This is a genomic window from Kocuria sabuli, from assembly GCF_040981185.1.
GTDB lineage: Bacteria > Actinomycetota > Actinomycetes > Actinomycetales > Micrococcaceae > Kocuria > Kocuria sabuli.
In genome coordinates, this window is the sequence record NZ_JAVHZE010000012.1 from 1 (window position 1) to 55119 (window position 55119).

The 55119-nt window shown below is 72.8% G+C and carries 55 protein-coding genes and 2 pseudogenes (1 of these 57 only partly in view); 27 read left to right on the forward strand and 30 right to left on the reverse strand.

The genetic code is table 11. From position 1 onward, the window contains the following. Positions 1–213 (forward strand): annotated as a pseudogene (locus RE027_RS12105) (hypothetical protein); the annotation flags it as partial. A 733-nt stretch (positions 214–946) separates the two neighbouring features. On the opposite strand, the gene RE027_RS12110 reads toward RE027_RS12105, so the two are convergent. Then, a complete protein-coding gene (locus RE027_RS12110; RefSeq protein ID WP_368808523.1) occupies positions 947–1624 on the reverse strand; it encodes a DUF998 domain-containing protein in 678 nt (225 codons plus the stop codon). 48 nt (positions 1625–1672) lie between these two features. On the opposite strand from RE027_RS12110, the gene RE027_RS12115 reads away from it, so the two are divergent. Both RE027_RS12115 and RE027_RS12120 read left to right on the forward strand, forming a co-directional pair. Then, on the forward strand, positions 1673–2242 hold the full coding sequence (locus RE027_RS12115) for a TetR/AcrR family transcriptional regulator (RefSeq protein WP_368808524.1): 570 nt from the start codon (positions 1673–1675) through the stop codon (positions 2240–2242). 244 nt (positions 2243–2486) lie between these two features. After that, positions 2487–3698, forward strand: coding sequence for a MalY/PatB family protein (locus tag RE027_RS12120; RefSeq protein WP_368808630.1), 1212 nt, complete (start codon positions 2487–2489; stop codon positions 3696–3698). A gap of 161 nt (positions 3699–3859) precedes the next feature. Here RE027_RS12120 and RE027_RS12125 read toward each other — a convergent pair whose 3' ends face one another. Continuing rightward, complete coding sequence (locus tag RE027_RS12125) at positions 3860–4762, reverse strand: LysR family transcriptional regulator (RefSeq protein WP_368808525.1); 903 nt, start codon at positions 4760–4762, stop codon at positions 3860–3862. Between the two features lie 74 nt (positions 4763–4836). On the opposite strand from RE027_RS12125, the gene RE027_RS12130 reads away from it, so the two are divergent. After that, positions 4837–6132: an ArgE/DapE family deacylase gene (locus tag RE027_RS12130; RefSeq protein WP_368808526.1), complete on the forward strand. Its 1296-nt coding sequence runs from the start codon at positions 4837–4839 to the stop codon at positions 6130–6132. Between the two features lie 114 nt (positions 6133–6246). Here the strand turns inward: RE027_RS12130 and RE027_RS12135 are convergent, their stop codons facing one another. Both RE027_RS12135 and RE027_RS12140 read right to left on the reverse strand, forming a co-directional pair. Beyond that, positions 6247–6693 carry an anthrone oxygenase family protein gene (locus RE027_RS12135; RefSeq protein WP_368808527.1) on the reverse strand — a complete coding sequence of 149 codons (447 nt, stop codon included), beginning with the start codon at positions 6691–6693 and terminating at the stop codon, positions 6247–6249. Continuing rightward, positions 6690–6953, reverse strand: a complete 264-nt coding sequence (locus RE027_RS12140) for a hypothetical protein (RefSeq protein ID WP_368808528.1) — start codon at positions 6951–6953, stop codon at positions 6690–6692. The genes RE027_RS12135 and RE027_RS12140 overlap by 4 nt, the downstream gene beginning before the upstream one ends. Before the next feature lie 81 nt (positions 6954–7034). Here RE027_RS12140 and RE027_RS12145 point away from each other — a divergent pair, with 81 nt between their 5' ends. Further along, a complete protein-coding gene (locus tag RE027_RS12145; RefSeq protein WP_368808529.1) occupies positions 7035–8018 on the forward strand; it encodes an AraC family transcriptional regulator in 984 nt (327 codons plus the stop codon). A 151-nt stretch (positions 8019–8169) separates the two neighbouring features. Beyond that, positions 8170–9666, forward strand: a complete 1497-nt coding sequence (locus tag RE027_RS12150) for a potassium/proton antiporter (RefSeq protein WP_368808530.1) — start codon at positions 8170–8172, stop codon at positions 9664–9666. 13 nt (positions 9667–9679) lie between these two features. Here the strand turns inward: RE027_RS12150 and RE027_RS12155 are convergent, their stop codons facing one another. The 9 genes from RE027_RS12155 to RE027_RS12195 all read right to left on the reverse strand — a co-directional run bounded on the left by RE027_RS12155 (position 9680) and on the right by RE027_RS12195 (position 16856). Beyond that, positions 9680–9880: a hypothetical protein gene (locus RE027_RS12155; protein WP_368808531.1), complete on the reverse strand. Its 201-nt coding sequence runs from the start codon at positions 9878–9880 to the stop codon at positions 9680–9682. Positions 9881–10002: 122 nt separating this feature from the next. Next, positions 10003–10395 carry a CBS domain-containing protein gene (locus RE027_RS12160; RefSeq protein ID WP_368808532.1) on the reverse strand — a complete coding sequence of 131 codons (393 nt, stop codon included), beginning with the start codon at positions 10393–10395 and terminating at the stop codon, positions 10003–10005. A 55-nt stretch (positions 10396–10450) separates the two neighbouring features. Then, complete coding sequence (locus RE027_RS12165; protein ID WP_368808533.1) at positions 10451–10801, reverse strand: P-II family nitrogen regulator; 351 nt, start codon at positions 10799–10801, stop codon at positions 10451–10453. Next, positions 10798–12279 (reverse strand): DUF1538 domain-containing protein, encoded by a 1482-nt coding sequence (locus RE027_RS12170; RefSeq protein WP_368808534.1) that lies wholly within the window; start codon positions 12277–12279, stop codon positions 10798–10800. The genes RE027_RS12165 and RE027_RS12170 overlap by 4 nt, the downstream gene beginning before the upstream one ends. A 168-nt stretch (positions 12280–12447) precedes the next feature. Continuing rightward, a complete protein-coding gene (locus RE027_RS12175) occupies positions 12448–12795 on the reverse strand; it encodes a YdeI/OmpD-associated family protein (RefSeq protein ID WP_368808535.1) in 348 nt (115 codons plus the stop codon). A gap of 43 nt (positions 12796–12838) precedes the next feature. After that, positions 12839–13075, reverse strand: coding sequence for a DUF1059 domain-containing protein (locus RE027_RS12180; RefSeq protein ID WP_368808536.1), 237 nt, complete (start codon positions 13073–13075; stop codon positions 12839–12841). An 89-nt stretch (positions 13076–13164) separates the two neighbouring features. Beyond that, on the reverse strand, positions 13165–14013 hold the full coding sequence (locus RE027_RS12185; RefSeq protein WP_368808537.1) for a sigma-70 family RNA polymerase sigma factor: 849 nt from the start codon (positions 14011–14013) through the stop codon (positions 13165–13167). A 149-nt stretch (positions 14014–14162) separates the two neighbouring features. Then, positions 14163–15293: an MFS transporter gene (locus RE027_RS12190; RefSeq protein WP_368808538.1), complete on the reverse strand. Its 1131-nt coding sequence runs from the start codon at positions 15291–15293 to the stop codon at positions 14163–14165. Positions 15294–15368: 75 nt separating this feature from the next. Beyond that, positions 15369–16856, reverse strand: a complete 1488-nt coding sequence (locus RE027_RS12195; RefSeq protein WP_368808539.1) for a NupC/NupG family nucleoside CNT transporter — start codon at positions 16854–16856, stop codon at positions 15369–15371. Between the two features lie 186 nt (positions 16857–17042). On the opposite strand from RE027_RS12195, the pseudogene RE027_RS12200 reads away from it, so the two are divergent. Together RE027_RS12200 and RE027_RS12205 are read left to right on the forward strand one after the other, a co-directional pair. Further along, positions 17043–17939, forward strand: a pseudogene (locus RE027_RS12200) (nucleoside hydrolase); the annotation flags it as partial. 51 nt (positions 17940–17990) lie between these two features. Continuing rightward, a complete protein-coding gene (locus RE027_RS12205) occupies positions 17991–18917 on the forward strand; it encodes a ribokinase (protein ID WP_438612435.1) in 927 nt (308 codons plus the stop codon). Positions 18918–19249: 332 nt separating this feature from the next. Here the strand turns inward: RE027_RS12205 and RE027_RS12210 are convergent, their stop codons facing one another. Beyond that, the gene (locus RE027_RS12210) at positions 19250–20017 is read right to left on the reverse strand and encodes a VldE C-terminal domain-containing protein (RefSeq protein ID WP_368808540.1); all 768 of its coding nucleotides are present in this window, start codon (positions 20015–20017) and stop codon (positions 19250–19252) included. A gap of 303 nt (positions 20018–20320) precedes the next feature. Between RE027_RS12210 and RE027_RS12215 the strand changes: the two genes are divergently transcribed. The 3 genes from RE027_RS12215 (at position 20321) to RE027_RS12225 (ending at position 24378) form a co-directional block, all read left to right on the forward strand. Next, a complete protein-coding gene (locus tag RE027_RS12215) occupies positions 20321–21463 on the forward strand; it encodes a calcium/sodium antiporter (protein ID WP_368808541.1) in 1143 nt (380 codons plus the stop codon). A gap of 495 nt (positions 21464–21958) precedes the next feature. Continuing rightward, positions 21959–23386 carry a GntP family permease gene (locus RE027_RS12220; protein ID WP_368808542.1) on the forward strand — a complete coding sequence of 476 codons (1428 nt, stop codon included), beginning with the start codon at positions 21959–21961 and terminating at the stop codon, positions 23384–23386. Positions 23387–23421: 35 nt separating this feature from the next. Next, positions 23422–24378 carry an NAD(P)-dependent oxidoreductase gene (locus tag RE027_RS12225; RefSeq protein ID WP_368808543.1) on the forward strand — a complete coding sequence of 319 codons (957 nt, stop codon included), beginning with the start codon at positions 23422–23424 and terminating at the stop codon, positions 24376–24378. 19 nt (positions 24379–24397) lie between these two features. Here the strand turns inward: RE027_RS12225 and RE027_RS12230 are convergent, their stop codons facing one another. Further along, positions 24398–24838: an ester cyclase gene (locus RE027_RS12230; protein WP_368808544.1), complete on the reverse strand. Its 441-nt coding sequence runs from the start codon at positions 24836–24838 to the stop codon at positions 24398–24400. Positions 24839–25078: 240 nt separating this feature from the next. On the opposite strand from RE027_RS12230, the gene RE027_RS12235 reads away from it, so the two are divergent. From RE027_RS12235 to RE027_RS12250, 4 genes are all read left to right on the forward strand, one after another. Further along, a complete protein-coding gene (locus tag RE027_RS12235) occupies positions 25079–25417 on the forward strand; it encodes an ABC transporter permease family protein (RefSeq protein WP_368808545.1) in 339 nt (112 codons plus the stop codon). Positions 25418–25528: 111 nt separating this feature from the next. Next, positions 25529–26827 carry an AI-2E family transporter gene (locus RE027_RS12240; protein WP_368808546.1) on the forward strand — a complete coding sequence of 433 codons (1299 nt, stop codon included), beginning with the start codon at positions 25529–25531 and terminating at the stop codon, positions 26825–26827. A gap of 164 nt (positions 26828–26991) precedes the next feature. Further along, the gene (locus RE027_RS12245) at positions 26992–28095 is read left to right on the forward strand and encodes a hypothetical protein (RefSeq protein WP_368808547.1); all 1104 of its coding nucleotides are present in this window, start codon (positions 26992–26994) and stop codon (positions 28093–28095) included. Between the two features lie 75 nt (positions 28096–28170). Then, complete coding sequence (locus RE027_RS12250; protein ID WP_368808548.1) at positions 28171–29187, forward strand: DNA topoisomerase IB; 1017 nt, start codon at positions 28171–28173, stop codon at positions 29185–29187. Positions 29188–29275: 88 nt separating this feature from the next. Here RE027_RS12250 and RE027_RS12255 read toward each other — a convergent pair whose 3' ends face one another. Together RE027_RS12255 and RE027_RS12260 are read right to left on the reverse strand one after the other, a co-directional pair. Next, complete coding sequence (locus RE027_RS12255; protein WP_368808549.1) at positions 29276–30499, reverse strand: FG-GAP repeat domain-containing protein; 1224 nt, start codon at positions 30497–30499, stop codon at positions 29276–29278. A 289-nt stretch (positions 30500–30788) separates the two neighbouring features. Continuing rightward, the gene (locus tag RE027_RS12260) at positions 30789–31052 is read right to left on the reverse strand and encodes a hypothetical protein (protein WP_368808550.1); all 264 of its coding nucleotides are present in this window, start codon (positions 31050–31052) and stop codon (positions 30789–30791) included. Positions 31053–31406: 354 nt separating this feature from the next. On the opposite strand from RE027_RS12260, the gene RE027_RS12265 reads away from it, so the two are divergent. Beyond that, a complete protein-coding gene (locus tag RE027_RS12265) occupies positions 31407–32090 on the forward strand; it encodes a DUF6544 family protein (RefSeq protein ID WP_368808551.1) in 684 nt (227 codons plus the stop codon). Between the two features lie 19 nt (positions 32091–32109). Here the strand turns inward: RE027_RS12265 and RE027_RS12270 are convergent, their stop codons facing one another. After that, the gene (locus RE027_RS12270; protein WP_368808552.1) at positions 32110–33015 is read right to left on the reverse strand and encodes a hypothetical protein; all 906 of its coding nucleotides are present in this window, start codon (positions 33013–33015) and stop codon (positions 32110–32112) included. Positions 33016–33244: 229 nt separating this feature from the next. Between RE027_RS12270 and RE027_RS12275 the strand changes: the two genes are divergently transcribed. Further along, a complete protein-coding gene (locus RE027_RS12275; RefSeq protein WP_368808553.1) occupies positions 33245–34066 on the forward strand; it encodes a VOC family protein in 822 nt (273 codons plus the stop codon). 128 nt (positions 34067–34194) lie between these two features. On the opposite strand, the gene RE027_RS12280 is transcribed toward RE027_RS12275, so the two are convergent. The 5 genes from RE027_RS12280 to RE027_RS12300 all read right to left on the reverse strand — a co-directional run bounded on the left by RE027_RS12280 (position 34195) and on the right by RE027_RS12300 (position 38879). Then, complete coding sequence (locus tag RE027_RS12280) at positions 34195–34452, reverse strand: DUF6480 family protein (RefSeq protein WP_368808554.1); 258 nt, start codon at positions 34450–34452, stop codon at positions 34195–34197. A 208-nt stretch (positions 34453–34660) separates the two neighbouring features. Next, positions 34661–35302, reverse strand: a complete 642-nt coding sequence (locus tag RE027_RS12285) for a TetR/AcrR family transcriptional regulator (RefSeq protein ID WP_368808555.1) — start codon at positions 35300–35302, stop codon at positions 34661–34663. A gap of 91 nt (positions 35303–35393) precedes the next feature. After that, positions 35394–37907: a glycoside hydrolase family 3 protein gene (locus RE027_RS12290; protein ID WP_368808556.1), complete on the reverse strand. Its 2514-nt coding sequence runs from the start codon at positions 37905–37907 to the stop codon at positions 35394–35396. A 175-nt stretch (positions 37908–38082) separates the two neighbouring features. Continuing rightward, positions 38083–38466 carry a fluoride efflux transporter FluC gene (locus tag RE027_RS12295; RefSeq protein WP_368808557.1) on the reverse strand — a complete coding sequence of 128 codons (384 nt, stop codon included), beginning with the start codon at positions 38464–38466 and terminating at the stop codon, positions 38083–38085. Then, the gene (locus RE027_RS12300; RefSeq protein ID WP_368808558.1) at positions 38463–38879 is read right to left on the reverse strand and encodes a fluoride efflux transporter FluC; all 417 of its coding nucleotides are present in this window, start codon (positions 38877–38879) and stop codon (positions 38463–38465) included. The genes RE027_RS12295 and RE027_RS12300 overlap by 4 nt, the downstream gene beginning before the upstream one ends. 110 nt (positions 38880–38989) lie before the next feature. Between RE027_RS12300 and RE027_RS12305 the strand changes: the two genes are divergently transcribed. Beyond that, positions 38990–40063 (forward strand): FUSC family protein, encoded by a 1074-nt coding sequence (locus tag RE027_RS12305; RefSeq protein WP_368808559.1) that lies wholly within the window; start codon positions 38990–38992, stop codon positions 40061–40063. A 69-nt stretch (positions 40064–40132) separates the two neighbouring features. On the opposite strand, the gene RE027_RS12310 is transcribed toward RE027_RS12305, so the two are convergent. The 4 genes from RE027_RS12310 to RE027_RS12325 form a co-directional block, all read right to left on the reverse strand. Beyond that, positions 40133–41002, reverse strand: coding sequence for a hypothetical protein (locus RE027_RS12310; RefSeq protein ID WP_368808560.1), 870 nt, complete (start codon positions 41000–41002; stop codon positions 40133–40135). 299 nt (positions 41003–41301) lie between these two features. Then, positions 41302–42510 (reverse strand): glycosyltransferase family 4 protein, encoded by a 1209-nt coding sequence (locus tag RE027_RS12315; RefSeq protein WP_368808561.1) that lies wholly within the window; start codon positions 42508–42510, stop codon positions 41302–41304. Between the two features lie 7 nt (positions 42511–42517). After that, positions 42518–43732, reverse strand: coding sequence for an NAD-dependent epimerase/dehydratase family protein (locus tag RE027_RS12320; RefSeq protein ID WP_368808562.1), 1215 nt, complete (start codon positions 43730–43732; stop codon positions 42518–42520). Between the two features lie 49 nt (positions 43733–43781). Beyond that, positions 43782–44321 (reverse strand): class I SAM-dependent methyltransferase, encoded by a 540-nt coding sequence (locus tag RE027_RS12325; protein ID WP_368808563.1) that lies wholly within the window; start codon positions 44319–44321, stop codon positions 43782–43784. A gap of 127 nt (positions 44322–44448) precedes the next feature. Here RE027_RS12325 and RE027_RS12330 point away from each other — a divergent pair, with 127 nt between their 5' ends. The 4 genes from RE027_RS12330 to RE027_RS12345 all read left to right on the forward strand — a co-directional run bounded on the left by RE027_RS12330 (position 44449) and on the right by RE027_RS12345 (position 47380). Further along, a complete protein-coding gene (locus tag RE027_RS12330) occupies positions 44449–44835 on the forward strand; it encodes a hypothetical protein (protein ID WP_368808564.1) in 387 nt (128 codons plus the stop codon). Between the two features lie 25 nt (positions 44836–44860). Further along, positions 44861–45652 carry a nitroreductase family protein gene (locus RE027_RS12335; RefSeq protein WP_368808565.1) on the forward strand — a complete coding sequence of 264 codons (792 nt, stop codon included), beginning with the start codon at positions 44861–44863 and terminating at the stop codon, positions 45650–45652. Between the two features lie 303 nt (positions 45653–45955). Continuing rightward, positions 45956–46450: an Lrp/AsnC family transcriptional regulator gene (locus tag RE027_RS12340; protein WP_368808566.1), complete on the forward strand. Its 495-nt coding sequence runs from the start codon at positions 45956–45958 to the stop codon at positions 46448–46450. A 99-nt stretch (positions 46451–46549) separates the two neighbouring features. Next, positions 46550–47380: an SRPBCC family protein gene (locus RE027_RS12345; protein ID WP_368808567.1), complete on the forward strand. Its 831-nt coding sequence runs from the start codon at positions 46550–46552 to the stop codon at positions 47378–47380. Between the two features lie 81 nt (positions 47381–47461). On the opposite strand, the gene ilvD is transcribed toward RE027_RS12345, so the two are convergent. Next, on the reverse strand, positions 47462–49153 hold the full coding sequence (ilvD, locus tag RE027_RS12350; RefSeq protein ID WP_368808568.1) for a dihydroxy-acid dehydratase: 1692 nt from the start codon (positions 49151–49153) through the stop codon (positions 47462–47464). A gap of 200 nt (positions 49154–49353) precedes the next feature. Here ilvD and RE027_RS12355 point away from each other — a divergent pair, with 200 nt between their 5' ends. After that, a complete protein-coding gene (locus tag RE027_RS12355) occupies positions 49354–50256 on the forward strand; it encodes an SDR family oxidoreductase (RefSeq protein WP_368808569.1) in 903 nt (300 codons plus the stop codon). Between the two features lie 37 nt (positions 50257–50293). After that, complete coding sequence (locus tag RE027_RS12360; RefSeq protein WP_368808570.1) at positions 50294–50719, forward strand: ChaB family protein; 426 nt, start codon at positions 50294–50296, stop codon at positions 50717–50719. A gap of 28 nt (positions 50720–50747) precedes the next feature. Here the strand turns inward: RE027_RS12360 and RE027_RS12365 are convergent, their stop codons facing one another. After that, positions 50748–51500, reverse strand: a complete 753-nt coding sequence (locus tag RE027_RS12365; RefSeq protein ID WP_368808571.1) for a TSUP family transporter — start codon at positions 51498–51500, stop codon at positions 50748–50750. Positions 51501–51623: 123 nt separating this feature from the next. Here RE027_RS12365 and RE027_RS12370 point away from each other — a divergent pair, with 123 nt between their 5' ends. The 3 genes from RE027_RS12370 (at position 51624) to RE027_RS12380 (ending at position 54996) form a co-directional block, all read left to right on the forward strand. After that, the gene (locus RE027_RS12370; RefSeq protein WP_368808572.1) at positions 51624–53087 is read left to right on the forward strand and encodes an aldehyde dehydrogenase family protein; all 1464 of its coding nucleotides are present in this window, start codon (positions 51624–51626) and stop codon (positions 53085–53087) included. Positions 53088–53152: 65 nt separating this feature from the next. Next, positions 53153–54403, forward strand: a complete 1251-nt coding sequence (locus RE027_RS12375) for an FAD-dependent oxidoreductase (RefSeq protein ID WP_368808573.1) — start codon at positions 53153–53155, stop codon at positions 54401–54403. Next, on the forward strand, positions 54400–54996 hold the full coding sequence (locus RE027_RS12380; protein WP_368808574.1) for a uracil-DNA glycosylase: 597 nt from the start codon (positions 54400–54402) through the stop codon (positions 54994–54996). Before RE027_RS12375 ends, RE027_RS12380 begins: the two co-directional genes overlap by 4 nt. Positions 54997–55006: 10 nt before the next feature. Here the strand turns inward: RE027_RS12380 and RE027_RS12385 are convergent, their stop codons facing one another. Next, on the reverse strand, positions 55007–55119 hold the 3' portion of the coding sequence (locus RE027_RS12385; RefSeq protein WP_368808575.1) for a TetR/AcrR family transcriptional regulator. It continues 433 nt past the right edge of the window; only the last 113 of its 546 coding nucleotides appear in the window; the start codon falls outside the window, past its right edge; it ends in the stop codon at positions 55007–55009.

The following is a 55119-nucleotide window of genomic DNA, read 5'->3' on the forward strand; positions in this document are numbered from 1 at the left end:
CTGGACCCGGCGCTGCCCGCGGCCGCGACCCTGCCGGCCGCCTGCGGCACCCTGACCGCCGCCCAGATGGGTGCGATGCCCGAGGGCGGCGCCGACACCGGCGTGGAGACCGCCACCGGCAACGGTGCTGCCGCCGGCATCGCCGTGGCCGGTGTCGGGGTCCTGGCCGTGGCCGGTTCCGCGCTGGTGGCCCGCCGCCGCGCCCGCGCCTGAGCCCGTCCCGGCTGATCCCAGCCGATCCGAGGCCTCGATTCCGATGACGGAATCCCGATAGGGTCGCCGCGCAGGTTTCACCACCTGCGCGGCGACTGTTTTTCTCCCGCTCACGGACTCGGCCCCGTCGGCCCCGGGATCCTCACGGATACCGGGGCCGACGGGGCCGAGTCGCAGCTGCTGCACCTGGGTCAGCGTGAGAACGGCTCCTTGGACGTGTCACCGGCGGTCTTCGTGGTCGACCGTGGCGAGCAGGACGGCAAGGGCGGCTTCCGCCCCCTTCAGGTCTACGGCAGGACGGCCGGGTCCGGGGCGATGGCGGTGGTGGAGTCGTCCCGGGTCCAGCGCGGCACCGCCTCCCCGGCCTGCCGTGGACGCTGCTGCACTGATGCCGTCCGCACCATGTCGGGTCCCCTCCGTCGATGCCCCGGGCTCCGCCCCGTCGTCGACGGGAGCACCGGCCCTCCGGGCCGCTGCCGTGGTGCCCGGAGCGCTGAGACCTGCGGGTGCCGGTCGTTCACCAAGGGTTCGGAGCGAATCGGTCCGTGGACGGGTGTGCCTGCCGGGAACCTCGCCCTGACCGACCCCTGCCGGGGAGCATCTGGGCGGCTCCGGCCACGGACGCTCCCCGGGGGCAGTTCCGGCGGTCCCTGGCAGGAACAGTCATGAATCTCCGACGGACCATGCTCAGCGTCGCCGTGGTGGCGGCCACGGTCTCAGCCGGGGTGACGGGTCATGCGTGCGTGGCGGGGCGCATCCGGGGTTGGTGGTCGGAGACGAGCCAGGCGAGCCCGAGCGCCGCGCTCCAGAGCGTGAGGGTGTCGAAGGCCAGGCGCTCGGTCAGGCCCAGTCCCAGATCCTGGGAGGCTCCGCCGCCGACCGCGTCGAGGAACAGGGCGAAACCTGCCACCGAGACCAGGAGGCCCACGGCGGTGGCCACGGGCACCACGCGGGACAGCGCCGTGTTCCAGGTCGCCCGGACCAGCAGGGCCATGCCCACCCACTGCAGGGGCGCCTGCACCAGCGCGAGAAGGTTGTGGAGGTCGGGCTGGCGATCCCAGGGGGTCAAGCCCACTCCCACCACGCACATCCCGCCCAGAGCCAGCAGCACGGAGCCGGCCCGGCCGCTGCGCCGGCGAGGCCACACGGACCACAGCAGCACGGCCCCCAGCGTCAGCGTGAGCCCGTTGGCGACCGTTGCGGCGTTGGCGAGGACGTGCCAGGGCGAGCAGACGTAGCGCTCCGTCCGATGACCGGCATCGGCGGTGCCGCACATGGTGGCTCCGAGGTCGCTGATGAGGTGGGAGCGCCAGGAGTACGGTTGCGGCCACTGGGCGGCCACCAGGATCTGCACCGGGACCAGAACAGCGGCCAGGACCCAGCACCATCCGGCCACTTGCTGTTTGCTCATGCCACGACCTTACAATACAAGTGTATTGACAAAGGGGGAGGTCAGGACATGCCCGAGGACACCCGGGAGCGCATTCTCGAGGCGGTGGTGCGGGTGCTCGTCGAGCAGGGCGTGGACCGGGTCAGGGTGCGGGCCGTGGCTCAGGAGGCGGGGGTGTCGGTCGGGGCGGTGCAGCACTCCTATCCCACCCGCAGCCGGCTGGTGCACGCGGCCATGGACCACGTCTCGGCCCGGATCACCGCCGGCCTGCTCGAGCAGATCGACCTGACGAAGCCCGCGCAGGAGAACCTGTTGGCAGCCTGCCGGATGCTCGCCGGGGTGGAGGACGCCGCGCGCCCGGCGGCGGTGGTGTGGCTCGCGTTCACCTCGCTGGCCTGCACCGACCCGGTCATCGCCGCGGCCCACCGCTCGGCGTGGCAGACCCTCGAGGACGCGCTGGCACGTCTGCTGGCACAGGTGAACCCGGCCACCACCGCCGACGATGCCGCGGAACTGCTGGCGCTCCTGGACGGGCTGGCCATCGCTCGGGCCACGGAGCCGGGGCGGATGACGGCCGCACGGGCCGCGGCCATCGTCACCGGCCACGTGCGCCGACTGGCCGGTCGCAGCCCCCACTGACCCGGCGGGACGGTCCGCGACATCACCACCGTCTCGATCGGTCCGCGGCCCCAGGCCGCTCACGCGCTGCCGTGCCGGCTGCTCCCATCGTGGTGGTCGGCGCCCGGGTGTTCCCGGACGAGCACGGGCAGCGGGGACCGGCGCGCACGGCCGGCTGTGGCATCGTAGGCGCTGAGCGCTGGTGGTGTGACCCGGAGGATCGCCAGCCGCTGATGGTCGATCCGGTGGTCAGGAGTGTTCCGTGATGACGGAGGCAGTGCCGAATCCCCTGGAGACGCTGTCGCTGGACCAGCTGCGCCGGCGCACCAGCATCAAGTGGCGGGCCCATCCCGAGGACGTGCTGCCGCTGTGGGTGGCGGAGATGGACGTCTCCCTGGCCCCGGCGGTGGCCCGGGCCGTGCACGAGGCCGTCGACCTCGGTGACACCGGATATCCGGCCGGCACCGACTACGCCGAGGCGCTGAGCGCCTTCGCCGGGCGGCGGTGGCAGTGGGACGGGATCGCGGTGGAGCGCACCGCCGTCGTCCCGGACGTCATGCTGGGGGCGGTCGAGCTGCTGCGCCTGCTGACCGATCCGGGGGACGCGGTCGTGGTGAACGCCCCGGTCTACGCCCCCTTCTACGCCTTCGTCTCCCACGACGCCCGCCGTGTCGTGGAGGCACCGCTGGGCGATGATCTGCGGATCGATCCGGACGTCCTGGAGGCAGTGTTCCGGCGCGCGCGGGCGCGCGGGGGCAGGGTCGCCTACCTGCTGAGCAATCCCCACAATCCCACCGGGACCGTCCACACTGCTGAGGAGCTGGCCGCGGTGGCCGAGCTGGCCCGCCGGTACGGGGTGCGGGTGGTCGCCGACGAGATCCACGCGCCCCTGGTGCTGCCCGGGGCCCGGTTCACCCCGTATCTGAGCGTGCCCGGTGCCGAGGACGCGTTCGCGCTGATGTCGGCCTCCAAGGGGTGGAACCTCGCCGGGCTCAAGGCCGCCCTCGCCGTCGCCGGCCCGGAGGCGGCCGCGGACCTGCGGCGCATGCCCGAGGAGGTCGGTCACGGTCCCAGTCACCTCGGGATCATCGCCCACACCGCTGCCTTCGCGGAAGGGGAGGCGTGGCTGGACGCGCTCCTCGACGGCCTGGACGCCAACCGGGCGCTGCTGTCCCGCCTGCTGGCACAGCACCTGCCGGGCGTGCGGCACACCCCGCCGCAGGGCACCTATCTGGCGTGGCTGGACTGCCGCTCGCTGGGCCTGGAGTCCGGCGACCGCCCCGAGGGGCTCGCCGTCGTCTCGGAGATGGCCGCCACCGCCCAGATGTTCCTCGACCGCTCCCGGGTCGCCCTGAGCTCCGGGCACGTCTTCGGCACCGGCGGCGACGGACACGTGCGCCTGAACTTCGCCACCTCGCAGGACGTCCTCACCGAGGCGCTGACCCGCATGGGACAGGCGGCGCGGGGTCTGTCCTAGCCGCACCGGTCTCCGTGGTGGTCCCGCCCCCGCGGGTCCGGGAGCGCAGACACCACAGGGGGAGGCCCCCAGCCGGCGGAGGTGCGGTCCTGCGGGTCGGGGGCTGTTCCGTCCTGGACGAGCGAACCGCTCGGCCGGTGCCGTCGCAGGGAACCGCCGGATCAGTTCGGGGTGCGCGGCAGCAAGCTGACCAGGATGCGGTGGAGCTCGTCGACTGCCTGGGAAACCGCACTGCTCTTGCGGACGAAGGAGGTTCTTCGGAGCCCCAGCCCCTGAACCGTGGGACGCGTGACGACGGCGAACCGGGTGTCCACGGCGGCCTGCGTCGCGAGAGCGCACCCCAGTCCTTCGGCGACGAGCCCGTGGATCATGTTCAGGTCGTCCGTGCGCATCAGGATGTGGGGGTCGAATCCGGCGTGGCGACAGGCTCGGCGCAGGACCCGATCCGATGTCTCGTCCTCGTCGCGGCTGCCGATCCAGTCGGCATCGGCGAGGTCGGCGAGGTCGAGCTCCGCCTGGCCGGCGTAGTGGCCGTTGTCGGCCACGAGCACACGGTAGGGCTCTTCGAGCAGCACGGTCAGTGTGAGGTCGGGTGTGGCGAAGGCCGGTTCCTCGGCGGAGTCATACATCAGACCGGCGTGGAGTTCTCCGGCCTGCAGCTGCTCGACGACGTCGGTGGGCTCGGCCTCCACGACCTCGACCTGCACGCGCATCAGCGATCTCAGCTGACGGATGCCGCGAGGCAGCAGCTGTGACCCGATGGAGGCGAAGGTGCCGACACGGATGGTGGTCAGGCCGAGGTCGCGCTGCGTGGTCACGAGTCGCTCCGCCTGGTCCAGACGCGCAAGGATCTCCTCGGCCTCGCCGACGAGCACGGCACCCAGTGCGGTGAGCCGCGCACCGCGGCGGTCGCGCTCGACCAGCTGGACCTTGAAGTGGCGTTCCAGGGACGCGAGGTGGTGCGCGATGGTCGGCACGCCGTAGCCCAGTGTCTGCGCGGCCCGGGTCAACGAGCCGTGGTCGCGGACGGCGACGAGGACCCGGAGCTGCTGCGGTTGGAGCATGACATACAGGCCATGACGGACTGTTCGATTTCCCGCTATTCTGTCGGGCTCGCCGAGTGGCTGCGTTCGGTGCTATGGCTGACCCCCGAGTGGCGGCATCCGGCCTGAGGCACGCCGAAGCCCGCGTCCTCGAGGCCGTCGACGAGCAGCGACTCGTCGACGGCCTGGTGACGATGATCAGGATCCCCAGCGTGACGGGCAGCGCTGCCGAGTCCGAGCTCCAGCACTGGCACGCCCATGAACTCTCGACACTCGGATGCGACGTCGACCACTGGCAGCTGGACCTGGACGAGCTTGCCGCCCAGCAGGACTACCCGGGCCGCGAGGCACCTCGCACGGAGGGGTACGGCACCGTCGGCGTGCTCGGGCCCGCCGGAGCTCCCGCGCTCGTCCTCCAGGGCCACGTCGACGTCGTGCCCACCGGGGATCTCGACACCTGGGGCGACCGCGACCCCTGGAGCGGCGCGGTCAGGCACCACGCCGTCCACGGCCGCGGTGCCTGCGACATGAAGGCCGGAGCGGCAGCGAACCTGGCCGTCCTCCGCGCTCTGCGCGCCTCGGGCGTGAGGTTGGAGAGACCGGTCGCGGCCCACGCGGTGGTCAGCGAGGAGGATGGCGGACTCGGTGCGTTCGCGACGATGCTGCGTGGGCACCGCGGCGAGGCGGCCGTGATCACCGAGCCCACCGGCGGACAGGTCGTGACCGCCAGTGCGGGAGCTCTGACCTTCGAGCTGCGGGTGGCTGGTCTTGCCACGCACGGAAGCTCCCGGCTGGCCGGTCACAGCGCGTTCGAGGCCTTCCTCCCGGTCCACGCCGCCGTCGTCGACCTCGAGCGCGAGCGCAACGCGCACCCCCATCCGCTCTTCGACGGCAATCCCCTGCCATGTCCGATCTCCGTCGGCACACTCCGTGCCGGGGACTGGGCCAGCAGCGTCCCGGATCTCCTGGTCGCCCGGGGGCGGCTCGGGGTCCAGCTCGACGAGGTTCCGGGTGCCGCCCGCCGCGCAGTCGAACGAGCAGTGGCCGAAGCCTGTGCTCGCGACTGCTGGCTGCGCGATCACCTGGTCGAGGTGTCGTGGCCCGGCGGCCAGTTCGCCAGTGGCCGCTTCGACTCCACGCACCCGTTGGCGCACGAGATCCTCGCGTCCATCCGGGACGTCGAGGGTCGCGCCGCCTCGGTGGGCGCCGTACCCTACGGAAGCGATCTGCGCCTCTACGCCGGCCTGGGGGGAATTCCCACCCTCCACTACGGACCCGGTGACGTCCGTCTCGCCCACGGCCCCCGCGAACGGGTCGACATCACCGAACTCGTCCGGGTGGCCCGTTCACTCGCCCTGCTCGCCGCGCGGCGCTGCGGCGCACATGTCTGAGTCCCGTTCCGCCCCGGACCCGGAACGGCAGTGTTCCGCCGCGCACTGCACCACGGTGCGAGGACCAGGCGGTCGTGGCAGGTCGCTGCGAGACCGGTGCCGGGGTGGTGGCGGTCAGGGCCGAGTGGGGAGCAGCAGCCCCGCGGCGCCGGCGATCGAGAGCAGGGCACGGACGTGGTTGGCCCGGGCCCAGGACTGCTGGTAGTCCCGCCACTGGACGGCGCCGTCTCTGGCCAGACGGTTGTTGAGGGGCACGTTGACGGCCATGGTCGAGGCCCATCCGGCCAGGTAGGCCGCTGATCCGGCGACCCGGAGCAGCGAATGGATGTGTGGGTCGGTCAATGCGCCGACCGTGGTGGCTCCGCAGGCTGCGGCCGTGCCGAAGAAGAGGACCATGAACGGGGCTCGCACGGCCGCCTCGTTGATGGCGACCATGGTGGCGGTCGCCTCTTCCGCCGGCCGGCGGCGCAGGGCCGGGATCACCACGGCGGAGAAGGCGACGTAGAACCCGCCGACCAGTCCCGATCCCACCCCGGCGGCCACCGGGACCCACCCGGTCACGGTCCGACCTGCTGGGCGGCGGGGGCGGCCCCGATCCCGGTGACGGCGGTCCGGGTGGCGTGGGCGGTGAGGTCGGTGGGCTCCCGGTCCAGGGCCCGGGCCCCGGTGCTGGAGTCGTGCCGATCGACGGGGACCGGGACCCGGCGGAAACCGATGCGCGCTGGCGCTCCCCGGTCGGTGGGGCGGCGGGCCGGGCGGGTACCGGTGCGCCCGGTACCGCTGGTGACGAGGACGGGAGCAGGAACAGGAGTCGTGGTCATGCCCCCAGCGTGGCCTCTCCTCGTTGGACGGTGAATGACTTATCGTCCACTGGGCATCTTCTGCCGTCTAGGATGAGGGGTGTGGATCCTCTGTCGCGGTTCCTCACCGGCCCCCGGGCCCGAGCCGCCTTCGCCCTGCGCGTGGTGATGGACCCGCCCTTCGCCATCGAGGTGCGCGACGAGGCGGCCCTGACCGTGATCGTCCCCGTGCGCGGACAGGCCTGGATCGTCCCCGACCACGCCGCCCCGCAATCCCTGGGCCCCGGGCAGGCCGCCGCCGTCCGCGGGCTCGGGCCCTATCGGGTCGCCGACACCGCGCACCGGGCGCCCACCGTGGTGATCGACCCCGGCCAGTCCTGCCGCACCCCGGACGGGGAGCATCTGGGGACCACCATGGCCCACGGGGTGCGGACCTGGGGCAACAGCGCCGAGGGGGACACGGTGATGCTGATCGGCACCTACCGGTCCGAGGCGGCCGTCGGCGCTCTGGTCACCTCGGCTCTCCCGCCCCTGGCCGTGTTCACCCAGCAGGAGACCGACCCGGCACTGCGGGGGTTGCTGGAGCGCGAGCTCACCACCGCGGGCCCGGGACAGGAGATCGCCCTGGACCGGATCCTGGACCTGCTGCTGCTGGATCTCGTGCGGGCCTGGGCGCGCCGCGCCGGGGCAAGCCTCCCGAGCTGGGTGGCCGGCACCGGTGACCCCGTGGTCTCCCAGGCTCTGGCCCTGCTCCACGAGCAGCCGGCCGGCCCGTGGACCGTGGCGGAGCTGGCCCGGCGGGTCCACGTCTCCCGAGCCACCCTGGCCGCTCGCTTCCGCGCCGCCGTCGGGCAGCCCCCGATGGCCTACCTCACCACCTGGCGTCTGGCCCTGGCCGCCGACCGGCTCGTGGACAGCACCGCCACCACCGCCACCATCGCCGCCGAGGTCGGCTACAGCAGCGCCTTCACCTTCAGCACCGCCTTCACCAGGAGCTACGGCGCCAGCCCCACCGCCTACCGTCGCGCCACCCACGTGCGGCACCCCCGCAACCCTCCCGGGAGCAGGGGATCGACCTCGCCGTGACCCGGCCACGGCAATCCACCCACCTCCGTGCGAAGCGTTCCAGGAGCCGGGCTCGGAGGGGCAGCTCTCGAGCGGAACGACCCATCAGCCCCTGCTGCCGGCCCGGGACCCACACACCGGGTCGTCACGTCGGGGTGGGACGATGGACGGCGTGGATGCCATCAACTTCGTCATGCTCATCGCCCCGCTCGTGACTCTGGTGGCCATCGGTGGTGTGCGTGTGGGTTCCCGGCTGGGTCTGCCGGCGCTGTTGCTGTTCCTGTTCTTCGGCATGGTGCTGGGTGAATCAGGGTTCGGGTTCCAGTTCGACGACGCCACGATCGCCCAGGGACTGGGGTACGCGGCCCTGGTGCTGATCCTGGCCGAGGGCGGACTGACCACGAGGTGGGAGGACATCCGGCCCGCGATCGGGCTGGCCACGGTGCTGGCCACGGTCGGGGTGGTCATCACGATCGGTCTGATGACGGTCATCGGCCACTACGCCCTGGGTTTTCCGCTGGTCCTCGCGCTGCTGTTCGGCGCGGTCAACGCCGGCACGGACGCGGCCGCGGTGTTCTCCGTGCTGCGCGGCGTCCCGCTGCCCGGGCGCCTGCGCGCCGCGCTCGAGGGGGAGTCCGGGCTCAACGACGCCCCGACGGTGCTGATCGTGACCGCAGCCACGGCGGTGGCGGTCGGTGAGCAACCGGCCGGCGGGATAGCCGGGGTGGCCGGGATGGTCGTGGTCCAGTTCGCCGGGGGCATCCTGCTGGGGGTGCTCTTCGGTTTCCTCGGGGTGTTCGTCCTGCGCCGGATCGCACTGCCGGCGGCCGGCCTGTATCCGTTGGCTGCCCTGTCCTGGTCGGTGCTGGCCTACGGTGTCGCCACCCAGATCAGCGTCTCGGGGTTCGCCGCGGTCTACATCTGCGCGATGGTACTGGGCAACGGCCGTCTGCCGCACCGCCATGCCACCCAGGCCTTTGCCGAGGGCACGGGGTGGATCGCCCAGATCGGGTTGTTCGTGATGCTCGGGCTGCTGGCGAGCCCGAGCCGGATCACCTGGGACACCGTGCTGACCGGTGTGGTCGCGGGGCTGTTCCTGACCTTCGTGGTGCGCCCGATCGCGGTGGTGGCGTGCGCGGTGTGGTTCCGGCTGCCCTGGCGCGAGCAGCTCTTCCTGTCCTGGGCCGGGCTGCGCGGGGCGGTCCCGATCATCCTGGCCACCGTGCCCATGGCCGCCCAGGCCGACAGCGCCGATGCCCTGTTCGACGTGGTGCTGGTGTTCGTGATCGTCTATACGGCCCTGCAGGCCCCGTCGCTGCCCTGGGTGGCCCGCCGTCTGGGACTGGTCGACGCCGAAGCCGGCACAGCGGTGCAGATCGAACCGGCCCCGATGGACGAGCAGCGCGCGGACCTGTTCAAGATCACGCTCACCGAGGAGTCCCGGTTCACCGGGGTCCCCCTGCGGACTCTGGACCTGCCCCCGGACACGGTCATCGCCTTGGTGATGCGCGGGCGCACGTGCTTCCCTGCGCAGGAGGCCACCGTGCTGCACCGCGGTGACCAGCTGCTCGTCGTCGCCCCCTGTGAGCAGGAGGGGGCGGTCCAGCGGTACTTCACCGACGTCGCCGCCGGCGAGCCGGTGTCCGAGCCGCGCCACCGGCCGGAGTGATCGGCGTTCTGCGCTAGTCCTCGTCCACGGGGTGGTCCTCGGGGCCGCGACGGTGGTCCCTGATGATGACCCCGGCCGACAGCGCTGCCCAGAGGCCGGCGGCGAGGAAGAACCAGTTGCGTTCGGTGATCAGCAGGTGGACGCCCACCAGGAGGGTGAGGGCAATGATGACTGCGCCGACGGCGCCGATGACTCGCATCAGGTGGTCGGGCATTCAGGCCTTTCCCTCCCCGGGGATGACCCTGGGGCGACCCCGGGGCGCTGTGCTCCCGGGAGGCGGGGCAGGGCCGGTCCGGGACCGGGCCGAGAGGTTCTGCGGTGCCACCGGGTGACGGCTCATCGGATCAGCTCGTCGATCATCCGGGCGAGGATGTCGTTCATCGCCAGCAGGCCGATGAGCTCGTTGCCGCGGACCACGACCAGGCGGTTGAGGTGGAAGCGGGTCATCAGGGCCGCGGCTTGGCGCACGGACAGGTCCTCGCCCACGGTCACGGCCGGTTTCACCGCGGCGTCGTAGACGTTGAGCAGGTCCACGTCGCCCTCTTCGGCCACGACGGCACGCAGCAGCTCGCTGTAGCTGAGCAGCCCGTAGGCGTCGTGGACGTGCTGGCGTTCCACCACCAGGCTCTTGACCTGACGGGTGCGCATGGTCGACAGCGCCTCGCGCAGGGTGGCGTAGGGGGAGATGGTGATGACGTCGGGAACCATGACGTCTCGGACGGTCAGCATGGGGTCCTCCTCGAGGGGCCCAGTGGGGGCGACGGGTGCTGGGAAGAACGCCGGTTCACGTGTCCTCCCGGCGCATGTACTCCTCGAACCGGGCGACCTGACGGATGTCGATCCCGGTGAGGTGCTCGATCGGGACGGAGAAGGCCAGGCCACGGGAGCCGTCCCCGTCGACGAGGATCTCGTGCAGGGCCTTGAGGATCGGTGTGGCCAGGTGCGTGCCCACGACCATCAGCAGGACCGACTGGGAGCCTTCGAAGATCAGCCCGAAGAACGTCTTCTTGGCCTGACCGCCGATGCCCTTGCCCGGGAGGATGGTCACTCCGGTGGCCCCGGCGTGCTGGGCGACCGCGATCGCGGTGTCCTCCAGCTCGTCGGGAACGATGGCGATCACGGTGGTGAACTTCATGACGGTTCCTTCCGCCGGCGGGAAACTGCCTCCAGGACCATGGCATACACCAGTACGGAGACGATCGGGAAGATGGAGGCGAAAGCGATCAGCCCGAAGCCGTCGATCAGGGCGCTGCGACCCTCGATCGCCCCGGCCAGCCCGATGCCCAGGGCGGTCACCAGGGGAACGGTGACCTCCGAGGTGGTCACCCCGCCGAGGTCGAAGGCCAGGGCCACGATGTACTTCGGGGCCAGGGCCACCAGGAGGATCACCAGGGCGTAGGAGGCCATGATGAAGTAGTGCAGGGGCCCGCCGGCCAGGATGCGGTAGACGCCCACGGTGATGCCGATCGCCACCCCGAGGGCAACGACAAGGCGGATGGCGGTGGCGCTGATCCCGGCCGGTGAGACGTCCTGGGCCTGATCGGCGATGGCCACCAGGGCCGGTTCGGCCATGGTGGTGGCGAAGCCGATGAGCAGGGCGAACAGCAGGATCAGCATCGGTGCGCCGCGCTCGATCAGCTGCTCGGCCATCTGTGTGCCCAGCGGGAAGAGGCCCATCTTCAGCCCGACCACGAAGGCGTAGAGACCCACCAGGACCATCACGAACCCGACGCCCACCCGGACCGGGTGGGCGAGCCGGTGCCGCAGCGCGACGTACTGGAAGAACAGGACCACGACCACCATCGGCGCCACGTCACGGATCATCTGCGCCAGGCCCAGCAGGTGCTCCACGACCCACGGGATCGTCTGTTCTGCTGGTCCGGGTTCCGGGACGGCCCCGGGGTCACCGAAGGCGTAGACCCAGATCCCGTAGAACTGGACCCCGACCATCGGCACCATCACGCACAGTGCCACCAGCCCGAAGCCGTCGGTGAGGGCGCTGCGGCCCCGGATCGAGTTGGCCAGCCCGATCCCGATCGCGGCGATCAGGGGCACGGTCACGACGTTGGTGGTCACACCCCCGGAGTCATAGGCCAGACCCACGATCTGTGGTGGTGCCACGAACGTGACGGCCAGGACGAGGGCGTAGCCGCCGATCAGCAACCGGTGGACCGGCCACCCCCGCAGCACGCGCAGGATGCCCAGGACCAGGACCAGCCCCACGGACACGGCCACGACCAGACGCAGGATCAGACTGCTGATCCGGCCCTCGCTGATCAGCTCGGCCTGTCCGGCCACCGCGATCAGCGCCGGTTCGGCGACCGAGGCGGCGAACCCGATGGCGAAGCCGAACGGCAGCAGCAGAGCCAGTGCGCCGCGGCGGGTGAACTGGTTGGCCAGGTTCTTGCCCACCGGGAAGACACTCAGATCCAGGCCCTGGAGGAACAGTGCGATGCCCACGCCCACGATCAGCAGCCCGGCCACCAACTGCAACGGGTCCTCGGGCATCTGACGGAAGACCACCAGCTGGAAGAGCGCGACGACGGCCGCGATGGGCAGCAGATTCCTCAGCGCCTTCAAGAACTCGCGGGCGAAGTGGCTGAGATGCTCCATGGAGGATCAGGTCCTCTTCCGGTGGCGTGGTGTCGCTTGGCCTGGAATCCAGTCTGACGCAACGACATGGGCCCGTCCACCGTGTGGCCACCGGTAGGGGCGACTACCGGACCTCCTCCACGGGAGGGGCGTTCCAGGAGGAGATCCCGTTCACGCACGGTTGCTGTGTCATCCGCCCGTGCGTTCCCGGTGCCGACATCCCGGCCAGCAGCAGGGCCGGCGCCGGCCCTCCTCCAGTTCCTCCCGGGTCCGGCGGATCCGGCGCTGTCGAGTACCCTCCTGCTTGGCAGCCTCCACCCAGCAGATGAACTCGTTGCGTGCCAGGGGCGTGATGTCCTTCCAAGCAGCGAGTACCGAGGCGTCGGCGGTCAAGGCCTCGCGCAGGTCCGCCGGCAGCTCGTGTACCACCCCACCGGGTACTTCCTGGTCGTGCACGGGCTCGGGGCAAGGTGCCGGGGACGAGTCCTCCGTACCTCTTCCCGGTGGCGCGGCCGCCGGTTCTCTCGTCATTGTCATGTGGTTCTCGCTCTCGTGTCGCTGCTCCGGTGGTGAAACGAGGTCAGGCCTCGGGGAGATCGGCGAAGGCCTTCTTCATGTCGCGGTACCAGCCCAGCGATTGCTTCGGGTGCCGCCAGCGGCCCCTCATCGCGTCGCGGGCCTCCTGATGGGCGGCGTCACCGGCCTTCACTGCTTCTTTGAGGTGGCGGTCCTGGGCGTTGATGACGTCGTCGGCGGTCTCGCCGCGGTGCTCGAGGTCGCAGGGTCCTCCCAGCTGGCGGCAGGTCATGGTCTTCATCTGTGGTTCCCTTTCTCGTGTTCCTGTTCAGCGTGCTGGCGTTCGACTGTCTGACGTGCGGCGCACGGGGAGTGTGACCATCGGCTGGATCAGCCGCGTCGTCGCCTCCCATCGCGGCGCACCACCTGCGCCAGCACCTCGGGCTCGGCGCGGAACGTGATGTGGACGACGAGGCCGTCGACGACGGTGAAGTCGAAGAGGACCCTCGCCTCGCCACGGTGGAACCACGCGGCGGCGGGGCGGTCGCCGACGAACACCGGAAGCGCGGCGTGGGCGCTGCCGTTGAAGAACGTCGCCACCTCGCCCCGGCCGTTGATCTGCTCCGGGGTGCCGGCCAGCATCGCGGCGTCGTCGGCCGTCACGGCGACGTCCGGGGCCAACAGGCGCAGCAGCTGCTCGAAGTCGCCCGTTCTCGCGGCCGCCATGAACGCGTCGACGACCTCCCACTCGGCCAGCCGGCCCCCGGGAGCGGACTGGCCGACCTTGGCCCGGGCGCGGGAGGCGAGCTTGCGCGCGGCCACCGGCGTGACGTCGAGGACCGCGGCGACCGTGGAGAACTCGACGCCGAAGCTGTCGTGCAGGACGAACGCGACGCGCTCCCGGGGTGAGAGCCGGTCGAGCACCAGCCGGAGGGCGACGCCGACGGCATCGGCCAGCACGACGTCATCGGCCGGGTCGGGGACGGTCGCGGCCGGTCCGATCTCGGCGCTGGGGGTGGGGATCCGTGCCCGCAACCGGTCCAGGCACAGCCGAGTGGTCACGGTCGTCAGCCAGGCGGGCAGGCTCTCGATGTCGCTCCGGTTCCGGTGCAGCCGGAGCCAGGCCTGCTGCACGACGTCCTCGGCCTCGGCACGGTCGGCCAGCACACGGGCGGCCATGCGCAGCAGGCGTGGCCGCTCGGCCTCGAAGATCTCCGTCTGGTCCACGATGCCCACCATTGCACCCCTCCACCATCTTCAGCCCTGTCCCATGCTCGACGAACGGGACGGCTCAAGTGTGACCACACGCCGGCCGGTGCCTCTGTGACCGGATGCCCCCGGGTGGACTTCTCGGCACCTCGTGCCACCGGTCCGTCCACAGGGCCGTGTCAGCTCACCCCCGCCCCGGGAGCGCGTCGCCGCAGCGCGAGCGGCAGAGTCAGCAGCGAGACCGCTCCGGCGACCAGCAGTGCGGTGCTGAACGAGGTTCCTGCGGCGACCGTTCCGACCAGGACCGCACCGAGCCCGGTCCCGGCGTCGAAGCCGATGTTCCACACCGCGCTGGCAGGGCCGTAGTGCTGCCGGCTGACTGCTTGGAAGGTCACGACCAGGGTGAGGTTCTGCAGGCCGCCGTAGCTGATGCCCACCATCGTCGCACCGACCATCAGCATCGGGGCCTCCGTGGCCCGGGGATCGCGGACCGCCCAGGCGAGCACGGCCATGCCTGCCGTGGTCACCAGCACCAGCGGTGCGATGAACCTGCGCGGTCCGTATCTGTCGGACCATGCGCCGATCCGCCAGCGCGCCAGCGCGGCGGCGACGCTCATCAGCAGCAGCGCCAGGGCGGTCAGCCCGGCGCTGCTGCTCATCTGGGCCATGAAGGTGATCAGCGCACCGCCGGCGAGGGTGACGGCGATCAGCAGCGCCATCGGAGGGAGGAGGCGCCGGTAGGGCGCCCGCTCTCCCTCCTCGTCCCCCTCCGGGACGTGGTCCACCATCCGGGCCAGACCGATCGCGGGCACGACGGCAACGACGGGCAGGGCTGCCACGGCGAACACGACCCAGAAACCGAGCTGTTCGGCGATCCAGGGTCCCGCGGACAGGAACAGGATCTGTGGTCCCGCGATCGCCAGGCCGTAGGCACCGATCGCCTGCCCCCGACGCTGTGGCTTCACCAGCTCGGCCACCAGGGCGCTGCCGGTCACGGTCAGCACACCGAAGCCGAGTCCGCGCACCGCGGAGAGCGCCAGGGTGGGCCCGAGCGCATCACTGATGCCGTGCGCCAGTGCGGGCAGTCCCAGCAGGAGCATGCCCGCGACGAGGACCGGGGCCCAGCCGAAGCGGCGCAGCGCACTGGGGACGAACAGCTGCGTGAGCACGGTGAAGAGCATCAGCACGCCGTTCACCAGCCCGGCGCCGACGGTGTCGGCGCCGCCGTGCACCGCCCACAGCGGCGCGACCGCCAGCAGCGCGGCATACCCCGAGAAGCCCAGGACGGTCATCGTCAGCAGCAACGGCATCCCCGGTGCCCGCCGGACCGGGCCGTGCACCGCCGACCCGGGCCCGTGACGACGACTCCGTTCTCGTGCCACCCGTCAGCCGATGAGCATGCCCGCGATCGCGGCGCTCATGAGGTTGGCGAGCGTCGCGCCGAGCACGGCCCGCAGGCCGAGCTGGGCGATGTCCGTGCGGCGGGTCGGTGCGATGCCACCGAGCCCGCCGAGGAGGATCGCCAGGGAGCCGAAGTTCGCGAACCCGGTCAGTGCGAAGGTGACGACGGCCTGGGTCTTCGCTGAGTAGTTCTCGATCTGCGGGGCGAAGTCGGCGAACGCGACGAACTCGTTGAGCACGAGCTTCTGCCCGAGGAAGCTGCCGGCGTCGAGGGCCTCGGCCCAGGGGACGCCGACGGCGAACATCACCGGCGCGAAGACGTACCCGAAGAGCTGCTCGAGGGTGAGCTCGCCCATCCCGAAGAGGCCGCCGACCGAGCCGAGGACGACGTTGACGAGCGCGATGAGCGAGATGAAGGCGATGAGCATCGCACCGACGTTGAGGGCCAGGCTCAGGCCGTCGGACGCGCCGCGGGCGGCGGCGTCGATGACGTTGGCCGGCTCCTCGTCCTCCTCGACGGGGTCGCCCGCCGCATCCGTCGCGGACACCCCCGCCGGGTCGGCGGACCGGGCGACGTCGTCGGGCCGGACGGCGTCGCTCTGGTCTGCGGCCCGGGCGTCCTGCCGGCGGGCGATCTCGAGGGCCGCATGCGACGTCGCCCCGCGTCGGGCGCCGCCGGCGAGCCACCGCCGTGCGCCGCGGCGCTCCTGCCCCGCCCGCTCGCCCTGCGCCGGGTCACCGCTGTCCTGTTCCGCGCTCGCCGGGCCGCCGGCGACGTCCGGGTTCCGCGCGGACCCGCCCGCGGGTGCGTTCTCCAGCGCCCCGGTGGGGACGAGGAGCTTGGCCATGAGCAGCGCGGCCGGCGCCGCCATGAACGAGGCGGCGATGAGGTACTCGAGCGGCGCGCCGAGCAGGGAGTAGCCCACGAGCACCGAGCCGGCCACGGTCGCCAGCCCGCCGCACATGACGGCGAAGAGCTCGGACCGCGTCATCCTGGCCACGTAGGGCCGGATGACCAGCGGCGCCTCGGTCTGCCCGACGAAGATGTTGGCGGCCGCGTTCATCGACTCCGGTGTCGTCGTGCCGAGGAGCTTCGCCAGCCCGCCGCCGATGATCTTCACGACCCACTGCAGGATGCCGAGGTAGTACAGCACCGACGTCAGGGCCGCGAAGAACACGATGACCGGCAGCACCTGGAAGGCGAAGACCCCGCCCTCCTCGGGCAGGACCGGGCCGAACAGGAAGTCGATGCCGGCGGCGGAGGAGTTGATCACTGCCTGGACCGCCAGGGTCATGGTCTCGAGCGCGGCGCGACCGGCCGGGACGTAGAGCACGAGCACGCCGAAAGTCACCTGGAGGGCCAGCGCCAGGGCGACGGTCCGGATCCGGATCCTGCGGCGGTCGACCGAGAACAGGACCGCGATGGCGAGGAGAGCGATCATTCCGCCGATGCCCCAGAGCACGTCGACCATGTGCGTCTTCCTTCCGTCGAGGATGCCCAGGCCGCCGGCAAGGACGTCGGTGCGGAGTCGGCCCCGTGCGAACGGCGACGCCGGTGTGGTACGGGGTACTCTAGCCTGATCGTTGCGAGGTCCCTTTCATGGACCGACTCGAAGATCGACCGACCCGGAGATCGACCGACCCGGAGGGTGAGAGCGATGGCCGATCCGGATGCCCGTCCCTTCTACCTGGACTGCGACACCGGCATCGACGATGCCGTCGCCCTGACCTATCTGACGGCCACGCCCTCGGTCGACCTGCGGGGCGTCGGCACCGTCAGCGGCAACACCGACGCCGTGACCGCTGCCCGCAGCACCGTGGATCTGCTGGCCCTGCTGAACCGGTCCGACATACCGGTCGCGGTCGGCGCTCAGCACCCCCTCGGCAGCCGGTTCGGCGGAGGCAGCCCGGAGGTGCACGGCGCCGGCGGCATCGGGGACGTGCACCTGCCGAGGGCGGACGCCGAACCGGTGACCGAATCGGCGGATGCGATGCTGATCCGGCTGGCCCATGAGCATCCGGGCGAGCTCCAGGTGCTGGCCATCGGCCCGTTGACCAATCTCGCCCGCGCCCTGCGGCAGGATCCCGCCCTGCCCGGGCTGGTGGGCGGCGTCACCGTCATGGGCGGTGCCGCCCTGGTCCCCGGCAACCGGACGCCGGTCGCCGAGGCCAACATCCTGCACGACCCCGAAGCGGCCGCCGAGGTGCTCGGTGCCGCGTGGGAGGTGACCCTGGTGCCGCTGGACGTCACCATGGTCAACCTCCTGGACGAGGACCAGCGGGAGCGGCTCGCCGCCATCGACCATCCGGTGATGCCTCCGCTGGCCGCGATGCTCGAGCGCTACGTCGACTTCTACGTCGAGGTCTTCGGCCGGCCGTCGTCCGCCGTGCACGACCCCTTGGCCGCAGCGATGGCGGCCGGCACCGTCCGGCTCGGCCTCGCACCGGTGGTCCGGGTCCAGGTCGACACGACCGACGGTCCCGGGCGCGGCCAGACGATCTGCGACATGCGCGGCCGCTACGCCGGCTACCCTCCTCCGGCCGGAGCCCGGTGCCGGGTGGTGCTCGAGCTGGCCGAGGACTTCGCGCCGCACCTCCTGAGGACGTTGCGCCGGCTCGGCCCGTCCTCGTCGGAGGAGTCCGTGCGGCCGGCGCTCACCGTCGTGGGCAGCATCAACATCGACCTGACGGCGGTCTGCGAGCGGCTGCCCGCTCCCGGAGAGACCGTCGGCGGCGCGACCCTGCAACGGCAGCCGGGGGGCAAGGGCGGCAACCAGGCCGTCGCGGCGGCTCGACTCGCCGGTCGCTCCCGGATGGTCGGCGCCGTCGGCGACGACCCGGACGGCGACGTCGTCCTCCGCAGCATGGCGGCCGCCGGAGTCGACGTCTCCGGCGTCGGACGCGTGGTGGCACCGACCGGCACCGCCCTCGTCGCCGTGGACCGCCACGGGGAGAACCAGATCGCCGTCTGCGCCGGTGCCAACGCCGAGGTGTCCCTCGACGACGTGTCCTTCGCGGCGGAGGACGTCGTGCTCTGCCAGCTGGAGATCGAGCTCGGAGCCGTGCAGGAGACCGCCCGGCGGACACCGGGCTTCTTCGCCCTGAACGCCGCCCCGGCCATGTCCCTCCCGGGTGATCTGGTGGACCGGTGCGACCTGATCGTCGTCAACGAGACCGAGTACGCCCTCATCCCCGAGCTGGCCGACGCCGAGCTGGTCGCGGTGACCTACGGCGCCGAGGGCTCGGCCCTCTACAGCCATGGGCGACGGGTCGCCTCTGCCCCCGGCAACGAGGTGGCCGTCGTCAGCACGGTCGGCGCCGGTGACGCGTTCTGCGCCGCGCTGGTGCTGGCCCTCACCTCCGGGCTCGACCACGAGACGGCGCTCCGCGCCGCCAACGCGGTGGGCGCCCATGCCGTCGGCGACCCCTCCGCGCAACCGGCCTTCCTGCCGTTGGCGCACTATCTGCCGCCCCCAGAGGGCATCGACGAGAACCCGTCGACCGAGGAAACAGGATCTGCCGACCTCTCCTGACCTCTCGCAGAGCCATCCTCCCCGTGGGAGAGGTCTGTCGGTGAGCGGCTCGGAGGCGCCGTCCCGTGCCACGCGCTGGTTTCCTCCGTGGTGGTCTTGACGTGGTGTCCTTCGGCGCCTCCGGGGCAGGGCCATCCTGCGCCGGGGGGCGTGGGCGACGTCGGGGAAGTGCCCGGTGAGATCGGGGGCGGATCCGGTGGAGATGCCCAGCCGCCCGCACAGCTCGGCCGGGCCCGGGAGATCGTGGCCGCTCATCACATGGTTCAGGGCGGAGTGGTCCAGCGGCCGCAGTTGCGGTGATGTTTCCACTGATGGAGGTCTCGACCTGCTCCTCAGCCAGGACCTCCGCGCAGCACGTCCACGTGCACGTGGTCGAGGTGACGCAGGATCTCGTTGCCGGGATCGGGCGCGTCGTAGTCCTGCCACTGCCCGCGCGCGCTGCGCGCGCTCCAGAACCGGTCGTCGAAGATGACGTACTGGACGTCCAGGTCCTCGGCGTGCGCGACCAGCCAGTGGGCCAGCAGCCACCCCTCACGCCGGTTCTCCTCGGTCACCGGGCGGAAGAAGACGTCGATGGCGCGGCCGTCGTAGTGCGTCGACTCGGCTCCGTGGCCCTGGTCGATGCCGCCCGGGGCGAACCCGCCCAGGCTCTGCTCACCGAACACCTCGGTCATCGCCTCCCGGAGCCGTTCGGCGCGCGGTGTCAGGCCGGTGGCGGTCAGCTGCTGTTCCTGCAGGTCCTCGGCGACCGAGCCCCGGCAGGTCAGGCTCGGACCGGCGTCCCCGGGCGGCCCGTCGGCCAGCCGCTGCAGCACCGCCTCGTCGATGCCGGAGGTGTCCGGTGCCTCCACCCCGCGAGCCGTGAGCGCCACCGCCGTCGTGGCCCGCTTCGCCTCGTCACGGTCGAGCCCCACCTCCCCGTCCGAGGTCTCGACCGTGCACTCCGGGCCCCCTCGCAGCCAGCCGTCCCCCGCGCGCAGGCCGCTGAGCAGGCCGGGCCCGAGGACCACCAGTGCTCCCGCGAGCACCGCGAGCAGGAGAAGGCCCAGGAGCAGCCGCACGGGGCGGTGCCGGCCCCCCTGCGTCTCATCGACGCTCATCGCCGGCGCGCACGCAGCACGGTGACCTCGTGGCTGCCGGTGGCGGCCGGCTCACGGACCAGGGCTGAGCCGGGGACTGCGGCGCCGAGCACGGCGATCCTGCCTGCGATGACGCACCTGCTTCCTCTCGTGGGGTGACGGTTCCAGCTATAGCAGAGCAGACGGCCCCCGGCGAGGGGCTCCACGGAGCGGCAGGAGTTCCCGTGCGGGCGCTGTCCGACGGCCGGGATGTGGACGGGCGGCGCGCACCCCGCCTCGTGAGGGGCGCACGGGGTCCGCCCCGGGCTACGTACACTCCTGCCCATGGACGCTCTTGATGTGGGTCGGATCGTGGTCGGGCTGGTGCTGCTGGTGCTGGGCGGAGAGTTCCTGGTGCGAGGGGCGTCAGCCCTGGCGCGGCGCGTGGGGATCTCGTCCTTGGTGGTCGGGCTCACCGTGGTCTCGGCCGCCACCTCGGCACCCGAGCTGGCGGTGACCGTCGGGGCCGTCCTGCGCGATGAACCCGGGCTGGCCGTGGGCAACGTGGTGGGCAGCAACATCGTCAACGTCCTGCTGATCCTCGGGATCTCCGCACTCGTCCTCCCCCTGGCCGTGAAGCAACGGTTGGTGCGGTTCGACCTCCCCCTGATGGTCGCCATGTCGGTCGCGCTGCTGCTCGTGTCCCTCGACGGACGGATCAGCGCGGTGGACGGGCTGATCCTCTTCTGTGCTGTGGTCGTGCACACGGTGCTGACCGTCGTCATCAGCAGGCGCGATGCGAAGTCCCCGGCCCGTGCCGCGGTCCCGGCCGGCGGCTCGTCCGTCCCCGAAGCCGCCGGAGAGGGGGCGGAGCCGCAGCCTGCGTCGATCGGCAGGTCGTTGCTGCTCGTGGTGCTGGGGGTCGCCCTGCTGGTCGGCGGGGCGACGCTGCTCGTCGAAGGCGCGGTGAACATCGCCACCACGCTGGGTGTGAGCAGCCTGGTCGTCGGACTGACCGTGGTGGCCGTGGGGACGTCGCTGCCCGAGCTGGCGACCTCGATCATCGCGGTGCGCCGTGGCGAACGCGATCTGGCCGTGGGCAATGTGGTGGGCAGCAACATCTTCAACATCGGGGTGGTGCTCGGGCTGCCTGCTCTGATCTCTCCGGAAGGCATACCCGTGTCCAGCGCCGCGGTGGCCTTCGACATGCCGGTGATGCTGGCCGCCGCCGTCGCACTGCTGCCCATCGCGTTCACCGGGTTCGCGGTGGCCCGCTGGGAGGGCGCCCTCTTCGTGGCCCTGTACCTCGCCTACACCGGATACGTCGTCCTGGCCGCCACCGCACACGACGCGCTGGAAGGATTCACCGCGGTCATGGCCTGGTTCGTGCTGCCGCTGATCGCGGTGACCCTCATCTCCTTCACCGCCTACGAGATCGGGCTGCGCCAGGGACGCCGGGACCCCGGCCGAACCACGAGCTCCCCGTAGTCCCAGCTCCTCGGCGCCGGCCGGATCGACGAGGCCGGGGCAGCGCCGGTGCCGCGGACGGGGGCGCCGCAGACGGCAGTTCCGAACCCGGACCGCTGCACGCCGTCCTCGTGCTCCGAACCGTCGCCCGGATCCCCGCATCCGGCCGGCGAACCACGACGACGAGGAGCACCCTGGTGCGGTCGAACCGGTCCGCTCGACTTCTTGTCCGTGACGCCATTGCCCCCGGGCGTGGTCTGTGTCACACTTCACACTATCAGTGTTGACTGTTAACAGTTGATTCGGACGCCCGGGCTCAGCGTACGAGCGGGTCATGGGTGGGTGTGCGTTCCCATCCACCACCCGGGGTCCGATCGCCCACATGTTCCGATGACTGTCCTCGCGGACGACATCGACGGTGTCCTCGGGCGAGGGAAGCCGGCGACCGATGACCCGCCCGTTCTGCGACCGCCGTGCGTCTGCCGGTGGTCCGGCACTACCCGTATCGGAGAAGACATGGACACGCTCGTCCTGATCCATCTCGCCATCGCGGTCATCGGCATCGTCCTGATGATCGTCTGGGCGAAGATCAACCCCGTCGTCGCGCTGGTCGTCGGCGCGCTCTATCTCGGTGTCGCCGCCGGGCTCGGCTTCGAGGCCTCGGTGGCGGCCGTCAACACCGGTTTCGGGGCGCTGATGGCCGAGGTCGGGCTGATCATCGGCTTCGGCGTCATGATCGGCACCACGCTCTCGGCGACCGGCACGATGCAGCGCGTCGTCGACGGCCTGCTGAAGCTCGTCGGGCCCAAACGCTCGCCCTACGTCCTGGGGCTGACCTCGGGCATCATCTTCCCGTCGATCTACTTCGACGTCGCCCTGGTCATCCTCGCCCCGATCGCCGGTGCCATCGCCAAGCGCACCGGCAAGAGCATTGCGACCCTGGCCGGTTCGCTGGCGATCGGGCTCGAGGTCGGCCTGCTGATCGTGGTCCCCGGTGTCGCAGCGATCGCGGTCGCCGGACCGCTGGGCGTCCCGATCGGCACCATGCTGCTGTGGGGCATCCCGCTGGGCATCTTCTTCATCGTCTCCAGCATCTTCGTGCACGACCTGATGATGCGGAAGATCTTCGACCCGGTGAAGGACCGGCAGCACGACTTCGACGACTCCATCTTCGGAGAGTCGATCGAGGAGGAGCGCGCCCGCCTCGAGACGCTGCGCGAGGCCGGGCCCACCGCCGCCGGCACCACCGAGGTCGCCGGCGCCTCGGCGGGCACCCTGGTGGTGACCCCTCCGACCCGTCAGCTGCCGCTGCCCGTGGCGATGCTGCCGGTCATCGTGCCGATCCTGCTCATCATCCTGGACACGGTCACCGGACTCATCGGCCAGGAGATCGCCGTCCTCGGCTTCCTCGGCAGCCCCGTCGTCGCCCTGCTCATCGGCCTGCTCATCGGCATCGTCCTCGCGATCCCGGCCGTCACCCGCGACGGCATCGACGACCTGCTCACCCGCGGCGCCCAGACCTCCGGATCGATCCTGCTGTTCACCGGTGTGGCCGGATCCCTCGGGCAGGTGATCACCGAGGTCGGCATCGGGGACATGATGGCAGCCCTGTTCCAGGCCAACACCGCGATCCCGGTGCTGCTCACCTGGACCGTCGCCGCGACCCTGCGCATCGCACAGGGCTCGGCATCGGTGGCCGCGATCACCGCGGCCACCCTGCTCGCCCCGATCATGGGCTCCATCGACGCCCCGCCGATCCTGATCCTGCTGGCCGCCGGCACCGGCGCCGCGTTCGGCGCCCACGTCACCGACAACACCTTCTGGATCTTCAAGCAGATGCTCGGGTTCACGACCAAGGGGACGTTCAAGATCTACACCCTCGCGCAGTCCACCTTCGCCGTGATCGGCCTGGCCGTGTGCCTGCTGCTGGACCTCATCATCTGAGCCCACCCCGTCCCGCACACCGTCAGGAGACCCCCATGCCACGCATTCCACCGCGCAGGATCACCTTCATCGGGATCGGGGCCATCGGCCTGCCGATGGCAGAGCAGCTCCTGGCCGCCGGATTCGAGGTCACCGGCGTCGACCCCCACCCCGCTCAGCGGGCGAGGGCGGCCTCGCGAGGAGTGCCGGCCGAGGAGGCACCGGTGTCCGCGGCAGAGGCCGACGTGGTGGTGTGCATGGTGGCCACACCGGAGCAGCTGCGGACCGCCGCGCTGGGCGCCGAGGGCGTGCTCCAGCACATGCGCGAAGGCAGCGCCCTGGTGGTGATGAGCACCGTCGGACCCCGTGCGGTGCGCGAGGTGGCGGACGCGGCCCCGCCCACCGTGCGCGTGCTCGACGTCCCCGTCACCGGCGGCGTCGCCCGAGCGGTCACCGGGGAACTCAGCCTGTTCGCGTCCGGTGACCCCGCGACGGTCGAGGACGTGCGGCCGGTCCTCGACGCGCTGGGAACGCTCATCGACTGCGGCCCGGAGATCGGCCAGGGCCAGTCGTACAAGGCGGTCAACCAGCTGCTGTGCTCCGTCCACATCGTCGCCGCGGCCGAAGCACTCGCCTTCGCCGAGGAGCTCGGCCTGGATCCCCGGAAGGTGCTGCCCGCCGTCGCCGGCGGCGCCGGTGGCTCGTGGATGCTCTCCGACCGCGGCCCCCGCATGCTGCAGGGCCCTGACGCCGAGGTGACGAGCACCATCGGGATCTTCGTCAAGGACTCGACCCTGGTGCAGGACATCGCCGACGAGATCGGGTTCGACGCCCCGATGGTCACCGCCGCCCAGGCGAAGTACCGGGCCGCCCGGGAAGCCGGCTGGGAACGTCAGGACGACTCCCAGGTGATCCGGACCTACCGACGGCGACCCCCTCCGCGCCCCGGCGCACCGGTCGAGCACGGCGGTGCGGATGACCCGCAGCGGAGGAGTTCTCCACGCACCCGCTGAGCCCCGGAGGTGTTCCTGGCTAGTGCTCGGTGTGCCCGAGCTGGCGCAGGATCCCGGCCGTGTCGAAGTACCGGTGCTCCTCCACGACCTGTCCTCCGGGACCGAACCGGCAGAAGAGCACCATCGGGAACCGCAGTCGGCGTCCGGTCGGCGGGAACGTCCTGGTGGCCAGGACGAGTGGTCCCGCGTGCACCCCGGCGATCGTCACCTCTGCTGCCGCGCAGTCCCCGTCGGCGACGACGCGGATGAGCTCACTGCTCGCATCGGGCATCGCGATCATGTAGGCCCGCGTGTCGTCCTGCACGGGTTTGCGTCCCTGCAACGGCTCCCGGTACGAGGGGTGGACGACACGGGCGTCCTCCGCGTACAGGGCGGCGACGCCGACAGCGTCATGGGCGTTGAAGGACTTCGTCCACTGCTCGATGACGTCGCGATGGTCTGTCGTTCCTGATGCGCTCACGGTCGATGTCCCCTGTCCTGAGGCCCTGCCGGCTGCGGGCCTCTCTTCGACGGTAGGAGGCCGACGATCAGGACCCAAGAACCTCACCGGATGTTCTTCGCGCCGTCGACTTCTTGACATCCCGGGAGCCCGTGTGTCGGCTGCCGGGGACTGTCGAACGCGGACCGGGGGTCGGGGGTCAGCGGCGGATTCGGCGAGGCGATCGCCCCGCTGGGGCTGCTGGTGGCGATCGGGGCGGTCATGCCCATCGCCAAGGACGCCGGGGTGGTCTTCGGGCCGCTGATCGGGTTGATGGTCGTGCCCTTCTGCGCCATCATGATCATCCGCGACCCGGGTGCGGTGATCGTGCAGGTCTTCACCTGGTCCCCGCTCACCGCCCCGGTGACCGCCATGCTGCGCAACGCACTCGGGACCCTCGACGCCCTCACCACAGGAATCGTGATCGCCGAACTGTTCGTGCTCGGACTCCTCGTGCTGCGGCTGGCGGTGCAGCTGTTCCGCTACGGCTCCATCGCCTACACCGACAAGCCCGACCTGCAAGCCGTCCTGGGGCGGAAGAGCGTGTCAGCTGGCAACTGACCTCCGGCCCGCCCCACCAGGGGCACCGGACGGGACGGCCCCGGCCCCGGGCGATCGCCCGGCTGTCGGTGCGGGTGAGACGACCGGGGTCCGGCGTGTCAGGATGTGGCCATGGCTCCGCCCCCGAACGACAGCACGGGCTCTGCCGGTCCGTGGCCGGACCGGGAGCTGCCGTCGTCGCGCGATGATGCCGCCGCGGGGGTGCCGGTGCCGGTGCGGGTGGCGGCGGCCTGGTCCTGGCGGCTGCTGGTCGTGGTCGCAGCCGTGGGACTGTTCGGCTACCTGCTCTCCACGGTCGTGGTGGTCGTGATCCCGGTGCTCATCGCGGGTCTGGTGGCCGGTCTGCTCTTCCCGGTGGTGAAGTGGGCGCGCCGCCACCGGGTGCCGAGGGGAGCGGCCGCCGGTCTCACCGTCCTCGGCCTGGTCGGGGTGGTCGTGGGGCTCCTGGTGCTGGCCGGGCAGCAGATCGTCGTGGGCTTCACCCAGCTCTCCGGCAGCGTGGTGGTCGGCACCCGGCAGCTGCTGGACCGGCTGGAGGACAGCCCTCTCGGCATCGACGTGGGCAGTGTCGACGACTGGATCAACGACTTCGGGACCACGGTCGAGAACAACAGCGAGGCGATCCTGGACGGGGCGATGTCCTTCGGCTCCACGGCCGGACATGTGCTGGCCGGAGTGGTCATCATGCTCTTCACCCTGCTCTTCCTGCTGATGGAGGGCGAACGGATCTGGTTGTTCCTGGTCCGGCTCTTCCCGGTGCCGGTGCGCCGCGCGGTCAACGGTGCGGGCCGGCACGGGTGGACGGCGCTGGTGCAGTACGCCCGGGCCCAAGGGCTGGTGGCGGGCATCGACGCGGTGGGCATCGGGGTGGGCGCGGCCCTGCTCGGGGTGCCCCTGGCCCTGCCGATCGGCATCCTCGTGTTCCTGGGCTCCTTCATCCCCATCGTCGGAGCCGTGGCCACGGGGGCGGTCGCGGTGCTGGTGGCCCTGGTGACCAACGGGGTGACCAATGCGCTGCTGATGCTGGGCGTGGTCGTGCTCGTCCAGCAGCTCGAGGGCAATGTGCTGCAACCCCTGATCCTGGGCAAGGCCGTCTCCCTGCACCCGCTGGCCGTGTTCCTGTCCGTGGTGACCGGCTCGATCCTCTACGGCATCGCCGGGGCACTGTTCGCGGTGCCGGTGCTGGCGTTCCTCAACACGGTGGTGCGCTATCTGGTGGGCGGGGCGTGGCGGACGGACGACGAGATCGGCTGGGAACCGTTCTACTACCCCTGGGAGATCCGCAGGCACGCCCGGCGCCAGGAGATGACCCGGGAACAGATCATGGGACAGCTGGAGCGGTTCCGACGGGTCCGGGCGAAGGAACGCCGGCAGGCTCGGACCGACCACGAGAAGAAGGACGCCGGGTGACCCGGCCGGAGCATCACGGGCGCGGAGCGGACCTGGAACGGGACGGCCCACCCCGTCAGGATCCCTTCCCCTGCGTGCCGGGGTCCGTCGGCCGGACGAGGACCCTGCGGACCGCGACGCCGGGCCGAATGGTGTTTCCCCGGGTCCTGCCCCAGGATTGAGCGGTGCCCGACGACCGTTCCGCCACCGCCACCGACCCCAGCCCCGACCACGGCTCCGTCCCGGAGCTGCTGGTCGGACTCGTGCTCTCGCCGCAGATCGCGAGCGTCCTGCCGCGGGACCTCGCGGCCTCCCTGCCCGGCCCGCTGGGTGAGCGCTATCCCGGAGTGCGCTGGCGTGTGGCCGCGGCCGAGGACCGGCTGGTGGTCCCGCCGGCCGACGGGCTCGACCTGCTCGAGGCCGCCCGCGACCGGATGCTCGACGAGGACTGGGACCTCGTCGTCGTGCTCACCGACGTCCCCCTCAAGGACGGCCGCAGTCCCGTGCTCACGCAGCTGAGCCCCGTGCACGGCGTGGGTCTCGTCTCCGTCCCGGCCCTCGGCGCGGTGCACGTGGGACAGCGGGTCCGGCAGTCCGCGGTCCGGGTGGTGGGCCACCTGCTGGGCCACGACACCGAGGACGCGGACGACGCCGAGGCGCAGGAGGAGCTCGTGCGCCGGGCCCGGCAGCGCGCGGAGGACCTCGGGGACCGCCCGGAGGACAACGCCGTGCAGTTCACGGCCCGGGTGCTGGGCGGCAACGTGCGCCTGCTGCTCGGGATGATCCGGGCCAACCGGCCCTGGACCCTGGTGGTGCGGCTGTCCCGGCTGCTCGCCCTGGCCGCTGCCACCGGAGTGCTGACCCTGGTGGCCTCGGACCTGTGGCTGCTCGCCGCCGCCTACGGGCCGTGGCGCCTGACGCTGCTGGGGCTGCTCTCCGTCGGCGCGGTGACCGGTGCGCTCGTCGGGGGCGCCCGGCTGTGGGAGCGCCCGCGCCGGCGCGCCGAGCGCGAGCAGGTCGCACTGTTCAACCTGGCCACGGCCGCCACCGTAGCCATCGGCGTGGTCGTGTTCTACGCGGCGGTCTTCGCGCTGTCCTGGCTCGGCGCGCTGCTGCTCGTGGACGGCGACGTGTTCGCCGCGGTGGTCGGGGCCCCGGTCGGAGCCCTCGAGTACGCCAAGCTCGCGTGGCTCACCGCCACGCTCGCCACCGTGGGCGGCGCCCTCGGGGCCGGGCTGGAGGACGACGACGCCGTGCGCGCCGCCGCCTACACGCGCTCGGAGCCCTGACCCCCGCGCCCGCCCCGACAGTCAGTAGACTTGGTGTCCCCGGCGTGGTCCGGGAGCTCATCCCGAGAGGACACGATGACCGCCACGCAGCAGACCCCGCCCGCGCCCCGCACCCCGCGCCGGCCCCGGCTCCGGCGCAGCAACTGCCACCGGCCCGGGATCACCCGCCGCGGCTACGGCAAGGGCTTCTCGTACCGGCACGCCGACGGCACGAAGGTCGAGGCGTCCGAGGAGCTCGAGCGGATCCGGGGCCTGGCCATCCCCCCGGCCTGGAAGGACGTGTGGATCAGCCCGCAGCCCAACGGGCACATCCAGGCCACCGGGGTGGACGACGCCGGACGGCGCCAGTACATCTACCACCCCCGGTGGCGGGAGCTGAAGGACCGGGAGAAGTTCGACCGCGTCCTGGACTTCGGCGACACCCTGCCCCGCGCCCGGCCGGCGGTGACCCGGCTGCTGCGCGCGGAGGGCGCCACCGAGGACAAGGCCTACGCGGCGGCCTTCCGCCTCATGGACTCCGCCGCCCTGCGGATCGGCAACGAGGAGTACGCCCAGTCCAACGGCTCCTACGGGGTGACCACCCTGCTGGTGCAGCACGTGCGGGTGGACGGGGAGGACGTGCACCTGGACTTCCCCGGCAAGAGCGGGCACCAGTGGTCGGTGACCCTGCGGGACGCCGACCTCGTCGCCGCGATCGCTCCCATGCTGGAGCGCGGCGCGGACGAGCCCGCCCTGGCCTACCAGGACGAGGACGGGCAGTGGACCCCCACCACCAGCGCCCGGCTCAACGAGTTCGTGCGGGTCCGGTGCGGGGCGGACTTCACCGCCAAGGACTTCCGCACCTGGCAGGGCACGGTGAGCGCCGCCCTGGCGCTGGCCGCCCGCGCGGACACGCGGCCCACTCAGAGCGCCCGGAAGAGGGCGGTGTCCGCGGCCGTGCGGGAGGTCGCCGAGCACCTGGGCAACACCCCCACCGTGGCGCGCAGCTCCTACGTGGACCCGCGGGTGATCGACCGCTTCCACCACGGGGAGACGATCCACGCCGACACCTACCGGGCGGCCGAGCGGAACCTGCGGTCGTTCCTCTCCTGAGCCCCGTGGGCGTCCCACCGACCGCTGCCGGTGGGACGCCCTGGACCTGCTCTTCGCCTCCGTTTCGCGCCACGAGGGCGCGGAGCGCTCAGAAGAGCTCGACGAAGGTGGAGGAGTAGCCGAAGCCGACGACGTCGTCGCGGCCGTCACCGTTCACGTCACCGAGCTCCCTCGGGAACCGCTCCTCGGTCCAGCCCTGGGCCACCCCGAAGTTCGCGACCTCCAGGGCGGGGGTGCTGAACGTGTTGTTCGCCCGGCCGTAGGAGACCCAGGTGCCGCCGTAGCCGAAGCCGACGATGTCCTCGATCCCGTCTCCGTTCATGTCAGCGAGCTCCCGCGGGTGCTGGTCCACGGTCCAGCCCTGGGCCACCCCGAAGTTCTGCACCTTCCGGACCGCCGTGCTCAGGTTCCCGTTGGCCTGCCCGTAGGAGACCCAGGTGCCGCCGTAGCCGAAGCCCACGACGTCGTCGCGGCCGTCGCCGTTCACGTCACCGACCTCCCGCGGGTGCTGGTCCACGGACCAGCCCTGAGCCGCCCCGAAGTTCTGCAGCTTCAGCGCGGGAGCCGTGAAGGTGTTGTTGGCCTGCCCGTAGGAGACGTAGGTCCCGGCGTGGCCGAAGCCGACGATGTCGTCGCGGCCGTCCCCGTTGATGTCGGCCAGTTCCCGTGGGTACTGGTCCTCGTCCCAGCCCTGGTTGGAGCCGAAGCTGTTCAGCTTCAGCGCGGGAGCCGTGAAGGTGTTGTTGGCCTGCCCGTAGGAGACGTAGGTGCCGGCGTTGCCGAAGCCGACGATGTCGTCGCGGCCGTCGCCGTTGACGTCCCCGAGCACCCGCAGGTGATCGTCGACGTTCCAGCCCTGGTTGGAGCCGAAGCTGCCCAGCTTCAGCGCCGGGGCGGTGAAACCGCCGTCGGCCTGCCCGTAGGAGACGTAGGTGCCGGCGTTGCCGAAGGCCACGATGTCGTCGCGGCCGTCGCCGTTGACGTCCCCGAGCAGCCGAGGGTGCTCGCCCACTCGCCAGCCCTGGTCGTAGCCGAAGCTGCCCAGCTTCAGCTCTGGTGCGCCGAACGTGCCGTCGGCCTGGCCGAGGGCCACGTAGGTGCCGCGGTAGCCGAAGCCCACGACGTCCTGACGGCCGTCGCCGTTGACGTCGGCGAGCTCCCGCACGTGCAGGTCGACACGCCATCCGTTGGTGTAGGTGAAGTAGGGCTGGGCAGCGGCCTGGGCCGCGGTGCCGGTCAGGGCCACGCCCCCGGCGGCAAGGGCGACGGTCGTGGCGCCGGTCAGCAGACGCGAGGTCGGTGAGTGCTTCATGTCGGGTCCCCCAAGAGGTGAGCAACTGATGCGTTCCGGATGGAATCCGGGCACATGAACGTCCTCGTCGGTCGCACAGGAGGCGGACGGAGACGCCACGACCCGTCCAGCGTTCCCGGGCTCGGTCCTCGTCGGCGGGACCGGTCATCATCGGCCGGGCCGGTTCAGGAGAAGGTGCGGGAGGGCTGGTCCCACCAGCGTAAATGTCCATGCATCTGTTCACCAGAGAAGGGGCAGAGCGCGGAAATCTGTCGTCGCAAACGTTGCCGGCCGTGAATCACGGAGGACGTCAGCGCCGGATCCCGCGTCGGCAGTACAGGACCGGGCCGACGAAGTCGAGGGCGATGACAGCCGCCCACTTCCTCTTGCTGCCGTTGACCTCCTCGGCGGGGCGCAGGGCCAGGTCCGCCCAGGCCGTGGCGGCCAGCGAGACCTGCACGGACGCCAGCGTCAGCAGCGCGGTCTGCTGCCGGGGCGTGAGGTCCTCCCACCTGGTGCTCCTCCAGCCGGCGCCCTTCCGAGTGGTGTTCTCTCTCGTTCCCGTGCGTGTCATGGTCGTCCTCTCGGTGTCGGGGACCCGGCGTCCGGCTCCGTCTGCTGCCCGACGTGGGGCAGCACCTCCTGGGTCGTCACACACCTCGTGGGCCATCCTCCCCTCCGCCGGGCACCGCGTCCGAGTGTGACGGAGGGTCACGGGCGAGTGCCGGCTCCGGCGCCCCGGGCCGGGCCGTCGCCGGGGCCACCGGTCTAGCCTGGGGGCATGACCCGGCGCCGGACCCCGTCGCAGCATCCTCCCGCCCCAGTCCCGTGGCCGGTTGCGGGAGCAGCCCGGTCACGGCCGCTGCCGCGGGCCGCCCGGCGGCACTGGGCCGCGCTGGACCGTCCGGGCTCGCCGGTTCCGCCCGCGGTGGACCCCTCCGCGCTGGCCGCCCTGCCCGAGCCCGCCCGCCGTTGGCTCGCCCGGGCGCTGCCGCCCGGCACTCCCGCGTGGTCCGTGGCGGAGCTGTCCATGCACGGGGAGATCCGGCTCGGCGGCAGATGGCGGGCCTTCACCGCGCGACAGCTCATCGCCCCCGGCAACGGCTTCGTGTGGGCGGCCCGCACCCGGGTGCTCGGCCTGCCGGTGACGGGCTTCGACCGGTACGGCCCCGCCGGGGCCGAGATGCGCTGGCGGCTGCTGGGCGCCGTGCCGGTGATCTCCGCCGCCGGTCCGGACATCGCCCGCAGCGCGGCGGGGCGGCTCGCCGGTGAGGGCCTCCTCGTGCCGCCCGCCTGCGTGCGCGCGGGGTGGTCCGCGGGCCCGGACCCGGACACCGCCGTCATGTCCTGGATCCTCGGGGGGACGCGGGAGGATGCCCTGGTGCGGGTGGACCCGGAGGGACGGCTCCGGGAGCTGAGCATGCAGCGCTGGGGCGACCCCGACGGCACCGGGTTCGGCCGCCACCCGTTCGGTGTGGCACTTTCGGAGGAGGCGATCTTCACCGGCGTGCGGGTGCCCACGGTGCTGCGGGCCGGCTGGGCGTGGGGGACCGGGCGGCAGGCCCAGGGGGAGTTCTTCCGGGCGCGGATCGAGGGCGTCCGCTTCCGCTGAACGGCCTTCCCGATCCAGGTCACCGCTCCGGATCGCGGCCCGCGGAGCGTCCGTCCGCCCGGCCGGTGGCGCGGAGCAGGGACACCAGGACGGCGGCGGACGCGCCCGCCAGCAGCACGAACCCGCCCATCGGCCCGAGGACCTCCGGGACGGTGAACCGTACTCCCGCCAGCAGCTGAGCAGCCGTCTGGGCGATGATCAGGGGCGCCGGCAGGATCTCCAGGACCAGCAGGGACAGGGCGAGGAGGTAGCCCAGGGGCCGCCGGCGCAGGATCAGCGTCCCGGCCAGGAACGCTGCCGGGACGATGACGGCCAGGTCCAGGACCATGGTGAACTCGGTGGTGTACGGGCCCAGCCCGGGCGGTGCCGCACCCGTCAGCGCCGCCGTCAGCAGGGGAACGCCCCACACGGCGAGCAGGCCCACGCCGCTGGCGAGCATGAGGGCGGCGGGGCCGCGACGAGGCGTGACCGCCGGGAAGAGGGTGTGCAGCTCCTCCGCGGGGAAGGAGGCGAACAGCAGCACGAAGGCGTACAGCGCGGCGGAGAACACGGCGGCGTACAGCAGGGAGAGCCGGTTGTGGGCGACCGCGCCGAGCGCGCACCCGGCGTAGACGTAGAGGACGTAGCCCAGGGCGCCCAGGAGGAGCAGTCCGGAGCGCCGGCTTCCCCGCCGGTACCCGACCGCGGAGACCGCCAGCAGAGGCAGTCCCAGCAGCAGGGCGACCAGGTCCGTGGCACGGCTGCCCGCGGCCGCGAAGACGGTGTCGTACCGGTACAGGCCCCGGCCCCAGATCTCGGCGCGGGCACCGCGCAGCGTCTCGAACGGATAGGGTCCGTTCCCACTCGCCGCGAGCAGCCCGACGGCGGAGGCCGTGGCCGCGAGCACCCCCGCCACCGCGACCAGCACCGCGCGCGAGACCCGCATGGCGCACCCCTTCCCTCGTCCGGGAGAGCCCCTGTCCGGAAGAGCCCCAGCGTAGGCGGGCAGACCGCTCTGCGGGAACGCCCGGGCGGTGACCGGCGCACAGATGTCACGGCGGGGTGTTCCCTTCCGCGCCGGGGAGGACGAGCATGGGAACGAGGAACCGCAGGGTACGGCCCGCGTCGTCGCATCCGGGGGACGCTGTCCCGGCGCGCAGGGGAAGGACGCCGTCATGGTCGAGCGCATCGACCGGTGGCCCACGGGGGCGCCGTGCTGGGCGGACCTCATGGTCGCCGATCTGAACCGGTCCGTGGACTTCTACGCCGCCGTGCTCGGCTGGCGGTTCACACCCTCGGACCCCGAGCACGGCGGCTACTGCAACGCCCTGGTGGACGGCGAACCCGTCGCGGGGCTGTCCCCGGCCCTGCCGGAGATGGAGGACGACCCGCACGCGTGGGCGGTCTACCTCGCGTCCGACGACATCAGGGCGACCGGCAGGGCGGCTGTGGCCGCCGGGGCCCGGCAGCTGTTCGAGCCGATGGACGTGGGCAGCTTCGGCACCATGGGCGTGTGGATCGACCCCACGGGTGCCGCCTTCGGGGTGTGGCAGCCGCGGGACCACACCGGGTTCAGCGTCGTCGGCACGCACGGCGCCGTGGCCTGGTGCGATCTCCTGACGTCGGACCAGGCGGGTGCCGAACGGTTCTACGCGGAGGTCTTCGGCTACACCTACCAGGACATCGGGACGCGGCACGAGGCCCACGCGGTGTTCACGGTCCCCGGCATGGATCGTTCGCCCGGCGGGATCGGGGTGCCGGCCGAGGACGTCGACCACCTGCAGGCGGCGCCGCCCCTGTGGTGGGTCTGCTTCGAGGTCGACGACGCCGACACCGCCGCCGAGCGCGTCGTCACCGCCGGGGGCACACTGGTCCAGGAACCGGAGGAGTTCGGCTACGGAGAACTCGTGTTCGCCGCGGGCCCGGACGGGGAGCGCTTCGCGATGACGGGGCCCTCCTCACGACCCCGGACGGAGGCGCGGGACAGCCGGCGGTGAGCGCCGCCCCGGGCCGGATCCGGGCGGCGGGGAGATCCGCCGTCGGTCCGGTCCTCCGGGCCCGGAGGACCGGCGCGCCCGAGCTGCAGACGCCGAGGCTCAGGCGCCGAGGCCCAGGTGCTGGGGCCTCAGAACATGCCGACGATCGCCCCGACGAACCACAGCACGGCGAAGAGCACGACCAGGCCGAGGATGGCCACGATCGCGATCTTGCCCTTCGCGGAGTCCCCGGGGTGGTCGACGTCGAGCTCGTGGTTGGTGGGTCCGACACCCGAGCCGGCATCGGGGGGAGAATCTCCCTCGATGCTCCGGCCGGATTCCTCGTTCAAGGCATCCTGGGCCTTCTCGGGGTCGTTGCGCGCTTGCTCGGGATTGATGTCGGCCACGGGGCCCTGCCTTCTCGGGTCGGTCCTGCTGGGGACGGTTGTTCCAGCTGAATAGCAAGCCTACTGGTGATGTGGGCGGGTGCGGAAGGGGTTTCCCGGGCACGACCGGCACTATCGGCGTCACCCCGTCCACCCGGGGGGGGCGCCCGGCCGGATCGCCGGCCACGAGCCGCGGGTCGCGAGGCCTGGACCCGGGTCCGGGGCGGTTTCAGCGCTCCCAGCGGTGGCGGAGGGAGTCGACCAGCACCGCGAAGTCCTCGGCCATGTCCGGGTGGTCGCGGTCGGAGAGCCATTGGATCTGCAGGCCGTCCATGGCGGCGACGACACAGCGCACGATCGACTCCGTCGGGGCGTCCCCGGCCAGGCGGCCGTCCGCCGCGGCCTCCGCCAGCGCGGTCCGCAACTGCTCGGCGATGGCGCGGTGGTGGAGGCGCAACCAGGTGTTGGCGGGGTGCTCGGGGTCCACCGCCTCCCCGGCCACGGTGGTGAACAGGCGCACGATGCCGGGCTGTTCCTGGTTGTGCCGCACGAGGTCCGCCAGGCTCTCCAGGAAGGCCCAGCCCCGCGGCCGACCGCTGCCCGGCGGCTGGATCCGCGCGGCGTCCATCTCGTCGCGGCGGTCCATGACGGCCTGCAGGAGGACGTCCTTGGTGGGGAAGTAGTGGGTCAGCCCCGTCTGGCTCATGCCGCAGGCCCGGGCCACCTCGCTCATCGAGGTCCCCCGGTAGCCCACCACGGAGAAGACCTCGGTGGCGGTCGCGAGGATGTCCTCCCGCCGGGCGGCGCTGTCGGCGCCCCGGGGGCGGCCCCGGCCGCGGCGGGGCCGGGGAGGCGTGGTCTCGGTGGCCATGGCCTGCTCCTGGGGGCGCGTCCTCGCCGGACCGCCCCGGCGATCGGAGTGCGGGTGGGGTGGGGGCGGCCGACCGCCCCCACCCCGGTGCTCAGGCCAACGATACGCGCGCCCGGACGTCGCCCAGCCCGCGGGCGACGACCAGCTCTCCGCCCGCGGCCAGCGGCGCCCAGGTGCCGGTGGCCTCGTCCCAGCGGCGCCGCAGCCGCTGGTCGCAGGCCACCGTGACGGTGGCCGTGGCTCCGGCGGGCACCTCCGCGCCGCGGTAGCCGACCAGGCGGATCGGCTGGTCGTCCTCGGCGGGGTCCAGGTAGACCTGCACGGTCTCGCGGGAGTCCCGGTCCGAGGTGTTCGTGACCTCGACGTCCACCACCAGCCCGGCCTCGCCCTCGTGGGCCTGCACGGCCCCGTACTCCCAGGCGCCGTAGCCCAGCCCGTGGCCGAACCAGAACAGCGGGGCGGGGGCGTGGCCGGCGTGGAAGCCGCGGTGGCCGATGAAGGTGCCGTCGTCGTAGGACAGGACCAGGTCCTCGTCCGGGACCACGTCCCAGGCCGGGGCCGCGCCGTCCGCGGCCGGGTAGCTCGTGACCAGGCGCCCGGTCGGCTCCAGCTCGCCCGTGAGCACGGCCGCCACCGCGTGCCCGCCCTCCTGCCCCGGGAGACCGGCGACCAGCACCGCGTCCACCTGGTCCAGCCAGGGCATGAGCACGGGGGTGGCGGCGTTGACGACGACCACCGTGCGCCGTGCGGCCGCCGCGACCCGGGCCACGAGCTCGTCCTGCCGGCCGGGCAGGGCCAGGGTCGTCTTGTCCGCCGCCTCGGTCTCGTCCTCCTCGGTGAGCCCGACGACGACGACGGCGGTGCCGGCGGCGGTTGCCGCGGCCTCGGCGTCGACGATCAGCGCGTCGTCGGAGCGCGGGGCCGGGACGGCGACCAGTGCGGTGATGCCCATGGCGGACATGTCCAGCAGGTGGCTCTCCTCGGCCAGGTCCAGGGCGGGATCACCCAGGAGCGTCTCGCGCCAGTCCACCGGGTCGAGCGCCACGGTGGCCGTGACGGTGGCCCCGGCCGGCAGCTCGAGCACCTCCTCGAAGGCCGGTGGGCGCAGCATGGACTCGCCCGGGTCCTTGCCGGCGAAGCCGAGCTCGGCCGAGACCTCCCGGTCGCCGGCGGCCACGGTCCAGCGGCCGGCGCCGATCGCGCCGAGCAGCACCGGCCCGGCCTCGTTGGCCAGGGTGGTGGTGAGCACGGCGGCGGCCGGGTCCTGGTCGAGGTCGTCGTCCCAGCCGATCGAGATCGCGGAGGAGTCCGAGTGGTACCGGGCCAGCTCGGCGCCGTCGGCGGCCAGTAGGGCGACCTCCATGCCCGCGGTACCGGTCGCGGGGTCGGTGAGGAAGACCGGGTCCGCGGGGACAGCGCGGGCCCGCACGGCCACGCCGTCGGCGACGCTCACACGGTTCCCGAGCAGCGCGGTGAGCCCTTCGGCGACGGTGGACTGGTAGGGCGGGACGACCTTCGCGGAGCCTCCGCCCATGTCCACGGTGTCGAGCGCGTGCCGGCCGATCAGGGCCACGTTTCCCGTGTCGGCGAGGGGCAGGGCGCCGTTGTTCGCCACCACCGTCATGCCGCGGGCGGCGATGCGGCGCAGCTGCTCCTGCCGCCGGGGCGAGTCCACCGCGGGCAGGTCCTGAGCCCACTGCCGGGGCTCCTGTCCGCCGGCAGCCAGGCCCCCGACCCGGTCGGCCAGGCGCAGCAGCCGCAGCACGTGGCCGTCCACGGTCTCCTCGGTGACCTCCCCGGCCCGCACGGCGGCCACGAGGCGCTCGCCCCAGGGGCCGTCGGGGCCGGGCATGACCAGGTCCAGGCCGCCGTTGGCGGAGGCCGCGGTGCGCTTGGTGGCGAACCAGTCGCTCATGATCAGCCCGTCCCAGTCCCACTCGTCCTTGACGATCCGGTTCTGGACGTGGTCCTGCTCGGTGGCCGGCACCCCGTTGACGTCGTTGTAGGCGGCCATCATCGACCAGGCGTGCGCGTCCTGGACCGCCATCTCGAACGGCAGCAGGTAGAGCTCCCGCAGGGCGGTCTCCGAGACCCGGGAGTCCATGAAGTTGCGCAGGGTCTCGGACTCGTTGGCCACCAGGTGCTTCAGGCACGCGGCCGTGCCGCGCTCCTGCATGCCGTTCACGTAGGCGGCGGCGGTGCGCCCGGTGAGGTAGGGGTCCTCGGAGTAGGCCTCGAACAGCCGTCCGCCCAGCGGGGTGCGGTGCAGGTTGATGGTGGGTCCGAGCACCACGTGGATGTGCTGGCGCTGGGCCTCCTCGGCCAGCATCTGCCCCACCTCCTCGGCGATCCCGTCGTCGAAGGAACCGGCGATGAGCGTGGCGTTGGGGAACAGGGCCACGGCGTCGCCGCCGATGAACTTCAGCCCGCGCACCCCGGTGGGCCCGTCCGAGAAGGCCAGGGGCGCCAGCCCGATCCGGTCGCTGCCCGGCAGGGTGAAGGCGGTCTCCCCGGTGAGCAGATGCACCTTCTCCTCCAGGGAGAGGCGGCCGACGAGCTCGCTGAGCCGGGTGGTGCGAGCGAGGGCGTGTGTCGTGTCGGTCATGATCACTGCACTTTCTTGACGGGGAGGATGACGAGGGCGGCGGCTGCTTCTGCCCCAGCACGGGGGCGGCCAGGAGCGCCAGGGCCGTCGGCGGAACCATGAATAGTGAATACGCACTATTCCACAGGGTGAGCGGTGTCACCAGGGGTGCCGAAGGATGTCGCAGGGGCGGGGATCAGAGCAGCGACGTGGTCGCGGCCAGCCCGGCGAGGACGGCCAGCACGGTCAGCGCGGCGGTGCCCACGGCGTTGCACGCTGCGCGCAGGGTCTCCCCGTCCCGGGCCAGCCGCACGGTGTCCGCCATCGCGGTGGAGAAGGTGGTGTACCCACCGCAGAAGCCGGCGACGGCAGCGGCGGCGGCGGACCCGCCCAGTGCCCCGGCCGCCGCGGCCCCGGCGAGCACCCCGGCCAGGAAGGACCCGCTCACGTTGACGGCCATCGTGCCGGCCGGGAAGGTCGTAGACCAGCGCTGCCGCACCGCCCCGTCGACCGTGAAGCGTGCCATCGCCCCCAGTCCGCCCAGCAGGCAGACCAGCAGCCCGGTGAGCAGGGCGCTCACGCTCGCCGTCCCCGGGCGGCGAGGAGGGTGCCGGCCAGGCAGGCCGTGAAGCCGCCGGCCAGCGAGAGCCCCACGTAGGCCAGTGCCTGCCCGGCGGCACCGTCCGAGAGCATGTGCTGCGTCTCGAGGGCGAGCGAGGAGAACGTCGTGAACCCGCCCAGCGCCCCGGTCCCGGCACCCAGGCGCAGCAGCAGCCCGCGGGGGGTCTCCGCGCCGCGGCGGAGGAGGGCCTCGAGGAGCACCCCGAGCAGGAACGCCCCGAGCAGGTTCGCCGCGAGGGTGGCCACCGGCCAGCCGGCCGCAGCCGGCAGCAGCACCGAGAGCCCGTGGCGGGCGCCGGTCCCCAGGGCCCCGCCCAGGCCCACGGCCAGGACCAGGACCAGGAGCAGGCGCCGGTGCGGCGGTCGGCTCATCGCGGGTCTCCTCGTGGCGGGTCTCGGCGTGGGGTTTCCCGTCCGGGGCGGACGGCGGCTCGATCCTACCGGCCGGTCCGTGCCTGCCGACCGGTCCGTAGGATGTCCGGGTGCAGACGATACGTGGCGCCCGGCTCCTTCTCGCCCTGAAGACGGCACTCGCCGTGGCCGTGTCCTGGGCGGTGGCCCAGCGGATGCCCGGGGTGCTCGACGAGTACCCCTACTACGCGCCGCTCGGGGCGATCTCCGCGATGTACCCCACCGTGTTCGGTTCGGTCCGGGCCGGGCTGCAGACCGTGCTCGGCATCGCCCTGGGCATCGCCCTGGCGGGCGGGGTGCTGCTGGTCGGCCAGCCCAACCTGCTGACGGTCGCCGTGGCGGTGGGCATCGGTGTGCTGCTGGCCGGGGTCCGCCGGCTCGGGGCCGGGGCGGAGTACGTGCCCGTGGGCGCTCTGTTCGTGCTCATCATCGGCGGCCAGGACGCCGAGGGGTTCTCCGCCGGCTTCCTGGTGCAGATGTCCGTGGGCGTCGTGATCGGACTGCTCGTCAACGCACTGGTGTTCCCGCCGCTGGACTTCCGCACCGCCCGCCTGCAGCTGGACCGGCTGCAGGGCGTCGTCGTGGACTACCTCCAGGACGCGGCCGGGGAGCTGGCCGAGCCGGGGACCACCGCCGGACGGGACTGGCAGGAGCGCAACCACGCGCTCGTGAAGATCACGGGCGAGGTCCGCGAGGCGGTCGACGAGTCGGCGCAGAGCGCCCGGGGCAATCCCCGCGTGGTCCTGCGCCGCCGCCACCGGCGTCAGACGGACCCGGGATACGCGTCGATGCTGCAGCTCGAGAGCGTGGTCTTCCACCTCCGGGGATTCACGGACGCTCTGCGCGAGCTCTACGACCACCGGGGGCACGACTGGGTGATCCCCACTGCTCTGAGCGGCAGGCTGGCCGAGGCGGCGCGGTCCAGCGCGGACGTCGTGCAGGCGTGGTCGGCGGGGGAGGACCCCGAGGAGGCGGCCGAGCGGGTCCGCTCCCTCGTGGGGCGGCTGAGCGCCGAGCTCACGGACCCCTCCGGGACCGAGGGCCGCCTGGTGATCACGGCGGCCCAGGACCTCGCCCGGCTCGTGGCCGTCCTGGATCCGCCGACCGCCCCGACCGAGGGCAGCAGCGCGGTGACCCGGGAGTGACGTCCTGCCCGGGATTGCGCGTGCTCCGCCGTCCCGCAGCCCGTGCGGGCCACGGGACGGCGGGGCGGCTCAGGCCCGGCCGCGCCGGCCCAGCCGCACCGCGACAGCGGCCGACAGCGCGCTCCCGGCGGCGAACAGCCCGACCAGCAGGCCCGTGCCCGGCCCGCCGGACTGCTCCCCGGCGCCGGTCTGCATGTTGAGGCCCGGGTTGACGGCCCCCGGGGCGGCCTGAGCAGGGGCCTCCACCGCGGGAGCCCCCACAGCGGGAGCTTCCACCGCGGGAGCGTCCAGGACGGGGGTCTCCACGGCGGGGGTCCCCGTGACGGGCGCCTCCACGACGGGAGCGGCCTCCGCGGGAACGGGCGCCGGGGCCACCGGGGCGGGGGCGACGACGGGCGGCTGGCCGAGCTGGCCCTCGCAGGCGACGACGGCCTGCTCGAGCAGCACCAGGAGCTGGTTGACGGTGGCCTCGTCGAGGGCCAGCTCCGCCAGGAGCGCCTCGAACGTCGCACCGGTCTCGACCAGTGCGGCCTCCAGGGCGGCGGGGTCCACGGTGCCGAGGGCGGCGGCCAGCGCCGCGTCCAGCTCGGCGATGCGGGCCTCGGCCTGGGCGACGGCCGCCGGGTCGCCGGACTCCTGGGCCGCCACCAGGGCCGCTGCGGCGGCCTGGAGCTCGGCCAGGCTCGGGCCGCCCGCACCCTCCACCAGCGCGGTGTACTGCGCCTCCACGGAGGCCACGGCGTCCGCGGTCTGGTCCAGCGCCATGATCGACTCAGGGGTGAGGCCGGCGCCGGCCAGCGCGGCGTCGAGCTGGTTCGTGGCCTGCAGGCAGGCGGCGTCACCGGGTGCGGCGACGGCGGCCGGGGCCCCCAGGACGAGGCCTCCCACCAGCATCGTGGCCGCGGAACCCGCGGCTGCCCAGGTCTTGGCAACGGTCATGTCGTGTCTCCTGAATCCCCTCGTGGCCCCGGGCCGATCCCGCGGCCTGCAGCGCGCGGCAGGACCTCCCCGGCGTCACCCGTCCGCACACGGTGGCGGAGGCGACAGGAGACGTCGTGCTGCTGGTCGTGCGGCGCGCGGAGGGCTCCGTCGAACTGCGGAGCTCCCGGACGGCGGCCGAAGGACTGCTGTGCCGCCAAACTACGTGCTGGTAGGAATTCTTGGCAATTGTGAACGAGGGGCTCGCCCGGAGCGTGGGGGCCGTCGCCGCCGGACCGGCCCGGGGGTCGGGTCCGGGGTCAGGCGCGCGCGCGGAGCCGGTACGGTGTCCCGGACCCGCGGGACAGTCCCGTCCTGCTGTGGACGGGCCTGTCGGGGCGGCCTCGGCGCACCCGGTGCCGCTCGACCGCCTGCTCGTAGGAGGCCACCAGCGCCTCGGTGGCGCTGCGCCAGCCGTGCGCCTCGGCGTCGGCCCGGCCGGCCCCGCCCATGCGGTCGCGCAGGGGGCCGTCGTCGAGCAGCCGGGCGAGGTGCGCCGTGAGCTCGACGGCGTCGCCGGGCGCGGCGAGCAGGCCCGTGCGACCGTCGTCGACCGCGAACGGGATGCCTCCGGCCCGGGCGCCGACCACCGGCACCCCGCTGGCCAGGGACTCCAGGGCCACCAGACCCAGGGTCTCGGTGGTGGACGGGAACGCGAACACGTCCGCCGAGGCGTACGCCGCGGCGAGATCCTCCCCGGTCAGCGGGCCGACGAAGGTCGTGGGGGTGCCGGCGAAGCGCGTCTCGAGCTCCGCCCGGTGCGGTCCCGTGCCCACCACGGCGAGCCGGGTGCCCGGCAGCTGCCGGATCGGCTGGAGCAGGGCCTCGAGGTTCTTCTCCTTCGACAGCCGCCCCACGGAGAGCACCAGCCGCTCCCCGGGGTGCCCGTCCGTGAGGCGTGCGCGCATGGCGGGGGAGGCCTTCGCGGGGGAGAACAGCCGCGTGTCCACGCCCTTGGGCCACAGGGCCACGTCCCGCAGGCCCATCCGGGCGGCCCGCTCGACCATCGGCCCCGAGGTGCACAGGTTGACCTGGGCCAGGTTGTGCGTCGCGCGGATCCACTGCTCCACGGCCCCGCGCAGGGGGCCGAGACCGAGAGCGCTCATGTACTGCGGGACGTCCGTGTGGAAGGAGGCCAGCAGCGGCAGGTCCCGCCACCGGGCCGAGAGCGTGCCCCAGGACCCGAACCACACCGGGTTCACCGCGTGCACCACGTCCGGGCGGAACGCCGTCACGGCGCGCTCGACCCGGACGGTGGGCAGCCCGCCCCGGATGTCCGGGTACCAGGGGAAGGTGACGGACCGGGCCCGGGCCACCCGGTGCGGACCGTACGTGCCGGGCAGGCGGCCGGGGGTGAGGACCAGGACCTCGTGGCCGAGCTCGCCGAGCTCGTCCAGGGTGCGCAGCACCCGGGTGACCACCCCGTCGACGTTCGGCAGGAAGACGTCCGTGTAGAGCGCGATCCGCATCCGGGGCTCAGGCGCCCACCGGTGCGGGGCGGGACGCCGAGGCGGGGATCCCGGGCCGGCGCCGGCCGTTCCACACGGACGTCGCCGGGATCCGGGACAGGTCCACGCGGTCGGCCCAGCGCTCGGCCGTCAGCTCGACCTCGAGGAGCAGCCCCTCCGAGAGGGTGGTGGGCTGCAGGCCCAGGCTCAGGAAGGCCTCGTTGACCACGTGCAGGTCGTTCTCCGCGGACTCCTGGCGCGGGTTCGGGACGGTCTCGACCTGCGCTCCGGTGAGCTCCGCCACCAGCCGGGCGAGGTCGCGCACCCGGTGGGTCTCCGTCATCTGGTTGAAGATTTTCACCCGGTCGCCGGTCGCCGGGGGATGGAGCAGCGCCAGTTCCACGCACCGGACCATGTCCTGGATGTGGATGAACGCCCGGGTCTGCCCGCCGGTGCCGTGCACGGTCAGCGGGTGGCCGACCGCCGCCTGGACGAGGAACCGGTTGAGGACGGTGCCGTAGTCGCCGTCGTAGTCGAAGCGGTTGACGAGCCGCTCGTCGAGCGCGGTCTCCGGGGTGCTCGTGCCCCAGATGATCCCCTGGTGCAGGTCGGTGATGCGCAGCCCGTCGTTCCTGGCGTAGAACGCGAACATGGTCTGGTCCAGCACCTTGGTCATGTGGTACAGGGAGCCGGGGTTGGAGGGGTAGAGGATCTCCTGGGGCACGTTGCCGTGCGGACCGGGGACCTCCACGTCCAGGTAGCCCTCCGGGATCTGCATGCCGGCGGTGCCGTACCCGTAGACGCCCATGGTGCCCAGGTGCACGAGGTGGACGTCCCGGCCGGACTCCACGATCGCGCACAGGACGTTGTGCGTGGCGTTGACGTTGTTGTCGACCGTGTAGCGCTTGGTGCGCGGGCTCTTCATGGAGAACGGCGCGGCCCGCTGCTCCGCGAAGTGCACCACGGCGTCCGGGCGCTCGGTGCGCAGCAGTTCGAGGAACCCCTCGTAGTCCTCGGCGAGGTCGAGCTCGACGGCGTCGATCCGCCGCCCCGTGACCTGGGTCCACGCGGCGCGCCGCTCGTGGAGGCTCCGGATGGGGGTCAGCGACTCGGTTCCGAGGTCGGCGTCGATCGCGCGGCGCGAGAAGTTGTCGACGACGAGCACGTCGTGGCCCCGGGCCGACAGGTGCAGAGCGGCGGGCCAGCCGCAGAAGCCGTCGCCTCCGAGGATCGCGATCTTCACGTGGTCTCCGTTCCCGGGCCGGTCGGGCCCGTTCGTCTCGGTGCTGCTGTCAGCGTGGGCCATGCGTCTGAACCGGAAGTGAACGGTCCCGGACCAGCTGCTGGTGCGCGAACGTGCCCGGCCGGACCGCCCAGCCGGGCCCGGCCAGCGCGCGCAGCTCGTGGGGGACGTACGCGCGGCGCAGGGACCGCAGCCCGTCGGTGCGCAGGAAGGAGCCCGGGGTCAGGGGGAGGACGCCCACCGAGTACAGCCGGTAGGCCCCCGGGCTGCGCACCAGGTCGTTGTGCACCACGAGCCGGCGGGCCAGCCGCTCCGAGTCGGCCACGAGCTCCTGCACGGGCTCCGGGTCCAGGTGGTGGAGCAGGTCGTTCGAGATCACCACGTCGAACGTCCCGCCCGCCGCGACGAGCTCCCGGCTGGTGGTGCGCCGGAGGACCGGGGGTGTCAGGTGCGGGCGCCGGGCCGACCAGCGGGCCGTGCGCGCCGCCGCCCACTCCAGGGCTCGGGCGTCCGGGTCGTCCATGAGCTCCCGCAGCTCGGCGTCCCGCCGGGAGAGGTCGGGGCGGGCGCGCGTCACGACGTCAGGCATCTGCCCATTCTCGTGCGGGCCGACACGTTTCGCCAAGGGACGGCACCGGCACGGAGCCCGTTCCGGAACCGTCACTAGACTGGGCCTCCCGCCCGGTGCCGGGCGGGAGAACCGGAGGGGGAGTCGCGTGGGAGACACCGTGCGCGCCCCGGGCGCACCGCCCGGACCGTGGATCGGACTCGCGAGCGCGTGCTGGGCCGCCAACGCGGCCCTGGGGGCGTCCGTGGGCGCCGGGCTCGTGCACACGGGCCGGTTCCGCTGGATCCACCACGCCCTCTACATCGCCACCACCTCGACGACGGCGCTGGCCACGGTCGTCTCCGCCTGCTCGCGCTCCGCCCCGCGGCGCGCGGCCGCCCGTGCGTTGGCCCCGGCGCTGCTGCCGCTGGCCGCCCTGCCCCACGTGGGCACGCCCGCCCAGGGCCACCCGCGCCGGCACGCCCTCGCCGCGCTGTCCGCGGCACCGTTCTACGCCACCGCCCTGTTCCGAGCCCGCGCCCGCCGCGCGCGCTGACCGCCCCGACCGAACCGGAGAGCACATGGAGTTCCTCGACGTCGTCTTCAACCGCCGCACCACCAACGGGCCGTTCCTGCCGGACCCGGTGTCCCCGGAGCACCAGCGGCTGCTGCTGCGCACGGCGGCGGCCGCGCCCTCCCAGTTCAACAGCCAGCCGTGGCGCTTCGTGCTCATCGAGGACCGGGGGACCATCGAGCGGATCGCCCGGATCAGCGCCGACTCCATGACCCAGGTGATGGCGGAGGGGACGTTCTTCGACCGGTACAAGCGGTACTTCCGCTTCAGCAAGCAGGAGATGGAGGAGCAGCGCTTCGGGATGCTCTTCGACAAGCTGCCCGCGGTGCTGCGCCCCTTCACCAAGAAGGCGTTCACCCCGGGCGGCCAGGCCATGATGAACCGGCTGCGGGTGCCGCAGACCCTGGGCTCGGAGAACCACAAGCTCGTGTCCGGGGCACCGCTGCTGCTCGGCGTGATGCTCGACCGCCGCGAGTACCGGCCCGGCGAGCTCTCCGGGTTCTACTCGCTCTTCTCGATGGGTGCCGCCATGGAGAACCTGTGGCTGACCACGGTGGAGCTCGGCATGGGCATCCAGTTCATCTCCTTCCCCATGGAGGCCCCCGCCCGGTGGGCCGAGATCGTGGAGCTGCTGCAGGTGCCCGAGGACCTGGAGCTCATGGCCGTCTACCGCCTCGGCTACGTGCCCGAGGCGCACCACCGGCCCGCGATCGACTGGTCCTCCCGGGAGCGGCGGCGGATCTCCCAGTACGTCTTCCGCGAGTCCTGCGCCACTCCCCAGCAGGGCTGGGACGACTGAGCGCCCCCACCGGTCCGGCGGCGGGCCGGTGTGCCGGGAGCCGCTGCGCGGCTCCCGGCACGAGCTCGGCCCGCGGGAGCTCCGGAGAGCTCCCGCGGGCCGGGAGGGACCTGCCGCTGCGGGGTGGTGAGCGGTGCGGGACGCGGGGCGCTTCGTGGGCGGCCCGCGCCGGCCGGGTGCACCGACGTCGATCGGTCGGCGCGCCGTGTGACCACCAGTTCACACTGCTTCCGGCACCCTGCGCAAACGTCTAGTCTGAACCTGATCAGATCGATCAATACGGACCCGGACAGGGGGACGGCGGTGGTCAGCTTGACGAACCCGGGGGCCGGAGGCGCCGCGCTGGACGCGACGGACCGGAGGATCCTGGCGGCCCTGGACGAGGACCCGCGCCTGACCGTGCTGGCCCTGGCACAGCGCACCGGACTGGCCCGCGGCACGATCCACGCCCGGCTCGAGCGGTACCGTGCGAGCGCCGCGCTGCGTCCGCACAGCACCCGGGTGACGCCCGCCGCGCTCGGCTACGGACTGGCCGCCAGCGTGGCCGTGGAGCTCGACCAGCACCAGCTGGACGAGGCGATCTCCGGACTGCAGGCGATCCCCCAGGTCATCGAGGTGTTCGCCCCGGCCGGGCAGACCGACCTGCTGTGCCGGGTCGTGGCGAAGGACCCCGAGGACCTCTACCGGGTCTCCGAGGAGATCCGGCTGTGCCCGGGCATCCTGCGGACCTCCACGAGCATGTTCCTGCGCACCGTCATCCCCTACCGGGTGGCGCCCCTGCTGGGCGAGGACGCCTGACCCTGGCCAGCGGCCGGGCAGGCGGGGTACCGTAAGCAGACTGGCGAACCGGCAACCGTTCGCCACCCCTGGTCACCGAGACAGATCGAAGGAGATGCCATGAGCACCAAGGTCGAGAAGACTGTTGTGGTCGACGTGCCGCTGAGCACCGTGTACAACCAGTGGACCCAGTTCGAGGAGTTCCCCCACTTCATGAACGGCGTCAAGAGCGTGACCCAGCTCGGCGACGACCGCCTCGAGTGGGTCGCCGAGATCGGCGGCGTCCGCCGGCAGTGGGAGGCGCGGATCGTGGAGCAGGTCCCGGACAGCCGGGTCTCCTGGGCCGCCACCGAGGGCGCCACCAACGCCGGCACCGTGATGTTCCACGCCGCGGGCGACGGCCGCACCGAGGTGCACCTGGTCCTCGAGTACGAGCCCGAGGGCCTCGTCGAGAAGGTCGGGGACAAGCTGAACGTGGTCGAGAACCAGGCCGAGGGCGACCTGGAGCGGTTCAAGAAGTTCATCGAGGACGAGGGCTACGCCACCGGCGCGTGGCGGGGCAGGGTCAACGAGGGCGCCCCCGTCGGAACGCCCGGTGTCGAGGACGCCGCCGCCTCCCGCGGTGACGACGGCAAGGCCGGGATCTCCGGGAAGGCGGTCGCCGCGGGCGTCGCCGCCGCCGGTCTCGCCGCCGCCGGTGTGGCCGCCGCCGCCAAGGGCAAGGACTCCGACGACGAGGACACGCAGCCGGCCACCTTCGAGGCGGATGCCCCGGCCGCTCCGGCGACCCCCACCGTCACGCCGGTGGCCCCCGAGGCCACTGTGCCGGGGGAGGTCCCGGCCGACACGCCTGTCGACTCCACCCTCACGGACCCGGCGGTCGACGCCGACGTGGACGTGGACCCCACCTCGGGGCGCATCGACGACCGTCCCGCCGGCGGCTCGATCTAGGACCGTCCGGCAGCACGCACGGGGCCCCCGACCACTGCGGTCGGGGGCCCCGTGCGTTCCCCGGAGGAGCGGTCCGGCCGTTCAGCCGGTGACGGCCCCGAGCGAGGCCGAGCGGACCAGCTTGGCGTACTTGCCCAGCACCCCGCCCTCGTACTGCGGCGGCAGCGGGGCCCATCCGCTGCGGCGCCGCTCCAGCTCCTCCGCGTCCACCAGCAGGTCGAGGGCGCGGCCCGCCAGGTCCACCCGGACCCGGTCGCCGTCGCGCACGAAGGCGATCGGCCCGCCGTCGACGGACTCGGGGGCGATGTGGCCGATGCACAGCCCCGTGGTGCCCCCGGAGAACCGGCCGTCGGTGAGCAGGAGCACGTCCTTGCCCAGGCCCGCTCCCTTGATGGCCCCGGTGATGGCCAGCATCTCCCGCATGCCCGGCCCGCCCTTGGGGCCCTCGTAGCGGATGACCAGCACGTCCCCGGCCGCGATCTCCCCGGCCTCCAGCGCGTCCATCGCGGGCTGCTCCCGCTCGAAGACCCGGGCGGGGCCCTCGAAGACCTCGGCGTCGAAGCCCGCGGACTTCACGACCGCGCCCTCCGGGGCGAGCGAGCCGTGCAGGATCGTGATGCCGCCCGTGCGGTGGATCGGGTCGTCGAGACGGCGGATGACCTTGCCGTCCGCCGGGCCCGGGTCGATCTCGGCCAGGTTCTCGGCGAGGCTCCTCCCGGTGACCGTGAGGACGTCGCCGTGCAGCAGGCCGGCGTCCAGCAGCAGCTTCATCACCACCGGGATGCCGCCGTGCCGGTCGACGTCGTTCATCACGTAGCGGCCGAACGGCTTGACGTCGGCCAGGTGCGGGACGCGGTCGCCGATCCGGTCGAAGTCCTCGAGGCTCAGCTCCACGTCCGCCTCGTGCGCGATGGCGAGCAGGTGCAGGACCGCGTTCGTGGACCCGCCGAGGGCCATCAGCACGGTGATCGCGTTCTCGAACGCCTCCCGCGTGAGGATCTGGCGGGCGGTGATGCCCTGCCGGAGCATCTCGACGACGGCCTCCCCGGAGCGGTGGGCGAACTGGTCGCGGCGCCGGTCCGCCGAGGGCGGGGCCGCGGAGCCGGGCAGGCTCATCCCGATGGCCTCGGCCACGGACGCCATCGTGTTGGCCGTGTACATCCCGCCGCAGGCGCCCTCGCCGGGGCAGATCGCGCGCTCGATCCGGTCCAGGTCCTGGCGGCCCATGAGCCCGGCCTTGCACGCGCCCACGGCCTCGAACGCGTCGATGAGGGTGACGTCCTTCTCGGTGCCGTCGGTCAGCTTCACCCACCCCGGGGCGATCGTCCCGGCGTAGAGGAACACGGAGGCCAGGTCCAGGCGGGCGGCGGCCATCAGCATGCCGGGCAGGGACTTGTCGCAGCCGGCGAGCAGCACGGAGCCGTCGAGGCGCTCGGCCTGCATCACGGTCTCCACGGAATCGGCGATCACCTCGCGGGAGACCAGCGAGAAGTGCATCCCCTGGTGGCCCATGGAGATCCCGTCCGAGACGGAGATCGTGCCGAACTGCAGGGGATAGCCCCCACCGGCGTGCACGCCCTCCCGGCAGCCCTGGGCCAGACGGTCCAGGGAGAGGTTGCACGGGGTGATGTCGTTCCAGGAGCTGGCGATGCCGATCTGGGGCTTGTCCCAGTCGTCGTCTCCCATGCCGACGGCGCGGAGCATGCCGCGGCTGGCGGTCGCGTCGAGGCCGTCGGTGACCTGGCGGCTGCGGGGCTTGATGTCTGGGCTCATGCGGTGTCTCCAGGGTCGGCGGCGCACTCGGGTGCGCGGGGCAGGGCGTGCCGTGAACCTATCAACGGAACTCGAGGGCCGTCGAGGGATGTCCACGCCCGGCGCGGAAGTTTGTGGGCCGCGGGGGCAGACAAGTCCTGCCCGTTGCTCCTACTGTGGGAGCACGTGGAAAGTAAGCAACCTGATCGAAGGAGCCCGACATGCCCGAAGGACCCGCCTCCCAGCACGCCCGCTCGATGGCCGACGACGAGGGGGGCATGCCCGAGCAGCAGCAGACCCCGCCCGGTCTGACCGCGGCCATGGACCCCGTGCCCGACCACGGGGAGGCGTCGTGGGTGGGGCGCGGCCGCCTCGAGGGGCTCAAGGCCCTGATTACCGGCGGGGACTCCGGAATCGGCCGGGCCGTGGCCATCGCGTTCGCCCGGGAGGGCGCCGACGTCGCGATCAACTACCTGCCCGAGGAGCAGGAGGACGCCCAGGACGTCGTGGGGTGGATCGAGAAGGCGGGTCGCACGGCCGTGCTCGTGCCCGGGGACCTGCGCGAGGAGCAGAGCTGCCAGGAGATCGTGGACCGCGCGGTCGAGGGCCTCGGCGGGCTCAACGTCGTGGTGAACAACGCCGGGTTCCACTGGGCCCGCGGCGAGTCCGGGCTGAAGGGGCTGCGCACCGAGGACCTGGAGCGTGCCGTGCGCACCAACCTCTACGGCACCCTGTGGATCAGCCGGGCGGCGCTGCCGCACCTGGGACGCGGTGACAGCATCATCAACACCACGTCGGTGCAGGCCTACGACCCGTCGACGACGATGATCGACTACGCCGCCACGAAGGCCGCGCTCAACAACGTCACCGCCAACCTCGCCGCGGACCTCGGTCCTGCGGGCATCCGGGTCAACGCCGTGGCCCCCGGCCCCGTGTGGACCCCGTTGCAGCCGGCCACCAAGGAGCCCGAGGCGGTCGCGCACATGGGCAAGGACACGCCCCTGGGGCGCATCGGCCAGCCCGCCGAACTGGCCGGCGCCTACGTCTTCCTGGCCTGTCCGGCCGAGGCCGGCTTCGTCAGCGGCAGCGTCCTCGGCGTCACCGGAGGCCTGCCCGTCTTTTGAACCGCGCTTCGACCACCCCCGACGGAAGGAGCACACCGTGCCCAAGACCGGCAAGAACGACCACGCCAGGAAGAGCGAGCTGCCCTCCACCCTGCAGCGCTCGGGGCAGAAGGCCCAGGACACCTTCGCCAAGACCTACGACTCCGCGCTGGAGGAGTACGGCGACGAGGAGCGCGCGGCCCGCACCGCCTACAGCGCGCTCAAGCACACCCACGAGAAGGTCGGGGACCACTGGGAGGCGAAGGAGGAGTACGGTCCCTCCGACGAGCACGCCGAGGGCGGACGGGACTCCGCGGCGGAGACCGCCGGCGGCGTGGACGCCAACGCCTCGAAGCAGCACCTCTACGAGGTGGCGAAGCGGCTCGGCGTGGAGGGGCGTTCCTACATGACCAAGAAGGAGCTCGTCTCGGCGATCCGGAAGGCCAACGACGCCGCGACGCGCCGGGCGCGGGAGGACGGCTGAGCTCCGGACGCCTCGCGTTCTCCAGGGCTCAGAGCACGCCCAGCAGCCCGCGCACCAGCGTGAGCGCTCCGCCCAGGCCGGCGAGCACGAGGGCGGTGGTGCGTGCGGCGCTCAGCGGCACCCGGCCGGCGACGACCGCGCCGATCCGGATGCCCAGCACCACCGTGAGCACCACCCCGGGCGCCACCCACCACGGGGGCATCCCGCCCGTGCCGGCCGCCCCGAGCAGGGTCTTGGTGAGCACGGAGAGGGCGCCCATCGTCATGAACACCGGCTGCAGGGTCGCGGCGAAGGAGCGCTGCTCCCAGCGGGCCAGCCGGGAGTGGATGACCATGACCGGTCCGGCCACCCCCGCCGTGGTGTTGAAGAACCCCCCGATGGTCCCGGCGAGGATTGTCGGCAGCCTCCCCGGCCACTCGGGCAGGCGGGGGAGGCCGAACATGGTGGTCAGGGCCAGCAGGACCACGCCGCCCACCACGACCTGCAGCCAGGCGGCGGGCAGCTCGCGCACCACGAGCGCCGCGGGCACGGCGCCCACGGCGGCGGCCGGTGCGATGAGCGCGAAGCGACGCCAGTCCACGTGGCGCCACACCGAGAGCATGATGAGGAACCCGGAGACCGTCGTCGTGGCGTTGGTGACGAGCACGCCCGTGGCGGGACCCAGCAGCAGGGCGAGGGTGGGCGCGACGACGAGCCCGACCCCGGTCCCTGAGACGCGCTGCAGGATCGAGCCCACGAGGATGGCGAGAGCGGCGACGACGATGAGTTCCACGGGTCCCATTCTGCGCCCCGCCCGCCGGTGCTCCGTCCGTCCGGCCCGTGCCGTGGGGGTTCCCGGATGCGCTCAGTATGCTTGCGGCCATGCGAGGTCCCCTCGGGGACGACGTCCAGCGAAAGGCGCGCCATGAGCATCAGCCGAGATCTCATCATCGACGGCGAGCACGTGCCCGCCCTCAGCGGCCGGACCGCCGAGGACATCAACCCCTACACGGGCGAGGTCTTCGCCACGGTCGCCGCCGGCGGCCCCGAGGACGTGACCCGGGCCGTCGACGCCGCCGCGTCCGCCTCGGAGGAGTGGGCGGGGATGACCCCCAGCGCCCGCCGGCGGATCTTCCTGCGCGCGGCCGACCTGTTCGAGGAGCGCATCGAGGAGGGCGCCGGGATCATGGCCCAGGAGGTCGGCGGCGTCCGCGGCTGGGCGGAGTTCAACACCCACCTGGCCGCCAACATCCTGCGCGAGGCGGCCGGGGCCACCACCCTGCCCCAGGGCGAGGTGCTCGCGACCGACATGCCGGGGGTGCGCTCGATGTCCGTGCGCCGGCCCTACGGCGTCGTCGCGGCGATCTCCCCCTGGAACGCCCCCTTCATCCTCGGGATGCGCTCGATCGCGGTGCCCCTGGCCGTGGGCAACACCGTGGTGCTGAAGCCCAGCGAGGACGCCCCGCTGGCCTGCGGACTCTTCCTGGCCGACGCCCTGGTCGACGCCGGGCTGCCCGCCGGCGCGCTCAACGTGGTCACCAACGACCGCGCCGACGCCGCCGACGTGGTCTCCGCGCTGATCTCCGACCAGCGGGTGCGGATCGTGAACTTCACCGGGTCCACCGCCGTGGGCCGCACCATCGGCACCCTCGCGGCGCAGCACCTCAAGCCCGCCGTCCTCGAGCTCGGCGGGAAGAACAGCCTGGTCGTGCTCGAGGACGCGGACCTCGACTACGCGGTGGACGCCGCGGCCTTCGGCGCCTACATGAACGCCGGGCAGATCTGCATGTCGGTGGACCGGGTCCTCGTGGACCGCAGCATCGCGGAGGAGTTCACCGTGCGCTTCGCGCGCAAGGTGCAGGACCTGCCCACCGGCGACCCCACCGACCCGAGCACCGTCATCGGCCCCGCCGTCAGCGCCCGCTCGGCCGAGCGGCAGTACGGGCTCATCGACGACGCCGTGGCGAAGGGCGCCGTGGTGCGCGCCGGCGGCCACCGGCTCGGGAACTCCCTGGTGCCGGCGACCGTCCTCACGGACGTGACCCCGGAGATGGACATCTTCCACGACGAGATCTTCGGCGCCGTCACCACCGTCTTCGAGGTGGACGGCCCGGACGAGGCCGTGGAGTTCGCGAACAACACCAACTACGGCCTCACGGCGGGCGTCATCACCGAGAACCTGGGCGAGGGCATCGCCGTGGCGAACCGGCTGAGGACCGGCATCGTGCACGTCAACGACCAGTCCGTGGCGGACGAGCCGCAGGTCCCCTTCGGGGGGATCCAGGAGTCCGGCTACGGCAAGTTCGGCGGCCAGGCCGGCGTCGAGTCGTTCAGCGAGCGGCGGTGGATCACCGTCCAGGAGCAGGGCCACGCCCGGTTCCCCTTCTAGGCCCGTCGAGGAGCAGAACGGGCTCCTGGTGCACGAGTCCGCCGGGAGGGCGTAGCCTCTGCGGCATGGACGCTGCCGAGCCGGGGCCCGAGATCGTCACGACCACCTGCTGCGTGGTGGGCGGCGGCCCGGCCGGGCTGATGGCCGGGGTGCTGCTCGCGCGTCAGGGGGTGGACACGGTCGTGCTCGAGAAGCACGCCGATTTCCTGCGCGACTTCCGCGGGGACACGATCCACCCCTCTACCACGGAGCTCATGGCCGAACTCGGCTGGCTCGACGAGTTCCTGCGCCTGCCGCACACGCGGGTCGACCGGGCGACGGTCGGACTCGGCGGCGAGACCGTCGTCGTCGGCCGCTTCGACCGCCTGCCCGTGCGGTGCCCCTTCATCGCCTTCATGCCGCAGTGGGACTTCCTGGACTTCCTCGCCGACCGGGGAGCGGAGCTGCCCGCCTTCCGGCTCCTGCGCTCCACGCCCGCCGACGGCCTGCTCGTCGAGGACGGGCGCTGCGTCGGCGTGACCGCCCGCGACGGCTCCGGGAGGCCCGTGCACGTGCGGGCGGAGCTGGTCCTCGCCACGGACGGGCGCGACTCCGTGCTGCGCGCGGCCGCCGGGCTGCGGCCCGTGGCCTCGCCGTCGCGGATGGACGTCCTGTGGTTCCGGGTGCCCCGGGTCCCGGGCCAGGAGGCGCCGCTGTTCAACGCCGGCGACGGCGCCGTGGTGGCCCTGAACCGGGGCGAGTACTGGCAGGCGGCCCTCATCATCCCGGCCGGCCAGCACGAGACGATGCAGCGGCAGGGAATCGAGGCGCTGCGCGAGCGCGTGCGCGGGATCGCCCCGGCGCTCGCGCAGGGCGTCGCCTCGCTCGAGAGCTGGGAGCAGGTGCGGCTGCTGCGGGTCCGCGTGGACCGGCTGCGCCGCTGGTGGCGGCCCGGGCTGCTGTTCCTCGGCGACGCCGCCCACGCGATGTCCCCGGCCGGCGGGGTGGGTGTCAACCTGGCGATCCAGGACGCGGTCGCCGCGGCGAACCTGCTCGGCCCGCGGCTGCTGGACGGGGGAGTGCGTCCCCGGGACCTGGCACGCGTGCAGGGACGACGGGCGTGGCCGGCGCGGCTGACGCAGCTGTTCCAGCTCGTGCTGGCCCGCCGGCTCGTCCCCGGGCCGGGCGGCGGCCCGCCGAAGCCGCCGCTGCCCGTCGGCGTGGTGCGGGCGCTGCCCTTCCTGCCGCACCTGACCGGCCGCTTCGTCGGCCTGGGCCTGCGGCCCGAGCACGTCCGGCCGGGGCTGCGCGGGCCGGGCGGCCCGGGACACGGATGACCTCCGCCGACGACAAGCGCGCCCGGGTGGACGAGCCCCACGTGGCCCCGCTCAACGACCTGGTGCGCCGCTGGCGGCGGGACGGCCGGTTCGTGCCGTGGGTCGACCCCGACGGCGGCGGCACCGCGGCCCGTGTGCTGGTGCTCATGGAGGCCCCGGGGCCGGCCACCGTGGCGGCCGGGGACCTGGGCTTCAGCTCGGAGGACAACACCGATCCCACGGCCCGGGTCCTCAAGGCGCTGCGGGAGGAGTCCGGTCTGGCCCGCGGTGACTACCTGCGCTGGAATGTGGTGCCCTGGGCCCTGCGGGACGGGGCGGGCCGGCACCGGCCGCCCCGGGTCGACGACCTCGCCGAGGCGGGACCGGCCCTGCGGCAGCTGGTCGGGGCGCTGCCGCGGCTGCGCGTCGTCGTGACGTTCGGCGCCCCGGCGCTGACGGGGGCGATGCGGCTGCTCACCCTCGAGGAGCCCGCGCGGCTGCTGCCCGTGCTGGGCGTGCCGCACCCGTCGCTGCGCAACGGGCACCGCCGGGCGGAGACGCGGCAGCGGATTCTCGTGGCCCTGCGCACGGCCGCCGCCGCCTCCCGCGACTGAGCCGGGATGCTCAGCCGCGCGGGCTGAGGCGGTCCACCACGGCCAGGAGGTTCTCCAGGATGGTGTGCCGCTGCGCGCTGCCGTCGGGCAGCAGCCCGATCGACGCGTTGTGGTAGAGCCCGT

Bases quoted from the DNA above. Each gene is read 5' to 3' on its own strand.
- RE027_RS12110 (WP_368808523.1), bottom strand. From the start codon at position 1,624: ATGAGCAAACAGCAAGTGGCCGGATGGTGCTGGGTCCTGGCCGCTGTT.
- RE027_RS12115 (WP_368808524.1), top strand. From the start codon at position 1,673: ATGCCCGAGGACACCCGGGAGCGCATTCTCGAGGCGGTGGTGCGGGTG.
- RE027_RS12120 (WP_368808630.1), top strand. From the start codon at position 2,487: ATGACGGAGGCAGTGCCGAATCCCCTGGAGACGCTGTCGCTGGACCAG.
- RE027_RS12125 (WP_368808525.1), bottom strand. From the start codon at position 4,762: ATGCTCCAACCGCAGCAGCTCCGGGTCCTCGTCGCCGTCCGCGACCAC.
- RE027_RS12130 (WP_368808526.1), top strand. From the start codon at position 4,837: ATGGCTGACCCCCGAGTGGCGGCATCCGGCCTGAGGCACGCCGAAGCC.
- RE027_RS12140 (WP_368808528.1), bottom strand. From the start codon at position 6,953: ATGACCACGACTCCTGTTCCTGCTCCCGTCCTCGTCACCAGCGGTACC.
- RE027_RS12155 (WP_368808531.1), bottom strand. From the start codon at position 9,880: ATGCCCGACCACCTGATGCGAGTCATCGGCGCCGTCGGCGCAGTCATC.
- RE027_RS12160 (WP_368808532.1), bottom strand. From the start codon at position 10,395: ATGCTGACCGTCCGAGACGTCATGGTTCCCGACGTCATCACCATCTCC.
- RE027_RS12165 (WP_368808533.1), bottom strand. From the start codon at position 10,801: ATGAAGTTCACCACCGTGATCGCCATCGTTCCCGACGAGCTGGAGGAC.
- RE027_RS12170 (WP_368808534.1), bottom strand. From the start codon at position 12,279: ATGGAGCATCTCAGCCACTTCGCCCGCGAGTTCTTGAAGGCGCTGAGG.
- RE027_RS12175 (WP_368808535.1), bottom strand. From the start codon at position 12,795: ATGACAATGACGAGAGAACCGGCGGCCGCGCCACCGGGAAGAGGTACG.
- RE027_RS12180 (WP_368808536.1), bottom strand. From the start codon at position 13,075: ATGAAGACCATGACCTGCCGCCAGCTGGGAGGACCCTGCGACCTCGAG.
- RE027_RS12185 (WP_368808537.1), bottom strand. From the start codon at position 14,013: ATGGTGGGCATCGTGGACCAGACGGAGATCTTCGAGGCCGAGCGGCCA.
- RE027_RS12190 (WP_368808538.1), bottom strand. From the start codon at position 15,293: ATGCCGTTGCTGCTGACGATGACCGTCCTGGGCTTCTCGGGGTATGCC.
- RE027_RS12195 (WP_368808539.1), bottom strand. From the start codon at position 16,856: ATGGTCGACGTGCTCTGGGGCATCGGCGGAATGATCGCTCTCCTCGCC.
- RE027_RS12210 (WP_368808540.1), bottom strand. From the start codon at position 20,017: ATGAGCGTCGATGAGACGCAGGGGGGCCGGCACCGCCCCGTGCGGCTG.
- RE027_RS12215 (WP_368808541.1), top strand. From the start codon at position 20,321: ATGGACGCTCTTGATGTGGGTCGGATCGTGGTCGGGCTGGTGCTGCTG.
- RE027_RS12220 (WP_368808542.1), top strand. From the start codon at position 21,959: ATGGACACGCTCGTCCTGATCCATCTCGCCATCGCGGTCATCGGCATC.
- RE027_RS12225 (WP_368808543.1), top strand. From the start codon at position 23,422: ATGCCACGCATTCCACCGCGCAGGATCACCTTCATCGGGATCGGGGCC.
- RE027_RS12235 (WP_368808545.1), top strand. From the start codon at position 25,079: ATGCCCATCGCCAAGGACGCCGGGGTGGTCTTCGGGCCGCTGATCGGG.
- RE027_RS12240 (WP_368808546.1), top strand. From the start codon at position 25,529: ATGGCTCCGCCCCCGAACGACAGCACGGGCTCTGCCGGTCCGTGGCCG.
- RE027_RS12250 (WP_368808548.1), top strand. From the start codon at position 28,171: ATGACCGCCACGCAGCAGACCCCGCCCGCGCCCCGCACCCCGCGCCGG.
- RE027_RS12255 (WP_368808549.1), bottom strand. From the start codon at position 30,499: ATGAAGCACTCACCGACCTCGCGTCTGCTGACCGGCGCCACGACCGTC.
- RE027_RS12260 (WP_368808550.1), bottom strand. From the start codon at position 31,052: ATGACACGCACGGGAACGAGAGAGAACACCACTCGGAAGGGCGCCGGC.
- RE027_RS12270 (WP_368808552.1), bottom strand. From the start codon at position 33,015: ATGCGGGTCTCGCGCGCGGTGCTGGTCGCGGTGGCGGGGGTGCTCGCG.
- RE027_RS12275 (WP_368808553.1), top strand. From the start codon at position 33,245: ATGGTCGAGCGCATCGACCGGTGGCCCACGGGGGCGCCGTGCTGGGCG.
- RE027_RS12285 (WP_368808555.1), bottom strand. From the start codon at position 35,302: ATGGCCACCGAGACCACGCCTCCCCGGCCCCGCCGCGGCCGGGGCCGC.
- RE027_RS12290 (WP_368808556.1), bottom strand. From the start codon at position 37,907: ATGACCGACACGACACACGCCCTCGCTCGCACCACCCGGCTCAGCGAG.
- RE027_RS12300 (WP_368808558.1), bottom strand. From the start codon at position 38,879: ATGAGCCGACCGCCGCACCGGCGCCTGCTCCTGGTCCTGGTCCTGGCC.
- RE027_RS12310 (WP_368808560.1), bottom strand. From the start codon at position 41,002: ATGACCGTTGCCAAGACCTGGGCAGCCGCGGGTTCCGCGGCCACGATG.
- RE027_RS12315 (WP_368808561.1), bottom strand. From the start codon at position 42,510: ATGCGGATCGCGCTCTACACGGACGTCTTCCTGCCGAACGTCGACGGG.
- RE027_RS12325 (WP_368808563.1), bottom strand. From the start codon at position 44,321: ATGCCTGACGTCGTGACGCGCGCCCGCCCCGACCTCTCCCGGCGGGAC.
- RE027_RS12335 (WP_368808565.1), top strand. From the start codon at position 44,861: ATGGAGTTCCTCGACGTCGTCTTCAACCGCCGCACCACCAACGGGCCG.
- RE027_RS12345 (WP_368808567.1), top strand. From the start codon at position 46,550: ATGAGCACCAAGGTCGAGAAGACTGTTGTGGTCGACGTGCCGCTGAGC.
- ilvD (WP_368808568.1), bottom strand. From the start codon at position 49,153: ATGAGCCCAGACATCAAGCCCCGCAGCCGCCAGGTCACCGACGGCCTC.
- RE027_RS12355 (WP_368808569.1), top strand. From the start codon at position 49,354: ATGCCCGAAGGACCCGCCTCCCAGCACGCCCGCTCGATGGCCGACGAC.
- RE027_RS12365 (WP_368808571.1), bottom strand. From the start codon at position 51,500: ATGGGACCCGTGGAACTCATCGTCGTCGCCGCTCTCGCCATCCTCGTG.
- RE027_RS12370 (WP_368808572.1), top strand. From the start codon at position 51,624: ATGAGCATCAGCCGAGATCTCATCATCGACGGCGAGCACGTGCCCGCC.
- RE027_RS12375 (WP_368808573.1), top strand. From the start codon at position 53,153: ATGGACGCTGCCGAGCCGGGGCCCGAGATCGTCACGACCACCTGCTGC.
- RE027_RS12380 (WP_368808574.1), top strand. From the start codon at position 54,400: ATGACCTCCGCCGACGACAAGCGCGCCCGGGTGGACGAGCCCCACGTG.